Raw genomic sequence first — 57671 nt, 5'->3', positions numbered from 1 at the left:
ACCACGCGCGCCCCCGCAGGCCACCGCGCCCGGCCGCGGTGGCCTCCGGTGGCGGGCCGCGGCGTCCGGCCGAATCCTGGGAGGGAACGACGGCCCGCGCCCGGCGGGAGGTACGACGCGCAATGACCACGGCCACGGACGAGTCCCCCGCGTCGTTCCCCACCGTGCCGACGCTGAGCAGGCGCCACACCAACCTGGTCTTCACCACGATCGTGCTCGGCATGATGCTGGCCGCCCTGGACCAGACGATCGTCTCCACGGCGCTGCCGACGATCGTGGCCGATCTGGGCGGCGGCGGGCACATGGCGTGGGTGGTCACCGCCTATCTGCTGGCCGAGACCGTCTCCACGGTGCTGGTCGGCAAGTTCGGCGACCTCTTCGGCCGGAAAGTGGTCTTCCAGCTGAGCGCGGTGGTCTTCGTCCTCGGCTCGATCATGGCGGGCGCGGCGAACAGCATGCTGCTGCTGATCGTCGCCCGCGCCATCCAGGGCATCGGCGGTGGCGGGCTCATGGTCACCGCCATGGCGCTGATCGCGGACGTCATCCCGCTGCGGGAGCGGGGTCGGTACCAGGGCGCGCTGGGCGCGGTCTTCGGCGTCACGACGGTCGTCGGGCCGACGCTCGGCGGGGTCTTCACCGACCACGCGTCCTGGCGCTGGTGCTTCTACGTCAACATCCCGGTCGCCCTCGCCATGATCGTGATGGCGGCGCGGACGATCCCGGCCGTCCGGGCGGCGGTCCGGCCGGTCATCGACTATCTGGGCATCGTGCTGGTGGCCGCGGGCTCCTCCGCGCTGGTCCTCGGCCTGGAGTGGGGCGGCACCCAGTACGCGTGGGGCTCGGCGGTGATCATCGGGCTGTTCGCGGCGGCGGTGCTGCTGCTCACCGCGTTCGTCCTGGTGGAGCTGCGGGCCAAGGAGCCCATGCTCCCCATGCACCTCTTCCGCACCCCCGTCTTCGCCGTCTGCTCCGCGCTCAGCTTCATCGTCGGCTTCTCGATGCTCGGCGCGCTCACCTATCTGCCGACGTATCTGCAGTTCGTGGACGGATCCTCGGCGACCACCTCGGGCCTGCGGACGCTGCCGATGATCGTCGGCCTGCTGGGGACGTCGATGCTGTCGGGCGTGGTCATCAGCCGCACCGGCCGGTACCGGATGTTCCCGATCGCGGGCACCGCCGTCATGACGCTCGGCCTGTATCTGATGTCCACGATGGGCCCGAGCACCGGCGTCTGGCTGGAGTCGCTGTACATGTTCGTCCTGGGCCTGGGCATCGGCCTGGCCATGCAGGTGCTCACCATCGCCGTGCAGAACACCGTCCCGTACCACGAACTGGGCTCGGCGACCTCGGGGGTGACCTTCTTCCGTACCCTCGGCAGTGCCTTCGGCACCGCCATCTTCGGCACCCTGTACAGCGGCGAACTGGACCCCAACCTGCGCGCCGCGCTCGCCGACTCGCCCGGTGTCCCGCCCGGCGCGGCCGAGAACCCGCAGACGCTCAAGGCGCTGCCGGACGACCTCGCCGCCCCGATCGTGCGCGCCTACGCCGACTCCATCGACTTCGTCTTCCAGTGGGTGGTGCCGGTCGCCGCCGTGGGCTTCCTGATCGCCTGGCTGCTGAAAGAGGTGCCACTGCGCGACAGCGCCCGGGCCGGGGCCGCCGACATGGGCGAGGGCTTCTCCGCCCCGGACTCGGCCGATGCCGAGCGGCAGCTGGAACGCGCGGTAGCGGGCGTGATGCGGCACGCCGAAGGCCCGGTGGGCCGCCGGCTGCTCGCAGACTCGGGCAGCCCACTCAGCCCGGCCGACGCGTGGGCGCTGGGCCAGGTCCACTGGCGGACCCGGCTGCGCGGCGGGGCGCGGTTGAGCGAGATCGCCGCCGCCCACCGGATGCCGCCGGAGGTCCTGGAACCGGCCTTCGCCCAGACCTCGGCGAAGGGCTACACCGTGCGGGACGACGGCCGGCTCTCGCTGACACCGAGCGGACAGGCGGAGATCGACCGGCTCAGCGCCGCCTGGCGGTCGTGGCTGGGCGAACGGCTGGAGGACTGGAGCGCCGCCGACCCCGCCGACCGGGCCCGTCTGGACCGGGCGCTGGACCGGCTCGCCACCCGCTTGCTGGAGGAGGCGGAAGCCCGGCAGGAGCACACCCCCGTCTAGGACCGTCGGCCCCCTGTACGCCGACGGCGGCCTCCCGCGCGCCATGCGCGGGAGGCCGCCGTCATACGTGCCGTGCACCGGCCCCGGAGTCGGACCGGAGCCGCGTGCCGGGATTCGGGATCAGACCCGGGTCAGCTGCGCGTCGGGGTCCTGGTCCCGGGGGCCGGGCCGTCCGCGGTCAGCTGCTTCTGCAGCCCCTCGCCCTCGACGTCCACGTTCGGCAGGGCCTTGTCCAGCCACTTCGGCAGCCACCAGGCGGACTTGCCGAGCAGCGCCAGGACCGCCGGAACGATGGTCATACGGACGATGAAGGCATCGAAGAAGACGGCGATGGCGAGACCAAAGCCGATCATCTTGACCATCTGCTCCGAGGAGCCGATGAAGCCGGAGAAGACGGCGATCATGATGACCGCGGCCGCGGTGACCACCCGCGCCCCGTGCCGGAAGCCGGTGACGATGGCGTCGCCCGGCCGCTCGCCGTGCACGAACGCCTCCCGCATCCGGGTCACGAGGAAGACCTCGTAGTCCATCGCGAGGCCGAACACCACACCGATCATGAAGATCGGCATCATGCTCATGATCGGGCCGGTCTCCTCGACCCCGAACAGGCTGCCCAGCCAGCCCCACTGGAAGACCGCGACCACCGCGCCGAGCGCCGCGACCACCGAGAGCAGGAAGCCCAGGGCCGCCTTCAACGGCACCAGCACCGAGCGGAAGACGATCATCAGGAGCAGGAACGCCAGGCCCACCACGAGCGCGAGGTACGGCAGCAGCGCGTCGTTGAGCTTCTTGGAGATGTCGATGTTCATGGCCGTGACGCCGGTGACCAGGACCTCGCCGCCGGTGTCGGCCTTGATCTTGTCCGCCGCGTCCCGGATGTCCGCGACCAGGTCCTCGGTCTCGGTGCTGCTCGGCTTGTACTTGGAGATCACCGTCAGGGTGGCGGTGTCACCGGCCTTGTTGAACTGCGGCTCGGTGACCGCGGCCGCGCCCTTGATGCCCTGGATCGTCTTACGGGCCTGCTCGGCACCGGCCTTGGCGTTGTCGCTGCCCTTGCCGTCGAAGACGAGCATCAGCGGACCGTTGAAGCCGGGGCCGAAGCCCTCGGTGATCATGTCGTACGCCTGGCGCTTGGTGCTGGACGTCGGCTGGTAGCCGTCGTCGGGCAGGCCGAGCTCCAGCTTGGCCGCCGGGACGGCGGCGGCGCCCAGACCGAGCACACCGATCACCAGCACGAGCACCGGGCGGCGCAGGATGCCGCGCGCCCAGCGGACGCCCATGTTCGGCTTGTCCGACTTGGCGGCCGTGCCGCCCTCCGCCATCCGCTTGCGGGCCTTGCGTCCGAAGACCCGCTTGCCCACGAAGCCCAGCAGCGCCGGGATGAGGCTGATGGCGATGAGGACGGCGATGACCACCGTGCCCGCCGCGGCCATGCCCATCTTGGTCAGCACCGGGATGTTGACCACGGAGAGGCCGACCAGCGCGATGACGACGGTGAGACCGGCGAAGACGACCGCGGAGCCCGCGGTGCCCACGGCGCGTCCGGCCGCTTCCTCCCGCTCGCGGCCCTCGGCCAGTTCGGCGCGGTACCGAGAGACGATGAACAGCGCGTAGTCGATGCCGACCGCGAGGCCGATCATCATCGCGAGCGTCGAGGTGGTGCCCGACAGACCGAGGGTGCTGGCGAGCGCGGTGATCGAGGACAGGCCGATGGCGACGCCGATGATGGCGGTCAGCAGCGGCATACCGGCGGCGAGCAGCGAACCGAAGGTGATGGCGAGGACGATCGCGGAGATGACGATGCCGATGATCTCGGTGGCGCCGGTCTCGGGCATCTCCTCCAGCGCGTCACCGCCGATCTCGACCTTCAGGCCCGAGTGGCGGGCGTCCTTGCCCGCCTCCTTGAGCGCCTCCTTCGACTCCTTCTCCAGCTCCATCGCGTTGACCTTGTAGCTGGTCAGGATGTATGCGGTGGAGCCGTCCTTGCTGACGGCGCCGGACGTGTACGGGTCGCCGACCGAGGCGATGTCGTCCGAGCTCTTCTTGAGCTCCGCGATGACCTTGGCGACCACGGCCTTGTGGTCCGCGTCGGTCATCTTCTCGTTCTGCGGGGCGCGGAAGACGATGCGGGCGGTGGCGCCGTCGGCATTGCTGTCGGGCATCCGCTCGTCCAGCAGGTCGAAGGCCTTCTGGGCCTCGGTACCCGGGACGGAGAACTCATCGTTTCCGGGCGGGGTCGCCGTACTGGCGCCCACCCCGGCTATCGCCAGCAACGCCACCCAGAAGAGGGCGACAAGGCCACGCCTTCTGAAGGCGAAACGGCCGAGTTTATAGAGGAACGTGGCCACGAGGAGAGGTGCTCCCGTCGAATCGGAATGGCAATGCGGAGGACCGGCCCGTGCGACGAGAGCGGCGTACCCGGGTGGCGTCGTTGTGCGTGTTGTTCTATTCGGTTGTCACCTTGTTCTATTCGGTTGTCACCGGGCACCACTTGGGGACGTCGGGCGCCGCGGGGGGTATCAGGCGCCGAGGGCGGGGAGGACCACGGCGTCGATGTAGGTCAGGAGGTAGTCGGGGCTCGGCGGCGCGTCGTCGATCAGCGGCCGGGCTACGAAGGCGCCGCACATCATGTGCGGCACATAGCTCAGGGCGGGGGAGTCCGCGGCGACCTCACCGCGGTCGACGGCGCGCTTGAGCAGCATGTCCAAGGCTGCGATCTCGGGAAGGATCAACAGCTCCCGCAGCGCCTGCTGAAGATCCGGGTTCTCGTGGGCGGCGTGCGCGAGCCCGCGCATCAGGGCCGCCTCCATCTCCGTCCGCTCCGGGCCGCTGGCGAGCACCATCTGGCGCAGGTCGCCGCGGAGGGAGCCGGTGTCGATGTCCTCGAGGCAGACGGGCTGGGTCTTCCGCAGCGCGGTGACCACCAACTGCGGCTTGCTTTTCCACTGTCGATAGAGTGTCGCCTTGCTGGAGTGCGTACGAGCGGCGACGGCGTCCATCGTCAGGCTGTCGTAGCCGACCTCGGTGAGGAGATCGACGACGGCCTCGTACAGCTCGTCTTCCCGTTCGGGGGTGAGTCGGCTGCGGCGCGAGCGGGGCATCGCGGCCGCCGTGTCCGTCGACATCGCACACCTCCTCTTCCGAACGAAACGGTTTCGTACCGTTCAAGCGTACGACATCGCGCCATCGAAACGGCCTCGTTTCGATGGTGTTCTGTGTCACAGAACGAGTTGCCGTGGGCAGCGCGGCCCGAAAGCATGGGCTGTGTGAGCGCTTATCTGCGGTTCCCTCATCTCCATGGCGACCTGCTCTGCTTCGCGGCCGAGGACGATCTGTGGGTGGCGCCGCTCGCCGCCTCCGGGGCGGTCTCGGGACGGGCCTGGCGGCTGACCGTCGACCGCACGCGCGTGGGTCATCCCCGCTTCTCCCCCGACGGCTCGCAGATCGCGTTCACGACATGGCGGAGCCTCGACCCCGAGATCCACCTCGTCCCCGTCGAGGGCGGCCAGGCCCGTCGCCTGACCTACTGGGGCAGCACCGACGCCCGTGTCTGCGGCTGGACTCCGCCGGAGAACGGCGTCTCCCACATCCTCGCGGTCAGCTCGCACGCCCAACCGTTCTCGTACTTCTCCTGGGCCTACAAGGTGGCCACCGACGGCAGCCCCGGCGGGCGGCTCCCCTGGGGCCCGGTCTCCGACATCGCCGTCGCGGACGTCGACGGCGAGCACAAGACCCTGCTGCTGACCGGCAAGCCGCCGCACGAGCCGGCGTCCTGGAAGCGCTACCGGGGCGGCGCGATGGGCCGGATGTGGCTGCACGGCACCCGGCTGCTGCCGGATCTGCACGGGCACCTGGACGCGCCGATGTTCGTCGGCGACCGGATCGCCTTCCTCTCCGACCACGAGGGCGTCGGCAACCTCTACTCCTGCCTGCCGGACGGCTCCGACCTGCGCCGACACAGCGACCACGACGACTTCTACGCCCGCCACGCCGCCGGCGACGGCTCGCGGGTGGTCTACCAGTGCGCCGGGGAGCTGTGGCTGGTCGACGACCTGAGCCCGGACGGCGTCCCGCGCCGCCTGGACATCGCCCTCGGCGGCCCGCGCGCCGGCCGGCGGACCTACCAGGTCCCCGCCGCCGGGAACGTCGACTCGCTGTCGGTGGACGCCACGGGCCGCGCCAGCGCGGTCTGCGTACGCGGCAGCCTCTACTGGCTGACCCACCGCGACGGCCCGGCCAGGGCCCTCGTCGACACCCCGGGCGTACGGATCCGGCTGCCGGAGATGCTGGGCGCGAGCGGCCGCGTCGCCTACGTCACGGACGCGGCGGGCGAGGACGCCATCGAGATCGCGTACCTGCCGCGGGCGAGCGGCCCCCGGGAGCCCCGGCGGCTGGCCGTCGGCCGGCTCGGGCGCGTCCACGAGCTGGTGGCGTCCCCGGACGGGCGGCGGCTGGCGGTCGCGGCCGACGACGGACGGCTGCTGCTGGTCGCGGTCGACGAGGAGGAAGAGCAACCATCCCCCGAGCCCACCCCGGCCCCATCCGGCCCGGCCGCCCCCGAACCGGGAACGCCGGGGCCGGAGGCCCCGGAACCGGGCGCTCCGGAACCAGGCACTCCCGAGGCCGGGGCGCCCGAACCAGCCGCTCCCCAAGCAGCCGCACCCGAACCAGCCACGTCTGAGCCGGCCGCATCCGAGCCGGGGGCGTCCCCGGCAGGGGCGCCCGCCACCGAAGGCGGCAACGGCGGCGACGGCGTCACCGAGTTGATCCGGTCCGCCAACGGCCCCGTCCGCGATCTCGCGTTCTCGCCCGACTCCGGGTGGCTGGCCTGGTCGCACCCCGGTATCGGGCGCTCGCTGCGGCAGATCAAGATCGCGCGGCTCAAGGACCGGACGATCGTGGACGTGACCAACGGGCGGTTCGAGGACGAGCAGCCGGTGTTCACCCGCGACGGCCGCTACCTCGCCTTCCTCTCCTGGCGCGGCTTCGACCCCGTCTACGACGTGCACACCGGCGACCTGTCCTTCCCGCTGGGCTGCCGCCCGTATCTGGTTCCGCTGTCCTCGGCCACCCCCTCGCCGTTCGCGCTCTCCCCCGAGGGCCGCCCGGCGGCGGGCGGCCTCGACCCCGACGACTGGGGCGCCCCGGCGGTGGAGGCCGAGGGGGAGGGCGAAGGGCCCGTGGAGGGGCATGTGACGGTCGAGGTGGAGGGGCTGGAGAGCCGGGTGACGGTGTTCCCGGTCGCCGCCTCCAAGTACTCCGCGCTGCACCCCGTCAGCGGCGGCGGCCTGGTCTGGTTGCGTTGGCCGATCTCCGGCGCGCTCGGCGAGACGTTCGCCAACCCCGCCGAGACCTCGGGGCGTCCCACCCTGGAGCACTTCGACCTGGTCAAGGCCAAGCGCACCGAACTCACCAGCGACATCGACTGGTTCGCGGTCAGCGGCGACGGGACCCGGCTGGTGGCCAACGACGAGGGAGAGCTGCGGGCCGTGCCCGCCACCGAGTCCGGCGACTCCGACTCCACCGTCTACATCGACATGCGGCGCATCCTGCACGAGGTCGACCCGGCCGCGGAGTGGCGGCAGGCGTACGACGAGGCGGGCCGGATCGTGCGCGCGTACTTCTGGGAACCGGGCATGGGCGGCGTCGACTGGGACGGCGTGCTGGACCAGTACCGCCCGCTCGTGGAACGGGTCGCCTCCCCCGACGAGTTCGCCGACCTGCTGCGCGAGGTGCTCGGCGAACTCGGCACCTCGCACGCGTACGTCGGCGTGGCCCGCCGCAACGAGGGCCCCCGCCACTACCAGCGGCCCATGGGCCTGCTCGGCGCCAACTTCGTACGGACCAAGGAGGGCGCCTGGTCCGTGGCCCGGATCCTGCCCGGCGAGTCCTCCGACTCGCGCGCCCGCTCCCCGCTGGCCGGTGCCGGCATCCGGGAGGACGCGATCCTCAGCCACGTCGACGGACGGCCGGTGGACCCGGTGACCGGCCCGTATCCGCTGCTGGCCGCGGCGGGCGGGACGACGGTGGAGCTGACCTTCGAGCAGGCGGGCCATCCGCGCCGCGTCGCCATCGTCCCGCTGATCGACGACCGGCCGCTGCGCTACCAGTACTGGGTGGCCAAGCGGCGCGAGGTCGTCCGGGAGTTGAGCGGCGGCAAGTGCGGCTATCTGCACATCCCCGACATGGGCGGCTCGGGTTGGGCCCAGTTCAACCGTGACCTGCGCCGGGAGATGTCGCTGCCCGCCCTGATCGTGGACGTACGCGGCAACGCGGGCGGCAACATCAGCGAGCTGGTGGTGGAGAAGCTGACCCGGACCGTCATGGGCTGGGACCTCACCCGCAACGCCCAGCCGGTGTCGTACACCAGCAACGCGCCGCGCGGCCCGATCGTCGCCATCGCGGACGAGATGACCTCCTCCGACGGCGACATGATCACCGCCGCGTTCCGGGTGCTGGGCATCGGCCCGGTGGTGGGGCTGCGCACCTGGGGCGGGGTGGTCGGGATGACCGGCCGGCACCGGCTGATCGACGGTACGTCCATCACGGTGCCGATGAACGCGGCGTGGTTCGACGCGTACGGCTGGGGTGTGGAGAACCACGGCGTCGAGCCGGACATCGAGGTCGAGCGCACCCCGCTGGACTGGGCGGAGGGCCGGCACCGGCAGATGGACGACGCGGTACGGGTCGCACTGGACCTGCTGGACCGGCACGGCGCCGCCGAGCCGCCGGACTACTCCGCCGTCCCCGACCGGCGCCGCCCGAAGCTGCCGCCCCGCAACGGAGGATGACCAGCCCCGGAGGATGACCGGCAACGGGGGATGACCGGCGGACGTCGACTTCCGGCACGCGGAAGAACAGGCAGGCAAAAGAGCGACCGGACGGGTGAAAGGGGGCGCACCCTCGCGCTCCGAGGTGCGCCCCCTTTCCACGCGCAAGGGGATGCGCGTCAGGCGGCCGGTGTCACCACGGCCCCTGTGCCGAAAGGCCCGCTCAGATGTCGAGCTCCTCCTGGTGCGGGTCCTGCCCCTGCCGCGACTGCTGGCCGCGCTCCTCCATGTCCTCCCGCACCTGCTGACCCCGCTGGCGCGACTCGTCCTTGGTCTGCTGGGCGCGCCGCTTGGCCTGCTCGCCGGCTTCCTTCGCCTTCTGCCCGGCCTGCTGCGCCTTGTCCTTCATGCCCATCAGGGTCGCTCCTCATCGGGTGATCGGGGTAGGGCCTCCCTTAGCCTGGCACGACCGGACACACTCCGCATTTCGGTCAGCCACTCGGCGTACACGCCTGCTCGTCGCCCGTTCCTGCCTGCTCGTCGGCCGTACGCGCCTGCTCGTCGGCCATGCCGCCCGCGCCGACCAGTCCGGTGGACACCTCGCCCAGCCGCGGTGCGAAGCGCCGCATCTGCCGCCGGCCGCCCAGCGCTATGACCGCCGGCAGGTACCCGCGCACCGACTGCATGCCGCGCAGCCACCACTGCGCGTACACGTGCGGCGAGCGCCGCTCGATGCCCGCGACGAGCCGGTCGACCGCCGGGCCGAGCGGGTAGGTGCGGTTGGTCGGCCAGGGCGCCTGCTGCCGCAGCTCGCGCATCACCTCGTGCTGGTCCGCGCCGCGCACCATGTCGGTGTCGGTCCAGCTCAGATAGCCGACCCCGACGCGTACGCCCGTGTGGCCCACTTCGGCGCGCAGGCAGTGCGCGAACGCCTCCACGCCCGACTTGGAGGCGCAGTACGCGCTCATCATCGGGGCCGGGGTGATCGCGGCGAGGGAGGCGATCTGCAGGAAGTAGCCGCGGGAGGCGACGAGGGCGGGCAGGAAGGCCCGGCCGGTGACCGCGCCGCCGATCAGGTTGACCTCGATCACCCGGCGCCAGGACTGCGGGTCGGAGTCGATGAACGGGCCACCCGTGGCGACCCCGGCGTTGGCGACGACGACGTCCACCTGGCCGAAGTGCGCCTCGACCTCCTTGGCGACGCGGGCCATGGCCGTGTGGTCGGTGACATCGGCGTGCCAGTACGCGGACTCGGTGTGCAGCCGCTGCGAGACCTCCTTGAGCGCCTCGGGCTCCAGGCCGACCAGGGCGATCCTGGCGCCGCGCGCCGAGAGCTTGCGGGCCAGCAGCTCGCCGACACCCCGTGCCGCGCCGGTGACGACGGCCACCTGGCCCTCCAGGCCTCTGCGTGCGCTCATGCAGTCCGCTCCTTCGCGTCGTCGTTCGATGCGTCCGCCGGGGCGTCCGTCGGTCTGTCCGTCGATCCGTCTGTCGGTCCGTCCGTCAGCCCGTCTCCCGGTTCGCCCGCCGGCCCGGCGGGCCGCGCCGTGACATACGCCGTGACGAGCTCCCGGATCCGGTCGGCGACCGCGACCGGGTCTTCCAACGGCGTCATGTGGCCCAGCCCGTGCAGTTCGGTCAGGCCCACGCACTCGGGCAGCCGGGCCGCGATGCGCCGCGCGTGCCCGATGGGCGTGAGCCGGTCGACGGTGCCCTGGAGCACCGCGGTCGGCATCGTCATGTTCGCCACCCCGGCGTCGAGGTCGAGTTCGGCGAGGACCGCGCCCCAGTCGGCGCGCACCCGGCGCGGGCAGGCGTGCACGATCCGCGCGCCCGCCTCGATCATCACCGGCGCCGCGCCGCGGCCCATGGTGGCGTACCGCAGCACGGCCTTGGCGAACGGCGTGACGGGGCCGAGCGGGGCCCGTGAGCCGAGGAGCGTACGGGTCAACAACGTGCGGACCCGACCCGCGGGCAGCGGCAGCACCTCGGCGCGCGCGATCAGCGCGGAGCTGCCGGTGCTGCACAGCAGCGCGGCGGCGGCGTGCGCCCGCACCCTCGGCCGGTCGGCGGCGGCCATCAGGGCCATGCCGCCCATGGAGTGCCCGGCGAGCACGGCCCGCTCCCCGTCGGCGAGGGTCGTCTCCAGGACCGCCACCAGGTCGTCGGCGAGAGCGCCGGTGCCGCATCCGCCGGGGCGGGCGGCCGGGCTGCGGCCGTGCCCGCGCTGGTCGTAGACGATCACCCGGTGGTCCTCCGCCAACCGGTGGACCACCGGCGCCCAGAAGGCGGTGGAGCAGGTCCAGCCGTGCGCGAGGACGACGGCGGGCGCGCCGTCCGGGCCGTGCGCCTGCGCGTACAGCCGGGCGCCGTCGGCGGAGGTGACGGTCAGTTCGCGGACCGGGACCGGGGGCGCGTACGGCCCGGACAGCCGCCGTGCGGGGCGCCCGCTCATGCCGCCACCTCCGACGAACCCTGGGACTGGGCGGGTACGGCGGCGGGACCGGGCGGGGATGACTCCGGCGCCCGCCGGGGGGCCGGGACGCGCAGCACCTCGTACTCGGCCAGGTCCACCCGCCGGGTGATCCTGCGGAACTCGCCGGTGGTGCCGGGCCAGGCGGTGGTGTTGCGGCCGTTTGCGTCCAGGTACCAGCTCGTGCAGCCGGTGTTCCATACGGTGTGCCGCAACCGCTCCTGGAGCCGGTCGTTGTAGGCGCGCACCGCCGAGGGCCGGGCGTCCAGCGCGACCCTGCCCTCCCCGTCGTCCAGCAGGTCGAGCTGCCTGACGTAGTCGGCCAGGTAGTTCAGCTGGGACTCGATCATGAGGATCATCGAGCTGTTCCCCAGTCCGGTGTTGGGCCCGATGATCGTCATGAAGTTGGGGAAGCCCGCCGCGCTGGCGCCGCGCAGCGCGGCCATGCCGTCCCGCCACGCCTCCGCGAGCGTGATCCCGTCCGCCCCGGTGACCCGTTGGGCTATCGGCATGTCGGTGACGTGGAAGCCGGTGCCGAAGATGATCGCGTCGACCTCGGCCCGCGTGCCGTCGGCCGCGACGAGCGTGGAGCCGCGCACCTCGCTCAGCCCGGAGGCGATGACGTCGGTGGTGGGGCGGGCGAGCGCCGGGTAGTAGTCGTTGGACAGCAGGATGCGCTTGCAGCCGATGCGGTAGGAGGGCGTCAGCCTGGCCCGCAGCGCCGGGTCCTTGACGGCCCGTTTCAGATGCCGCAGGGCGAACCTCTCCACCAGGCCGAGCTGGTCCGGCCGCTTGGTGAACGCGCCGACCTGGAGCTCCCGCAGGCCCCACAGCACCCCGCGGCGCAGCGCCCGGGTCGCCGGGACCTTGTCGTGCAGCCACTTCTCCGCACCGCTGATGTCGCGGTCCACGCGGGGCAACACCCACGGCGGGGTCCGCTGGAAGAGGGTGAGCCTGGCCACCTGGGGCTGGATGGCCGGGACGATCTGGATCGCGGAGGCGCCGGTGCCGACCACCGCGACCCGCTTGCCGCGCAGGTCGTAGTCGTGGTCCCAGCGGGCGGAGTGGAAGACCTTGCCGGGGAAGGTGTCCAGGCCCTGGATGTCCGGGACCTTGGGGTCGGACAGCGGACCGGCGGCGGCGACCACCAGGTCGGCGGTGAGCGCCCCCCGGGCGGTGTCGATCTCCCAGCGCAGCGCGCCGGTGTCCCAGCGCAGGGCCCGGACCTCGGAGTCGAAGCGGATGTGCGGGCGGAGTCCGAAGGTGTCGGTGACGTGCTCCAGGTAGGCGCGGATGTGCGGCTGCCCGGAGAAGTTCCGCGGCCACCGGGGGTTGGGCGCGAAGGAGAACGAGTACAGGTGGGAGGGGACGTCGCAGGCGCACCCCGGATAGGTGTTGTCCCGCCAGGTGCCGCCGACGGAGCCGGCCCTCTCCAGCACCACGAAGTCGGTGACGCCCTCGCGGCGGAGCCGTACGGCGGCGCCCAGGCCGCCGAATCCGGAACCGATCACCGCCACCCGTACGTGCTCACGCGTCAGCCCCGCCATGGCTCCGCCTCCCGAGTCGTTGAAGCCGTCAACAGCGTAATCGCGCCAGTAATCACTGGCACAGTTGCAGCGTAGGACAGGGATCTACCGAGCGGTAGGGGCCGTACGGCGGAAGTTGCGCGGAGGCTTTCGCCGCACCGAGGCCGCACCGAGGCGCAGGCTTTCGCCGCGCCGAGGCGCAGGCCGTCGCCGCACGTAGGTAGCGGCTTTTGCCGCGCACAGGACGTCGCCGCGCATAGGCTGGCTGCTGTGGTGAAGAGCGAACAGGGGCGCGAATACCGGATGGCGGAGCTGGCCAAGGAGGCCGGCATCACCGTCCGCACCCTGCGCTTCTACCGGGAACGCAAACTCATCCCGCCCCCGCGCCGCGAGGGCCGGATCGCCTGGTACAACGACCACCATCTGGCCCGGCTGCGCACCATCGCCGGGCTGCTGGAGCGGGGCCACACCCTGGGCGGCATCGCCGACCTGCTCACCGCGTTCGAGAGCGGCCGGGGCGTCGGCGAGGTGCTCGGCCTGGAGAACACCCTCGCCGTCCCGTGGTCCGAGGAGACCCCGGTCCGGCTGGCGCCCGAGGAGCTCGCCGACTACTTCGCGGGCGAGGTCACCCCGGAGAACCTCACCGCCTCCCTCGACCTCGGCTACCTCGCGGTCGACGGCGACGACTTCGTCCATGTCAGCCGCCGCCTGCTGGACGCCTCCAGCACCCTGGTCGACAAGGGCGTCCCGCTGGCGGCCGTACTGGCCGCCGGCCGGGAGCTGCGCGCCCACGTCGACGCGATAGCGGGCTCCTTCACCGAGCTCATCCGCACCCACGTCCTGGCCGACGCCCTGCGGCGCGCGGCCGACGGGAACCCGCCGGACGCGTCGGAGGTGGCCCGCGTCACCGACACCGTCGAGCGGCTGCGGCCGCTGACCAAGAGCGTGGTGGACGCGGAACTGTCCATGGCGATGGACCGCCGCATCCGCGCCGAACTGCGGGCCTGGCTGAGCGACGAGGCCGCCGAGGGCGAGCAGCGCGAGCAGGGCGGCTCCAGCGGACCCGCCGATTGACGACGTACGTGCCGGTCAGTGGTGCTCGTACGTGACGGTCACCGGCGCCCGTATGTGACGGTCAGCGACGCTCGTACGTGACGGTCACCGGCGCGTGGTCCGACCAGCGCTGGTCATGGCCGGCCGCCCGCTCCACGACCGCCTTCACCGCGCGCTCCGCCAGCCCGGCGGTCGCCACGTGGTAGTCGATGCGCCAGCCCGAATCGTTGTCGAACGCCCTGCCCCGGTAGGACCACCAGGAGTACGGCCCCGCGACGCCCGGGTGCAGGGCGCGCACCACGTCCACGTACGCCGCCTCGTCGAAGACGCGCGTCAGCCACTCCCGCTCCTCCGGCAGGAACCCGGCGCTCTTGCGGTTGGCCTTCCAGTTCTTCAGGTCGGCCTCCTGGTGCGCGATGTTCCAGTCGCCGCACACCAGCACCTCGCGCCCGTCCGCCGCCGCGCGCTCACGCAGTTCCTTCAGATAGGGCAGGAACTCGGCCATGAAGCGCAGCTTCTCGTCCTGCCGCTCGGTGCCCACCTCGCCGGACGGGAGATACAGGCTGGCGACCGTGACCCCGGGCAGGTCGGCCTCCGCGTAGCGGCCGCTGCCGTCGAACTCCGCCGACCCGAAGCCGATCCGGACCGCGTCCGGCTCGTGCCGCGTGTACAGGGACACCCCGGCCCGCCCCTTGGCCTGCGCCGGTGCGTGCACCGTGTGCCAGCCCGCGGGCTCACGGACCTCCTCGGGCAGCTGCTGCGGCTCGGCCCGCACCTCCTGGAGGCACACGACGTCGGCCGAGGTCGCCGCCAGCCAGGGCAGGAAGCCCTTCTTGGCGGCGGCGCGGAGCCCGTTCACGTTCACGGAAGTCACGGTGAGCATTCCGGCACGATACCGACATCCGGTCCTGCCTCGCGCCGCCGGGTGGCACGCCCGTACGATTCCGCGGATGGAGATTCGCCCTGTCCCCTACGACCACCCGGACGCCGTCGCGCTCGACGCGGAGGTGCAGCTGGAGTACGACGAGCGGTACGGCGACGGGGGCGATCGGACCCCGATGCACCCCGCGGACTTCGCGCCGCCGAACGGGCTGTACCTGCTGATCTACGACGAGCAGGGCCGCCCGATCGCCTCCGGCGGCTGGCGCTGCCAGGACGAGAACGACGAGGGCAACGAGGACGGGGACGCCGAGCTGAAGCGGATGTACGTGGTGCCGTGGGCACGCGGCCGCGGGCTGGCCCGGCGGATCCTGGCCGAGCTGGAGGAGAGCGCGCGAGCCGCGGGCCGGATCCGGATGGTGCTGGAGACCGGCAGCAAGCAGCCGGAGGCCATCGCGCTGTATGCGTCGAGCGGCTATGTCCCGGTGAAGAAGTTCGGCCTCTACCGCTGCTCGGAGCTCGCCCACTGCATGGGCAAGCCACTGCGACCGGCGGCGGACAGGTCCGCCGGTGGCGCGTTGGAGCCGCCGGTGGCCCGATAGGCGCGTCCGGCAGCCCCTCCGACGGTTGGGGTGCGGGCCGTGTGGGCAGTGAGACGGGCGAAGCATTTGTCATGCCCACGCCTCACCTTCCCCCACAAGGAGGCCGACCATGCCCGTCCGCACGCTCGCACGCGGCTTCGCCCCCGCCCTCACGGCGGCCCTCGCCCTGGTGGCCGCCGGCCAGGCCACCGCCGCCCCCGGCACCGGCACCGACCCGGAGCGCGCCCCCGCGCCCCGGGTGCTGACGTACGACGCCGGCGCGTCCGCGGAGTTCAAGGCCGCGGTGGACCGGGGCGCAGCGATCTGGAACGAGAGCGTCGACAGCGTCGAACTGCGGCCCGCCACGGCCGGGCAGCGCGCCAACATACGGATCATCGCGGACAACGGCTGGCCGCGCGCCGTGCCCACGTCGCTGGGCAACGGCACGGTCTACATCGGGCGGCAGGCCGTGAACCAGGGCTACAACACCATCCGCATCTCGTCGCACGAACTCGGTCACATCCTGGGCCTGCCCGACATCAAGCCCGGCCCCTGCTCCAGCCTGATGTCCGGCTCCACCGCCGGGGTCTCGTGCACGAACCCGTACCCGGACGCGGCGGAGAAGGCCGACGTCGAGTCCAACTTCGGCGGCGCGTTCGCCTGGCCGACCGGCCTGTCGCGCAACACGGTGGTCAGGGACTGACCCGTCAGCGTCCCGGCGGCCGCGGCGGCCGGGACGCTGCGCGATGGGCCGCCAGGTAGCATCGCGCGCAGCGCCGCCGACGCGGACGGCGCTCGGCAACGGGGAGATGCGCCAGGGTGACGGGCGAGGCAACGGACGTGGTGCGGCTGAGAGTTCCGGTCGGCCGCGACGCGGAACGGTGGGCCACACGGGCCGGCTCCCGACACGTACTCCTCGTCGTGCACAACGTCACGTCCGCGACCCGGCTGCTCGACGTCCTTCCCCTCTTCGACGGCGACCTGCGCGTGCAACTGCTCGCGACGTGCACGGGATCCTCCCCCTACCTGGCCGGGGTCCCCGAACTGCTGGCGTCGGCGGGCCTGCCGGTACTCCCCTGGGAGCAGGCGAAGGAGATCCCCGTCGACCTGGCGATATCGGCCAGCTACGGCGGCGAACTGGACTGTATACAGGGGAAGTTGGCCGTCCTGTCGCACGGTATTGGCTACAATAAAAGGCTCGCGACACCGGACACCGGACACCGGACACCGGACACCGGACACCGGACACCGGACACCGGACACCAAGCGGCAAGCGGCAAGCGGCAAGCGGCAAGCGGCAAGCTCCCGTCTTCGGGCTCTCGCCCGAATGGCTTCTGCACGACGGGCGCCCACTCGCCTCCGCCACGGTCCTGTCCCATCCCGAGCAATTGGAGCGGCTGCGCGACGCGTGCCCCGAAGCCGCCCCGACGGCGGTGCTCGCCGGGGACCCCTGCTACGACCGCGTACTCGACGCCCTGCCCCACCGCGAGCGGTTCCGACGGGCGCTCGGCGTCGCGTCCGGCCAGCGGCTGATCGTCGTCAGCTCGACCTGGTCGCCGCGTGCCCTCTTCGGCGACGAAGGCGGGTCGCACGCGGCTGACAGCGGCGGCGGAGAGGATGTCCTGCCCTGGCTGCTGTCGCGGCTCGCGGCCGAGCTGCCCGCCGACGAGTACCGCACGGTGGCCGTCCTGCACCCCAACATCTGGTACGGGCACGGCCCCGGCCAGGTCCGCGCGTGGCTGGACCGGGCCCGCCGCGCCGGGCTCACCCTGATCGATCCGCTCGAAGGCTGGCGGCAGGCCCTGATCGCGGCGGACTGCGTCCTCGGCGATCACGGCAGCGTCACGTTCTACGCCGCGTCCGCGGGCGTCCCGGTCCTGCTCGGCGCGTTCCCGGACGGCGATCTCGACCCCGGGTCGCCCGTCGCCGCGCTCGGCCGGACCGCGCCGAGACTGCGCCCGCACGGCAGCCTGCGGGCGCAACTCGACCACGTCATCGACCGGCACGACCCGCGCCGCTACGCCGAACTGGCCGCGCAGACCACCTCCTCGCCCGGCCGGTCGGCCGCGCTGCTGCGCCGCCTCTTCTACGACCTCGTCGGCATCCCCGAGCCGGAGGGCCATCCGGCGCTGCTCGACCGGCTGCCGCTGCCGCCGTACGAGCCCGCGGAGCGCACCGCGCCGGTGCGCGTGCTGACGCGGCTGCTCGGCGCCGACCCGCCGGAGATCGCCGTCACGCGCTACACCGACGCCGCGCACGAGCCCGAGGACCCCGACGCCGACGGCGCCCACACGGTGGTGCACGAGGACACCCGGGACAGCGGGCGGCTGAGCGTCGCCGACGTGATCGTGCGGTACGCCGCCGAGGACGATCCGCGGGTCGGCCCGCCCGCGGCCTGGGCCGCCGACGTCCTCGCCCGTCACCCGTACTGCGGGCTCGCGGTGTACGTGAGCGGACCGGACCGGTGCACCGCGCGGACCCGCGACGGGGATCTGGTGCGGCTGACCGCCGCCCGGGACGGGGACGGCCGGGCCGACCTGTGCGACCCCGCCGCCTACGCGTCCGCGCTCTTCGCCTGGCTGGGACGGGGCAAGACCCTCGACGAGACGGCTTCCGGGATGGTCGTGGTCACCGGGACGGCACGGCACCGGATCGCCGTCGAACCCCTCACCTCGGCACCGGGTTAGCCCTCCCCGGGCTGCCCAGGCTCCGCCGGCTCCACGAGCTCCGCCAGCCGAGCCCGGACCCGGGCGGCGCCCGCCTCGTCACCGGCCTTCTCGTACAAGGCGGCGGCGGTACGCAGGTCCTCGGCCTCGGCCGCCGGGTCGCCCATCCGCCCGGCACAGCGGGCCCGCATCTCCGCGGCGTCGGCGTGCTGCACCTCGGCGCCCTCGTCCCCCATGGTCGCGATGGCCTTGTCGAGGCAGACGCGCGCGAGCTCGACGTCACCGTCTCCCCCGGCGTCCAGATGCGTCTCGCCCAGACTCATATAGACGCGGCCCTCGTTGTACAGGTCCGGCTCGTCAAGGGCGCGGAACGCGCTGAGCGCGCCGTTCAGTTGCCGTACCGCCTCGGCGTAGCGCCTCCGGCCGCGCAGGGCACGGCCGATGTGGTGCTCGAGGATCGCCAGGGCGCGCGGGACGTCCCGCTCCCCGTCGTCTCCGGGACCGATGCGCCGCAGGATCTCCTGGGCCTCCCGGAAGCACCGCTCCGCCTCGGGGTAGCGCCACTGCCTCAGGCGCAGCAGCCCCATCGCCTCGACCGCCGTCGCCTGGCCGCGGTGGTGCCGTGCTGCCTCGTCCTCGTGCGCGGCGCCGACCAGGGCGTCCTCGGCATCCTCCGAGCGGCCGAGCCCCATGTAGGCGAAGGCGAGCTGGACCAGCATCCGGGCCACGGCGCGCCGGTCGCCGAACCCGTCCGCCACGCGGCTGCGCGCGGCCCGGACCCCCGCCTCATGCGTCTCGACCCACTGATGGTGGAAGCCGAGCCGCAGATGCAGGCCCCACATGGCCTCGCACAACTGCCAGACCAGATCGTCGAAGCCGTATTCCTCGGCCGCCCGCACGGCCGCGGCGAGGTTCTCGCGCTCGCGCCGCAGCTCCGCCAGGGCGGCCCGGCCGTCGTCCCGGGCCCGGCCCTCCGGCAGGACCAGCCCGCGGTAGGCGGGCCCGAGCCGCCAACGCGAGGGAATGACGCGGAAATCGGCGGCCGCCGCGAAGCGCAGGTACCCGGTGGCCATGCGGCCGACGGCGCGCGCGATGTTCGCGGGCCGCTCCTCCGCCAGGGCGCGTTGCCGGGCGTGGCCGCGCACCAGGTCATGGAACCGGTAGCGCTCGGCGGCGACTTCTTCGAGCAGGTGCACGCCGGCGAGCTCTTCGAGGAGCGCACGTGCCTCGTCCTCGTCGACGTCGACGGCGCGCGCCGCCATCCCGACGGTGATCTCCGGCCACGCCCGCACACCCAGCATCCGGTAGAGCCGGGCCGCTGGGAGGGTCAACTCCCCGTACGTGGCGTCGGTCGCGAGCTGCACCGCGCCCCCGGGCGACCGTTCGTCCACAGCCTCAGCCTCCTGATCCCGGCGGCGCGCCCGCTCGGCGAGCCGCCGGTCGACCGCCTCCCACATGAGGTGTCTCCGTACCGCGACCTGGGAGCCCACCGCGCAGAGCGCGAGGGGGTATCCGTCGCACCGCTCGGCGACCGCCCGAACCTCCGACTCGCTTCCGGCCACGCGGTCGGCGCCCGCGATGCGGGTCAGCAGGCGCACGGAGTCCGCGGTGCTGAGCGGACCGACCTTGATGATCCGCGCCCCCGGATCGGCCGCGAGCCGGTCGAGCCGGTGCCGGCTGGTGACGATGACCAACGATCCGGACGCCGCCGGCAGCAGCGGTCCGACCTGGGCCGCGGAGTGGGCGTTGTCGAGCAGCACGAGCATGCGCCGCTCGGCCACGCAGGCGCGGAACAGGGCCTCCTGCCGCTGCTGGTCCGCCGGGATCCTGTCGGCCGGTACGCCGAGCTGGTCGAGAAACCCGACGAGCGCGTCGGACGGCGACAGCGCCTCCGCCGGCGTATCGCCCTTAAGATCCACGAAGAGCTGGCCATGCGGGAACCGCTCCTTGAGCAGATGCCCGCACTGCACGGCGGCGGCGGTCTTGCCGATGCCGCCGGGCCCCACGAGGACGACGACCAGCGGTACGCCGACGGGCCTGTCCCCGGCCTCCAGCAGTTCGGCGATCTGCGCCATCAGGTGCTCGCGATCGGTGAACGTGGCACTGGCCGGCGTCAGCGCCTGCGGGCAGGACGCGCCGAGCGCGACGGCGGCAGGGACCCGCGGCTCCAGCCACGCGACCTCGCGCAGCCACGCCGCCAACTCCCCGGCGAATCCGGGCGAGTTACGGGCACGATCCAGGAGCCACCGGGTCAGCTCCCGCTGCTCCTCTTCGGCGATGGGCAGCACGGCCTGCTGGTCCTCGTCGGCCCCGGAAGACGCCCCTTGGTCCTCGTCGGCGCCGGAAGACGCCCCGTCGTCCGGGGCGGTGGGACCGCGCCGTACCCGCCGCACCATCCCGGCCAGCGCCTCCGAACCACGCCGCCCCATCTCCCCGCCGGCCCCCGACAGGGCACCGGAGGTCACGGTGCCGATCGCCGAGAGCACCGCCGACGTCGTGAACGGCTCCACCACAGCCCACCCCCAACTTTGTGTTCCGGCAACGGTATCGGGGAGACCGCTCGACGCCCGACAGACTCGACGACCGACAGACTGGACGACAGCCAGGCTCGACGACCGACGGTCCGTGAGATCACTCGGCCCTCGCGCCCCCGGCACCCCGCTCGGGCGGGACCGTCCCCGAGCCGTGGAACGTGATCCCGGAGAACGAGTGCCCCTGGAAGACCGGCCCGTGCTGCACGCCCCCGCTGATGCTGTTGTGGACCGACGCCGTCGACTGCCGTTCCGGCTCCGGGTCCAGCTCCGCCAGCAGGCTCCGCAACTCCGCCGCGGCTTCGGGGTCCGCGCGCAGCACTCGGCGCAGCCGCTGCCGCCACCCGGCCTCGATATCGGCGGCGGCCTCCTCGTCGCCCGCCTCACACGCCGCCACCAGCTCTTCCCGGGACGCCCGGAGCTCTTCCTCGGCGGAGTCCTCTCCGTCACCGCGGCCGAAGAAACGCACCAGCCGCTCCCGCCCCTGCGCCCACGCGTCCGACACCATCAGCCCGACCAGCGTCGTCGCCCCCGACGCCGCCAGCGCCGCCACCTCGGCTTCCATAAAGCCCCCTCCCGAGCCTGAAAAACAAGAAATCCCGTCCAGTTCAATGAACTGGACGGGATTTCGTCAACCGTTGACGACCTGAATCGCCAAACGGCCCTTGTTGTGGACCTGAGGGGATTTGAACCCCTGACCCCCTCGATGCGAACGAGGTGCGCTACCAGTCTGCGCCACAGGCCCTTGCAACGAGTGAAACTCTAGCATCCCCATCCGGGTGCTTGGAAATCCGTTCCCCGGTACCCGCCGCGGTCCGCTCCTCGCCGTCGCCGCGGTCGCCCGCCGCGGCGGCTCACTCGTTCGCGGCGCGGGGGCGGCCGTCGTCGGCGTACTGGTCGAAGAGGGGCGTACGGCCGCGGTCGCGGGTGCGGCGGGGCGGGGTGGGCGGGGCGAGGGTGGGGTCCTGGGGCGCTTCCGGGTCCGCTGTGGGGCCCGCCGCGGAGGAGCGGGCGGAGCTCCAGGCGTCCGGGGCGTCCAGGTCCACGCTGCCCGAGGCGCGCGGGGCGACCGGGGCGGTGACGTACGTGGGCAGCGGGACCGGTACCGGTTCCCAGCTCTCGCCGGCCGCCGGGCCGCGCTCGCGTTCCCGCTGCTGGTCCACCCACTCCGCGTGGTCGGTCTGCTCGACCAGCGCCCGGCGGTCCGCGGTGTGCGCGGAGACGGCCTGCTCCGGCCCCGGGCCCGCGGCCGCGGCCGGGTCCCGGTCCGGCGCGTGGCGCTCGGCGCGGGGCGCCCGGTCGGGGCGGATGCCGGAGCGGTCGGGCCGGACGCCGGAGCCGCCGCGGTCGGACCCGACGCCCGTGCCCGCACGGTCGGAGCGGAGGGCCGCGCCGGCGCGGTCGGGATGGGCGCCCGCGCCGCCATGATCGCGGTGGACGCCCGCGACGCCGTAGTCGCGGTGCCCGCCCGCGCCGCCGTGGTCGCGGTGGGCACTCGCGCCGCCGTGGTCGCGGTGGGCACCCGCGCCGCCGACCGGGCGGGAGCCACCGGCACCTCTTTCGGTGCCTGCCGCGCCGCCCGCCGTGTGGTCGGGGCGCGCGCCGCCGCCCGTCACGGGGTCGCGGTGCTCGAGGCCGCCCTGGGTGGGGTAGTCGGGCAGCTCGCCTCCGGCCGCCCCCAAGCCGCGGCCGGAGGGGTCCGTGTCACCGGAACCGGCGGACGCCCGGGGCCGCGTGCGGCGTTCACGCAGGCGCTGCGCGGCCAGCTCGGCGCGCCGCTGGTCCATCGTGAACGTGAAGCGGCGGCGCTCCTGCGCGCGTAGATGAACGATGTACGCGCTCAGCAGGACGGCGGGGATGCCCGGCGCCCACAGGAAGGCCAGGCCGCCGACGGCCGCGACCACCGCGCCCACGGTGAACGCCAGGAAGAGCACGACCGTGGTCCGCCGACGGCGTGCGAGGACCTTCGCGCGCCGGGTGCGCTCCAGCATCGAGGGTCCGGGGGGGCGGGAAGCCGCACGGGTGGGCGCCAGGTCGGACGCCGGGTCCGGCTCCTGGTCCCGGTCCGCCTCGCCCGCCGGTTCCAGGCCGGCCGCGGGGTCGACGAAGGCCCGGACGTCGACCAGATCGGTCTCGGCGTCCGGGTCGGCCACGCCCGCCACGTCGGCGGCGTGCGCCCCGGTCTGCGGCACCTCCGCGTCGCGCGCCTCCAGGTCCTTGGCGTAACGGCGCTCCATCGCCGCGCGGCCGGACAGGAGCCGGATGGCGGTACTGAAGCGTTCCGTCGGACGAGCCTCGTTGAGCTCGTCCTGCCTACGGAGCCACATGGGCACCAGGTAGGCGGCCCAGGCCCCGACGATGACTGCGTAGATGAGGCCACTGCTGCTCACGCTCACACGGTAGAGGGGTTCGCGTGAGGCAATCGGCCAATTGGCGCGGTGTGTCGCACGATCTGGCTGATATCCCGAACATTTTTTGTGATTGTTGAGATGAGCAGACAGTAATTGTGCGGAATCGATGGCCTTATTCGAACAGGCATCTTATTTCTGCGGGGTGCCGGGTCTCGTGCGATGCCACCGGGCCAGCAGCCCCTCCGGCACCTCCTCCGCCGTCAGCGCGAAGACCAGGTGGTCGCGCCAGGCACCGTCGATGTGGAGATAACGGGGCCGCATGCCCTCCTCCCGGAATCCGAGTTTCTCCACCACCCGGCGACTCGGCGTGTTCTCCGGGCGGATGCACACCTCGATCCGGTGCAGCCCGACCATGTGGAAGCAGTGATCGACCGCGAGCGCCACGGCGGTCGGCATCACACCACGGCCCGCGACGGCCTCGTCCACCCAGTAGCCGACATGGCCCGAGCACATCGATCCCCAGGTGATCCCGGCGACCGTCAGCTGTCCGGCCAGCCGCCCCTGGTACTCGATGACGAACGGCAGCATGCGCCCGGCGTGCGCCTCGGAGCGCAGATGGCGGACCATCTGCCGGTAGGTGGGTCGGCGGGTGACCGGGCCGCCCGGCGGAGCGGGCGGGATGGTCGCCTCCCAAGGGCGCAGCCACTCCCGGTTGCGCTGGTTGACCTCGCGCCATTCCCGCTGGTCGCGCAGCCTTATGGGGCGGAGGGCCGTCTCACCGTCCACCAGTCGCACCGGCCAAGGGGCGTTCAGCTGGGGCTCCCGGACGGGCCGTCGGGTCTGGGGTGGTCGCCGCCGCGGACCTGCTCGACGGCGTGGACGAGCAGCCGCCCCAGAACGGCGAGCCCGTCGCGGACCCCGCCCGTGGAGCCGGGCAGGTTCACGATCAAGGTGGTGCCGGCGACACCGGCCAGGCCGCGGGAGAGCGCCGCGGTGGGGACCTTGGCGAGCCCCTCGGCGCGGATCGCCTCGGCGATGCCGGGGATCTCCCGGTCCAGGACGCGGCGGGTCGCCTCGGGGGTGCGGTCGGTGGGCGAGATCCCGGTGCCGCCGGTGGTGACCACCACGTCGTACGCGGCGGCCACCGCCTCCCGCAGGGCCGCCTCCACCGGGTCGCCGTCCGGCACGACGCGCGGACCGTCGACCGCGAAGCCGAGTCCGGCGAGCCCGTCGGCGATCAGCGGGCCGCCCTTGTCGGCGTACACCCCGGCGGACGCCCGGTTGGAGGCGGTGACCACCAGGGCGCGGTACCCGGTCGGGCCCGGCGCGGTCACGCCCGACTCCAGTCGCCGGACTTGCCGCCGGTCTTCTCCTCGACCCGTACGTCCGTGATCACCGCGGCCTTGTCGACGGCCTTGACCATGTCCACCACGGTGAGCGCGGCGACGCTGACCGCGGTCAGCGCCTCCATCTCCACCCCCGTGCGGTCGGTCGTCTTCACGGTGGCCGTGATCTCCACCGCGTCGTCGGCGACGGCCAGGTCGACCTTCACGCCCGAGACCGCCAGCGGGTGGCACAGCGGTACGAGGTCGGGGGTGCGCTTGGCGCCCATGATGCCCGCGATCCGGGCCGTGGCGAGGGCGTCGCCCTTGGGCAGGCCCTCGCCCCGCAGCAGCTCCACGACGCGCGGTGAGACGAGCACGCGGCCGCTGGCGCGGGCGGTGCGCGCGGTGACGTCCTTGGCCGAGACGTCGACCATACGGGCCGCGCCTTCCGCGTCGAGGTGGGTGAGGTGGTCCTGGGCGCTGCTCATCGTTCTCCCGCTCCGGGCCGGGTGGCGCGCGGGGCGGAGCGTGCCCGCGCCAGACGACTCCTGTGGGACGACACCGTACCCGCCGACGCGGCGGTCTACGTGAGCAGGAGCACGTCCACCTCGCCGCCGGGAGCCACCTCGGTGGCGTCCTCGGGGACCACAATCAGCGCGTTGGCGTGCGCGAGCGCCTTGACCAGATGCGATCCGGCGCCGCCCACAGGGGTGACGGTGCCCGGCTCCCCGGCCACCACGGAGGCCTCGAACCGGCCGCGCAGGAACTGCCGCCTGCCCGCCGGGGAGGAGGCGACGCCCTCGGGGCACACCGCCCGGCAGGTGGCGCGGTACACCGACGGCAGTCCCATGAGCGTGCGGATGACGGGCCGCACGAACAGCTCGAAGGAGACGTAGGCGCTGACCGGGTTGCCGGGGAGGGCGAGCAGCGGGACGCCGTCGGGCCCGATCCGGCCGAAGCCCTGGGGCTTGCCGGGCTGCATGGCGACCTTGCGGAACTCCACCTCCTCCCCCAGCGCCTCCTTGACCACGTCGTACGCGCCGACGCTGACGCCGCCGCTGGTGACGATGGCGTCGGCGCGGATCAGCTGGTCCTCGACGGTGGCGCGCAGCGTGGCCGCGTCGTCGGCGACCGCGCCGACCCGGTAGGCGATGGCGCCGGCGTCCCGGGCCGCCGCGGTGAGCTGGAAGCTGTTGGAGTCGTGGATCCGGCCGGGGCCCAGCGGCTCCCCGGGCGGGACCAGCTCGCTGCCGGTGGACAGCACGACGACGCGCGGCCGCGGCCGGACCGTGACGGTGGCCCGCCCGATGGCGGCCAGCAGCGCGATCTGCTGCGGGCCGAGCACGGTGCCCGCGGGCAGCGCCAGCTCCCCGGCCCGGACGTCGCTGCCGCGCGCGCGGACGTGCGCCCGCGGCTCGGCCGGGCGGTAGACCAGGACCTGGCCGCCGGCGCCCTCGGGGGCCGCGCTGTGCGCGCGCATGGCCGCCGCGGGGCCCGCTCCGGTGCCGCCGTCGGTCCACTCCACGGGCACCACGGCCTCGGCGCCCGGAGGCAGCGGGGCGCCGGTCATGATCCGGGCGGCCTCGCCCGGCCCGACGGCGGGCAGCTCGCCGCTGCCCGCCGCCACGTCGCCGATGACGGTCAGGGCCGCGGGTGACTCCGGCGTCGCGGCCGCCACGTCGGCCGTACGCACCGCATAACCGTCCATGGAGCTGTTGTCGAAGGGCGGGAGGGCCACGGACACCGTGACGTCCTCCACCAGCACGCAGCCCTGGGCCTCCAGCAACCGCAGCTCGATCGGCTCCAGCGGGCGGATCTTCCCGATGATGTCGCCGAGGTGCTCGGCCACCGACCACAGGCGGTCGGAGTCGGGAGCGCGCTCCGGGTCCGGGGCGCCGCTCACGGCCTCCGGGCCGTCCGGGCACTGGTCGGCGGCGGCCTGTGCTGCGGTGCTGCTCAAAGTGCTACATCTCCTCGGTGACGTAACTGCGGAGCCAGGCCCGGAAGTCCGGGCCCAGGTCTTCACGTTCGCACGCGAGTCTGACAATGGCACGCAGATAGTCGCCGCGGTCGCCGGTGTCGTAGCGGCGGCCCTTGAAGACGACACCGTGCACGGGGCCGCCGAGGGTCGTGTCGGTGGCCAGCGCCTGGAGGGCGTCGGTGAGCTGGATCTCGCCGCCCCGGCCGGGCTTGGTCTCGCGCAGCACGCCGAAGACGGCCGGGTCCAGGACGTAGCGGCCGATCACGGCGTAGTTGCTGGGCGCGTCGGCCGGCTCGGGCTTCTCCACCAGCCCGGTCACCTGGACGACGTCCTCTTCGGCGGTGGTCTTCACCGCGGCGCAGCCGTAGAGGTGGATCTGGGCGGGGTCGACCTCCATGAGGGCGATCACGCTGCCGCCCTGCTGCTCCTGCACCTCCACCATGCGGCTGAGCAGCTGGTCGCGGGCGTCGATGAGGTCGTCGCCGAGCAGGACGGCGAAGGGCTGGTCGCCGACGTGCGGCTCGGCGCACAGTACGGCGTGGCCGAGGCCGCGCGGGTCACCCTGCCGGACGTAGTGCATCGTCGCGAGGTCGCTGGACTCCTGCACGCGGGCGAGACGGGTCTCGTCTCCCTTGCGGGTCAGGAGCTCCTCGAGCTCGTAGTTGCGGTCGAAGTGGTCCTCCAGGGGCCGCTTGTTGCGGCCCGTGATCATCAGGACGTCCGACAGTCCGGCGGTGACGGCCTCTTCCACGACGTACTGGATCGCCGGCTTGTCGACGACTGGCAGCATCTCCTTGGGAGTGGCCTTCGTCGCCGGGAGGAACCGGGTGCCGAGTCCTGCGGCAGGGATGACAGCCTTGCTGATCCGAGTACGCGATTGAGTCATGTCACGAACCTTATCGGGTGCCTTTGGGCGAATGATGAGGATTCGGTGAATATGACCTGAGAAAAGAGGTTTGAACGCGCGTTGATCACATCGGACGGTAGTAAGGCCGCGTTGCGGCGACGTCTCCTGGACGTGAGATCCCGGTTTACGGCGGATGACATCGCGGCGGCCGGGGCGGCGCTGGCACGGCACGCGCTGGAGCTGCCGGAGCTGGCCGCGGCGGGGACGGTGGCGGCGTACGTGTCCGTGGGCCGGGAACCGGGCACCCGCGCGCTGCTGGACGCGCTGCGCGCGCGGGGCGTCCGGGTACTGCTGCCGGTGCTGCTCCCCGACAACGATCTGGACTGGAGCGCGTACGAGGGCGCGGGCCATCTGGTCCGCGCGGGGCGGGGGCTGCTGGAGCCGGACGGCGAGCGGCTGGGCCCCGAGGCGGTGCTGGCCGCACGGACCGTGCTGCTGCCGGGCCTCGCGGTCGACCGGCACGGGGTGCGGCTGGGCCGCGGTGGCGGCAGTTACGACCGGGTGCTGGCCCGGCTCGACGCGGCGGGCGCCGCCCCGGCGCTGGTGGTGCTGCTGTACGACGGCGAGGTGCTGGACGAGGTGCCGGGCGAGGCGCACGACCGCCCGGTGCAGGCCGCGGTGACGCCGTCGGGCGTGCACCGCTTCGGCCGCACGGGCTGAGGACGCGTACGGACTGGAGCCGGGGCGCCTCGGAGTCGCGCGCCGCGCGCAGGTCCACGTACGGCCCCGGAAACGGCGTGAGCCCCGCCGGACCGCGCGGCGAGGCGCGGTCCGGCGGGGCTCGGCCACAGGCATCAGGCCGCGGTCAGCTCACGGCGTGAGGGCCAGTTCGTCGTCGGTCGACTCCTCCACGGCCTTCTCGCTGAACACCCAGTCCAGCATCTCGCCCTTGGCCCACTTGTCCGTCTGGTCGGTGTAGTGCTCGTGGTAGGCGTGCCCGGAGGCCCCGGTGAGGTTGATCCAGCGCGACTTGTCCAGGTCCTGGAGGTTGACCACCATCCGCATCGAGGGGACCCAGGAGACACCGTAGCCGCCGGCCGCGTTCCAGCCCGTGGCGTTGACCGCGGCCTCGCCGCCGCCGAGGTTCCAGGGGCCGCGGTTGAGCAGGAACTGCACATAGCCGGGGCCCTCCTTGCCGAGGGTCTGGTTCTTCAGCGTCAGCCGGTGCAGACGTCCCCAGCTCCAGCCGTCGATGTCCTTGCCGAGCTTGGCGGTGAGCTCGTACCGGGCGTCCTTCATGGCCTTGGCGAGCAGCTCGTCCCGGTTGGTGGCGCCGGGCTCGGCCTTCGTCCCCGAGGTCTTCCACCACTCGTTCTTGGGGTCCTTGAGGAGCTTGCGAACCACCTCGAACCAGCGGTCGCCGCCGTCGGGCTGGGCGGTGGAGGAGTCGCGCTCGCCGCACTCGCGCACCAGCCGGGTGTTGCCGTCGAGGTCCTCGACCGGCCCGGAGTCGTCGGCGGGCCGCACCCGCAGGCACTGCCCCTCCATCCGCAGCTCCTTGGGCAGCTTGTTGCCGAAGGCCAGCATCAGGGTGTTGCGCCAGACGGCGTTGAAGTACGCGGCCGCGGCCGAGTCGGAGTCCTGGGTGTAGTCCCAGCCCTCCAGCAGCTCCTGCGCCTCGCGGACGTAGCCGTCCTTGATGTCGATCTTGCGCAGGTAGGGCGTCAGCAGCTTGGCGATCTCGCTGCTGTTGTCCATCTGCAGGGACTGCATGTCGTCCATCGAGATCTTGCCGCCGTCCTTGATCTTCGACTCGATCAGGTCGGTGATCCGCTGGCTGCGCGCGCCGTATCCCCAGTCGCCGGTGAGGAGGTAGGGGTACTTCTTCTGGTTCACCACGGCCTGGTTGGCGGTGACGATGTAGCCGCGCTTGGGGTTGTACTCCCAGGGCAGGGCGGACTGCTTGATGAAGCCCTTCCACTGGTAGTCCTTGTCCCAGCCGGGGGCCGGGTAGCGGCCGTCGACGCCCTTGCCCCGGATCGGGATCTGGCCGGGCGCCTGGTAGCCGATGTTGTCGTCCTTGTCGGCGTAGATCAGGTTCTGCGACGGCACCGCGAAGTCGCGCGCGGCCTTGCGGAAGTCCTGGAAGTTCTTGGCCGCGTTGAGCCCGAAGACCGCGTCCATGGTGTTGGAGGGGCCAGCGCGGTCCAGCGCAGGGACACCGCGTAGCCGGCGCCGCGGTCGGGTGCGACGTTGCCGACCGGCGCGTTCTCGCCGACCTCGTCGAACTCGCCGTCCAGCGCGTCGTCGCGGTCGGAGACCAGCGGCCCGTTGCGGGTGCTGCGGACCGTGATGGTGCGGCTCTTGCCGCCCGCGACCTTGATGGTCTCCTTGCGGGCCTGGAACGCCTCCTGCTTGCCGTCGAAGAGGTACGTGCCGTCGGTGACCTTCTCCAGGTACAGGTCCGAGACGTCGGCGCCGAGGTTGGTCATGCCCCAGGCGATGTCCTTGTTGTGGCCGATGACGACACCGGGCATGCCGGAGAAGGTGAACCCCGCCACGTCGTACGGGCAGCGCTCGTCGACCCGGTTGCAGTGCAGGCCCATCTGGTACCAGACGGAGGGCAGCTGCGGGGCGAGGTGCGGGTCGTTGGCGAGCAGCGGCTTACGGGTGGTCGTGTGCTTGCCGGAGACGACCCACGAGTTGGAGCCGATGCCGCTTCCGTTCGGCCCGAGCAGCGCCGGGATGTCCTCCAGGGTCTTGGACAGCGAGGTGAGCTGGCTGCGCAGACCCTGGCCGCCGGACCCCTGGGCGCCCTGCCCGGTGGTGCCCTGCGCGCCCTGACCGGTGGCTCCCTGGGTGCTTCCCTGGCCCGCGGGCGGCGTGGTCGCGCCCTGGCCTCCGGGGTTCTGCGTCCCCTGGCCGGTGGCCGGGGTGGCCGTGCCCTTGGGGTCGAAGGCGTCGGTGACCGCGTTCACCGCGCCGCCGTCGACGATCGGCTTGTTGCGCTCGTACGGATAGGGCGGGTACAGGTCCTCGATCTGCTCGGGAGACAGGCGGCTGGCGGCCAGCGCGCGGTCGATCTCCTCCTGCACGTTGCCGCGCAGGTCCCAGGCCATGGCCTTGAGCCAGGCCACCGAGTCGACCGGGGTCCATTCCTGCGGCCGGTAGTCGTTGACGAAGTCCAGGGCCGCGTACTCCACCGACAGCTCCTTGCCGTGGTGGTCCTTGAGGTAGGCGTTGACCCCGTCGGAGTACGCCTCGAGGTACTTCTTCGTCTGCGGCGACAGCTTGGTGTCGTACTCCTGCTGCGCCACCCGCCGCCAGCCCAGTGTGCGCAGGAAGGCGTCGGTCTCCACCTGGTCCTCGCCGAACATCTCCGACAGGCGCCCCGCCGTCATGTGGCGGCGCACGTCCATCTCCCAGAAGCGGTCCTGCGCCTGGACGTAGCCCTGGGCGCGGAAGAGGTCTTCCGGGGTGTCGGCGTAGATCTGCGGGATGCCGCTGCCGTCCCGCTTGACCTGGACCGGCCCTGACAGCCCCTTGAGCTGGATGGATCCGGTGGTCTCGGGGAACGAGGCGCGTACCGTGCTGATGCTCCAGTACGTGCCGTATCCGACGCCCGCGACGAGCAGCAGCACGACTGCGATCACGATCAGGCGGGCACGTCGGCCCTTCTTTTTACGAGAAGGGCCGTTTTCGTTGGCGGGCATCGCTGTCCTTCGAGGGGCAGGGTGGTCCTGGAGTGCTGGAGCAACCATAGGCGCAGCGCCCAGGTCGCCCTTACGCGGTGTCGTTACCGGCGGCACTTGACGCCGCCCGGGGAGGCCGGCGTCAAGAACCCGTAAAATGTTAGGCAAGGCAATGAAATTCCGGTCGGCCGGAGGGAGCATTCCGGCCGAAATCGCGTGAAAGGGTCGGCCCCTGACTGTCCACCACCTCAATGAACTCCTGCTGATCTCCTCGCTGGTCCTCCTCGTCGCCGTGGTGGCGGTGCGGGTCTCCACGCGCAGCGGGCTCCCAACGCTGCTCATCTACCTCGGCATCGGCGTCGCGATAGGCCAGGACGGCATCGGCGTCACGTTCGACGACGCCCGGCTGACCCAGGTCCTCGGCTACGCCGCGCTCGTGGTGATCCTCGCGGAAGGCGGCCTCGGCACCAAATGGCGGGAGATCAAACCGGCCTTGCCGATGGCCGCCATGCTCGCCACCGTGGGCGTCGCGGTGAGCGTGGGGGTCACCGCGGCCGCGGCGCACTTCCTCGTCGGGCTGGAGTGGCGGCAGGCGCTGATCATCGGGGCGGTGGTGTCCTCGACGGACGCGGCGGCGGTCTTCTCGGTGCTGCGCAGGGTTCCGCTGCCGTCGCGGCTGACCGGCGCCCTGGAGGCGGAGTCGGGGTTCAACGACGCCCCCGTGGTGATCCTGGTGGTGGCCTTCTCCGCACACGGGCCCATCGACCACTGGTACGTGCTGCTCGGCGAGATCGCCCTGGAGCTGGCGATCGGCGCCGCGGTCGGACTCGCCGTCGGCCTGCTCGGGGCGTACGGCCTGCGGCATGTGGCGCTGCCCGCCTCCGGCCTGTACCCGATCGCGGTCATGGCCATCGCCGTCGCGGCCTACGCGGGCGGCGCGCTGGCGCACGGCTCCGGCTTCCTCGCCGTCTACCTCGCCTCGCTGGTCCTGGGCAACGCGCGGCTGCCGCACTGGCCGGCCACCCGCGGGTTCGCCGAGGGGCTGGGCTGGATCGCCCAGATCGGGATGTTCGTGCTGCTCGGCCTGCTGGTGACCCCGCACGAGCTGGCGGACGACATATGGCCCGCGCTCATCGTCGGGCTGGCGCTGACCGTGGCGGCCCGGCCGGTGTCGGTGCTGCTGAGCCTGGCCCCGTTCCGTATTTCGTGGCGGGAGCAGGCGCTGCTGTCCTGGGCCGGGCTGCGCGGCGCGGTGCCGATCGTGCTCGCCACCATCCCGGTGGTGGGGTCGGTGCCCGACAGCCGCCGGGTCTTCAACATCGTCTTCCTGCTGGTGATCGTGTACACGCTGGTTCAGGGGCCGACGCTGCCGTGGCTGGCCAGGCGGCTGCGGCTCGGCACCGAGGACGCGGCGGCCGACCTCGGCATCGAGTCGGCCCCCCTGGAGCGGCTGCGCGGGCACCTGCTGTCGGTGACGATCCCGCCGGAGTCGAAGATGCACGGCGTCGAGGTGAGCGAGCTGCGGCTGCCTCCGGGGGCGGCGGTCACGCTGGTGGTCCGGGACGGCACGAGCTTCGTACCGCTGCCGTCGACGGTGCTGCGGCGCGGCGACGAGCTGCTGGTGGTGGCGACCGATCCGGTGCGGGACGCGGCGGAGCGGCGGCTCCGCGCGGTCGGCAAGGGCGGCAAGCTGGCGGGCTGGCTGGGAACGGACGGCGCGCAGTCGTAGCCGTACGCGGTGAGCCAGGGAGCTGACGGGCGGGGCCGCCGGTCATATCAGGTAGCATATTCGGGCAATAACCAACCCAACTCTGTCTGACGCAGAGCTGGCGCGACCGCACGGCGGCCGCGGTCCCCGATCTGAGGGCGACCGTCCCGGCATCTACCACGGTCCCGCGCGAGAGGACGGCTCTCGGCGCGCTCCGCGGCAATCCCGGTTCGAGTGCGCTACCAGACGGCAGAAAGGCCCGGCCGTGGCATCCACGGTCACCAAGCGAGACGGCACCACCCAGTCCCCTCAGTCCTCCGGGAAGCGTCCCGGATACGGACAGCTGCTGCGTACCCGCGGCGCGTGGACGTTCCTGGTCCCCGGCTTCCTGGCCCGCCAGCCCTTCGCGATGCTCACCATCGGCATCGTGCTGCTGGTGGAGCACACCACCGGTTCGTTCGGCACCGCCGGCGCGGTCTCCGCGACCGCCGGTGTCTCCATGGCCCTGTGCGCGCCGCAGAGCGGCAAGCTGGCCGACCGCTTCGGGCAGGCCGCCGTGCTGCTGCCGGGCGTGCTGATCCACGCGTCGGCGATCTCGCTGCTGACGGCGCTGGCCCTGCTGGACGCCCCGCTGTGGGCGCTGTTCGCCGCGGCCGTGCCGGCCGGTGCGTCCGTGCCGCAGATCGGCCCCATGGTGCGCGCCCGGTGGGCGGCGAAGCTCGGGGGCTCCTCGCCGGACGGGCGGGACGCCTCGCCGCTGATGACGACGGCGGCGGCCTTCGAATCGGTCACCGACGAGTTCACCTTCGTGATCGGGCCGGTGCTGGCAACGGCGCTGTGCGCCGGGATCCATCCCGCGGCCGGGCTGATCACCGAGGCGGCGCTGACGGTCGTCGGCGGACTGCTGTTCGCCGCGCAGCGCGCCACGCAGCCCCAGCCGCACCGGGGCGGGGCCGCCCGTGCGGGGTCCGGGGCGGACGCCGTCGCGGCGGCGGAGTCCGGCCGCTCGGCGCTGTCGGTTCCCGGCGTACGGGTCCTGGCGGCGGTGTTCCTGGGCATCGGCGCGGTCTTCGGCGGCATGCAGGTCTCGCTCACGGCCTTCACCGAGGACCTGGGCCAGCCCGGCCTCAACGGCGTGCTGTACGGGATCTTCGCGGCGGGCAACATGCTGGCCGGTGTCGCCTGCGGCGCCATCCAGTGGCGGCGCAGCCCGCAGTGGCGGCTGCTGACCGCCTACCCGCTGCTGACGCTGGCCACCGCCCCGCTGTGGGCCGCGCACGCGGTGCCGCTGCTGGGCGCGCTCGGCCTGCTGGTCGGCCTGTGCATCGCCCCGGCGCTGATCACCGGCTACACGCTGGTGGAGTCGCTGGTCCCGGCGCACGCCCGTACGGAGGCGTTCACCTGGCTGACCGGTGCGGTGGCGCTGGGCCAGGCGGCCGCGGCGACCGCGGCCGGTCAGCTGGCGGACGGGTTCGGTCCGAGTGCCGGATTCCTGATTCCGCTGGCCGGAACCGGCCTCGCATTGGTGACCCTGGTTGCCCTGCGCGGGCGGCTGGTCCCGGCGTCGTCGGGGCGGGTGGCCGCACGTGGGGTCGGTCACCGTGTGACCGTCTCGGTGGACTGACAGGCCGGAATACTGCACTATGGAGCGTCGTTAGCACTCATCGAGTGAGAGTGCCAGGAGGAGCAAGTGCCGACCTACCAGTACCAGTGCACCGAGTGCGGTGAGGGCCTCGAGGCCGTGCAGAAGTTCACCGACGATGCGCTCACCGAGTGCCCGAGCTGCAAGGGACGCCTGAAGAAGGTGTTCTCCGCGGTCGGCATCGTGTTCAAGGGATCCGGGTTCTACCGGAACGACAGCCGTGGCGCGTCGTCCAGCAGTACCCCGGCCAAGCCCGCGGCGAGCTCGTCGAAGAGCGACAGCGGCTCGTCGTCCTCGGCCTCCTCCTCGAACGGTTCGTCGTCGTCCGCTCCGTCGACCTCGTCCTCGTCGGCGGGCAGCGCCTCCTCGGCGGCCTGACCTCCCTGTCCACCTCTCGGCCCCCGCCTGTCGCGTCGCGCGACGGGCGGGGGCCGAAGTGCGTGCGGGCGCGTCCGAAGGACGTACGGACACGGCCAAAGGGCCTACGGGCACGGCCGCTAGGGTGACGGGCATGGTCGAGACGAGCAGCACGCAGGCGGACATAGGCGTCATCGGTGGATCGGGGTTCTACTCGTTCCTCGACGACGTGACGGAGATCACGGTCGAGACCCCGTACGGGCCGCCCAGCGACTCCCTGTTCCTCGGCGAGATCGCCGGGCGCCGGGTCGCCTTCCTGCCCCGGCACGGGCGCAAGCACCACCTCCCGCCGCACCGGATCAACTACCGCGCCAACATGTGGGCTCTGCGGTCGCTGGGTGTGCGGCAGGTGCTCGGGCCGTGCGCGGTCGGCGGCCTGCGGGCCGAGTACGGACCGGGCACGCTCCTCGTACCCGACCAGATCGTGGACCGTACGAAGTCGCGTACGCAGACCTTCTTCGACGGGGAGGCGCTGCCCGACGGCAAGGTCCCGAACGTGGTGCACGTGGCCTTCGCCGATCCGTACTGCCCGGCCGGGCGGCAGGCGGCAGTGGCGGCGGCACACGGCCGCGCCTGGGAGCCGGTGGACGGCGGCACGATGGTCGTGATCGAGGGACCGCGCTTCTCCTCCCGCGCGGAGTCGAAGTGGCACGCGGCGCAGGGCTGGTCGGTGGTCGGCATGACGGGCCACCCCGAGGCGGTGCTCGCCCGCGAACTCGAGCTCTGCTACACGTCGCTGGCCCTGGTCACGGACCTGGACGCGGGCACGGAAGCGGGTGAGGGCGTGTCCCACTCGGAGGTCATGCGGGTGTTCTCGCAGAACGTGGGACGGCTGCGCGAGGTGCTGTTCGACACCGTCCGCGCACTCCCGGAGACGGGCGGGCGGAACTGCCTGTGCACGACGGCGCACGACGGCTGGGACCTGGGGATCGACCTGCCGTAGTCGGCGGGGCGGCGTGGCCCGTGGGCGGCGGCGTGACCCGCGGGCGCCGGTCCGCGGTCCACGGGCGGCGGTCCGCTCCGGCGCGACGCCTCGGGTGGCGGTCAATCTGGCCGGACAACCCGCGCGGTCAGCTCTCCGGCGCGGCGCCCGCGCGGGTGGCGGAGTTGTCCACAACCGGCGGGTAGTGCACAGGCCCCAGCGGGATCGTGCGGGGGCGGGCACCGTGGAGGGACCGACAACGGCTTCGGCCCCTCCCGACAGGCGGTGATCGCCATGCCTCCGACCTCCTCCCGGCCTCCTCTCGCCGCTCCCTCTCCTCACGTCACTCCGCCCGCTTCTCACACGCCTGTGCCCCCGCCCGCCCGCTCCGCTCCCCCGGTCCGCGACATTCCGGGGTTCGGGCCGGTACGGGTGCCTGCTCAGGGGCGGCATCGGCACCGGCTGCGACGGGCGGTGCGGGGACGGCGCGCGCCGGTGGCCGCCGCCGTCCTGGCAGTGGCCGCCGCCGCGCTGGCGGTCGCGGCCCCGCGGGGCGACGGAGCCGCACGGGACGGTGCCGAACGCGTCACAGCCTCCGGGGCGGCACCGGGCCGCCAGGTCGCGGTGGGCGACCCGTCCGGGCCGCGCCGACCGCGCCCCGAGCGACGGCCGGGCGACGTGGTCGCGGCGCCGGTCCGGATCGCGGACGCGGCGGCGGCACGGCTGCTGCGTCCCGGGGACCGGGTGGACGTGCTGGCGGCGGCGGGCTCGAAGGCGACCGTGATCGCGCGGGGCGCCCGGGTCGCGAAGGTGCCCGGAAGTCCGCGGAGCGCGGCGGGCGAGGTGACCCTGGACGACGAGGCGACGGGCGGCAGCGACGGCGCTCTGGTCGTGCTGACGGTGCCGCGGACGACCGCGACGGCGCTGGCCGGCGCTTCGGTCACCTCCCGGCTGGCGGTGACGTTGTGGTGAGTCGGATCGTTGTGGTGAGTCGGATCATCGAATCGTCACTTCGCGTTCCCTTGGAGTGGCTGCACCGCCGCCGAGCGCCGCTCTACCCTGCCTTACGCTCCGGAACGAGTTGTTCCGATCGGGGCGTGGAGAGAAAGAGGCAGCGGGTTGGCCGGCGAGAAGAAGAACGTCCTGGAAGGCTTCAAGACCTTCCTGATGCGCGGCAACGTGATCGATCTGGCCGTCGCGGTCGTGATCGGTGCCGCGTTCACCTCTGTGGTGAACAGCCTGGTGAAGGGCGTGATCAATCCTGTCATCGGCGCCTTCGGCACCAAGGACCTGGAGAGGTACCGCTCCTGCATCAAGGGCACCTGCAAGACCAACGCGGCCGGGGACGTCATCAGCGGCGTCCCGATCCTGTGGGGCACGGTGCTCAGCGCGGTGCTCACCTTCCTGATCACCGCGGCCGTCGTGTACTTCCTGATGGTGCTGCCGATGTCGCGCTACCTGGCGCGCAAGGCCGCCAAGGAGGAGAAGGCGGAGGAGGCACACGCCGAGGCGGAGGCCGAGGAGATCGCGCTGCTCCGGGAGATCCGCGACGCACTGATCGCACAGCGCGGCACGGGCCCCGGACCTTCCGGCCCTGGTTCCGACTCCGGCTCTACAGGTGGTGGGGCGGCTTCTCGTCCAGGAAGCGACTGAGGTCGGCGGCGCCATCGGCGCCGCCGGGGGCCCGCTCTCCCCATCCCTGGTCCGTATCATCCGAGGACTGTTGCGCGAGAGGATCATCGAAGATCAGCGCGGCGGCCGGATCGCGCGGTCCAGAGGCGGGGGCGGTACTCATACCCCCAGGGTACGACCGCTCCGGCTCAGCGCAGCGCCTCGTGCCACCACAGGTCCCGGCCCGGCCGCCACGCCACCGGGCGGGCGGCCCGGTGCACGACGAGGACGTTCCGTACGCCGGGGCAACCGGCCAGGGCGCGGTCCATGACCGGCTTCATCGGCCGCAACTCACCGGCCACGTGGTCGGCGTCCGCGGTGATCACCACGGCGGCATCCAACGCGCCCAGCCGCTCACGCAGTTCGTGTGCCTGGAGCCCGACCGGCAGGCTGGAGCGCACGGCGTCCATCTGGCCGCAGGCGAGGGTGGCGATGATGGACTCGGGGACGAGTGGCAGATGCACCGCCACCCGGTCCCCGGCCCGCACCCCGAGCCGGGTCAGAGCAGCCGCCGCCCGAGCCGCCTGGTCCAACAGCTCGTCGTGCGTCAGCTCCTCGGTGCAGTCCGGCTCGCTGATCCAGCGGAGTGCGACCCGCGCGGCCTGCCGGGCGGCGGCGGCGAGTGTCTGCGCCCCTTCCGTCCGAGCGGGAGGGGCCACGGTCAACGTCCGGCGGACGGGGTCAGTCTGCATGCCGCAGAGCCTGGTCCACGGCGATCAACGTCCGCTCAACGTCGGATATACGTCGCGCCGAACAGCCGGATACCCGATCATTTTCACCAGAGCTGGCATATCTCTCGATTCCATACCGTGACGGCAGCCCGGCCCACGCCGTCGGCCGCCCGAACGGCAGGCACACAGGGACGTAGGCCGATGAGTGACGATCAGCCCCTCGGCGCCGGGCATGCCCGGCCCGCCCCGCCGCTGCGCCAGATGACGGCACGGGACCGGGAGGAGCGCCATCGGGCGGCCACCCCGCTGGAGCTCTTCTTCGATCTGTGCTTCGTCGTCGCCGTCGCCCAGGCGGGGGCCCAGCTGGTGCACTCGGTGGCCGAGGCGCACACGGGCAGCGGGATCGCGGGCTATGCCATGGTCTTCTTCGCCGTGTGGTGGGCCTGGATGAACTTCTCGTGGTTCGCCTCGGCCTACGACACCGACGACGTGCCCTACCGGGTCGTCACGCTGATCCAGATCGCGGGGGTGCTGATCCTCGCGGCCGGGGTCGAGCGGGCCTTCGAGGACCATGACTTCGCGGTGGTGTGGTTCGGCTATCTGGTGATGCGGCTGGCCATGGTCACCCACTGGCTGCGGGCCGCGTCAGGCAGCACCGGCGACGAGCGCCGCACGGCCGTCCGGTACGCGCTGGGGGTGGCGGTCTGCCAGGTCGGCTGGCTCGGGCTGCTGGTGCTGCCGGAGGGCGGCAGGCCGTGGGCGTTCCTGGTCATGGCGCTGGCCGAGTTGGCCGTTCCCCCGTTGGCCGAGCGGTCCTACCGGACGGCGTGGCACCGGCATCACATCGCGGAGCGGTACGGGCTGTTCACCATCATCGTCCTGGGCGAGACCGTCGCGGCCGCGACGGTAGCGGTGCAGTCGGCGGTGGAGGACTCGGAGGAGCTGAGCGACCTGCTGCCGATCGCCGGCGGCGGACTGCTGATCGTGTTCGCGGCCTGGTGGATCTACTTCGCGGTGCCGATCCACGAACACCTGGCGTCCAACAGGCAGGCGTTCGCGTGGGGTTACGGCCACTATCTCGTCTTCGGCTCCGCCGCGGCGATCGGCGCGGGGATCGAGGTCGCCGTGGAGCAGTCGGTCGGCAAGGCGCACATCTCGACGGCCGCCGCGTCCGCCGCCGTCACGGTGCCCAGCGCGCTCTTCCTGTTCACCGTGTGGCTGCTGCACGCCCGCCACTTCAAACGGGGGGCCGGCCAGCTGACACTGCCGGTCGCGTCCACAGCCGTACTGGCCTGCACCTGGGCGGGGGACGCGGCGGTACCGGCCGCCGGGCTGGTGTGCGCGGCCACCGTCGCCGTCGGTGTCACCATCACCGCCCGGCAGCAGCGGGCCCATGCCTGACAGCGCGCGGCCCGGCGGGCGGCCGGAGAGACCGCCCGATACGCCGCCGGAACCACCACCCGGCACACAGCCGGAACCACCACCCGGTGCGCAGCCTGAACCACCGCCCGGTGCACCGTCAGGGCCCCGCCCCGGGGCCCGGGACGCGCTGACCGACGTCCCGGGGCTGCGCGTCGGGCACGTGCAGCGCGTCGGCGGCGGCTGGCTGACCGGCACCACGGTGGTGCTGGCGCCGCACGGCGGCGTGATCGCCGCGGTCGACGTGCGGGGCGGCGCGCCCGGCACCCGCGAGACCGACGCCCTGGATCCCCGGAACCTGGTGCCGCGCATCGACGCCGTCGTCCTGACCGGCGGCAGCTCGTTCGGGCTGGACGCGGCGTCCGGAGTGGCCGGCTGGCTGGAGGACCAGGGGCGCGGCTTCCGGGTCGGCCCGCACCCGGCGCAGGTCGTCCCGGTGGTCCCCACCGCCGTCCTGTTCGACCTGGGCCGAGGCGGTGACTGGCGGGCCCGGCCGGACGCCGCCCTGGGCCGGGCCGCCGCCCAGGCCGCCGCCGATACGGAGCCGGGCGCGCCGGTCGCGCGCGGCGGAGTCGGGGCGGGCACGGGCGCGGTGGCGGGCGGCCTCAAGGGCGGAGTCGGGTCGGCGAGCGTGGTGCTGCCGTCCGGCACCACGGTGGCGGCACTGGTCGCGGTGAACGCGGCGGGATCGGTGCTGGACCCGCTGACGGGCACGCTGTACGGCCAGGCGTACGCGTGGGGCTGGGGCCCGGGGTACGGGGGCGGGGCGGGGGGAGGGGAGGGGGCGGGGGGAGGGGGCTCCCCTATCGCCCGGACGCCGCCGCGCACGCCGAGGCGCTGCGCCGCCTGGAGGAGGCACGGGCCGAGTCGCTGCGCCGCCTGGCCGCCACCGCGACTCCGTCGTACAACAGCACCCTGGCAGTGGTCGCCACCGACGCCGCGCTCACCCGCGCCCAGGCGCAGAAGCTCGCGGGCACGGCGCACGACGGTCTCGCGCGCGCCGTTCGGCCGGTGCACCTGCTGTCGGACGGGGACATCGTGTTCGCCCTGTCGACGACCACCCGTCCGCTGCTGCCGGAGGGCGCGGGGAACACGGGCGCGCCGGAGTTCGAGGTGCACCGGATCGCGGCGGCCCTGGACGAGGTGCTGGCGGCGGGCCCGGACGTCCTCACCCGCGCCGTGGTGGACGCGGTGCTGGCCGCCGGGGGCGTGGACGGGCCCGGCGGGGTCTTCCCGTCGTACCGCGACCTGTATCCCGGCTGTCCGGTCCCGCCCGGACGCGGTCACCGTCCAACGTGAAACTGGACGTCGCCCAACGGGACGCCTCACGCCGCCACGTGACGCCCCACGCCCCTTCAACGCGACGTCCGAATGCCGCCGGATTCCCCACCCGCGCCGCTCCAAGATCGAGTCATGTCCCCGGTCTTCGCAATCGAGAGGCGAACGAACATGGCAGCACTGGACGGCAAGGCGGCGCTGGTCACCGGCGGCAGCCGCGGTATCGGCGCGGCGGTGGCCCTGCGCCTCGCCCAGGACGGCGCCGACGTCGCGCTGACGTATCACAGCGATGCCGACGCGGCGGCGAAAGTCGTCGACGGCATCAAGGCCCTGGGCCGCCGCGCGTGGTCCGTACGTGCGGACAGCTCCGACCCGGAGGCGGTGCGGGCCGCCGTGGCCGGTGCCGCGGCGGAGTTCGGACGGCTGGACATCCTGGTCAACAACGCGGGCACCGGAGTGATGGGCCCGGTCGGCGATCTGTCGCTGGAGGATGTCGACCGCGTCCTGGCGGTCAATGTCCGCGCCCCGTTCCTGGCGGCCCAGGCCGCGGCCGGGCTGCTGCCCGAGGGCGGCCGCGTCATCGGCATCGGCAGTTGCATGGCCGAGCGCGTCACGTTCCCCGGCGGCTCCCTGTATGCGATGAGCAAGAGCGCGCTGACCGGCCTGACCAAGGCGCTCGCCCGCGAGCTCGGCCCGCGCGGCATCAACGTCAACCTGGTCCACCCCGGGCCGATCGACACCGACATGAACCCGGCCGACGGCGAGAGCGCCGCCATGCAGAGCGGCCTCACCGCGCTCGGCCGCTACGGACAGCCGTGGGAGGTCGCGGCGACCGTCGCACACCTGGCGGGCGACGGCGGCCGGTACATCACCGGGGCCTCCATAGCGGTCGACGGCGGCTTCGCGGCCTGAGCGGCGACAGCGGCAGAGGTAACAGCAGGAGAGGGAGAGGTAGGTGGCAGTGTGGGAGCCCCGGCGCTGGGGGGGAGTTGCGCCGGGGCTCGTCTTTGGGTGACGGAGCGGCCTCCGTCAGGCGGCGGCGTCGAAGCCGGTGTCGCGCGCCATCTTCTTCAGCTCCAGCAGTGCGTGCTTCTCGATCTGCCGGATCCGCTCGCGGGTCAGGCCGTGCTCCTTGCCGACCTCGGTCAGAGTCCGCTCGCGCCCGTCGCTGATCCCGTAACGGGCCTTGATGATCGACGCGGTGCGGTCGTCAAGCCGTCCGATGAGGTTCTCCAGCCCCTCGCTGCGCAGCAGCGTCAGCACGGACTGCTCGGGCGAGACCGCCGAGGTGTCCTCCAGCAGGTCGCCGAACTGGGTCTCGCCCTCGTCGTCCACCGACATGTTGAGGCTGACCGGGTCCCGTGCCCAGTCGAGCACGTCGGAGACGCGCTCCGTGCTGCTCCCCAGCTCAGCGGCGATCTCCGCGTGCTCGGGCTCGCGTCCGTGCTCGCGGTTGAACTCGCGCTGCACCCGGCGGATCCTGCCGAGCTCCTCCACCAGGTGGACGGGAAGCCGGATGGTGCGGGACTGGTCGGCGATCGAGCGGGTGATGGCCTGACGGATCCACCACGTGGCGTACGTGGAGAACTTGAAACCCTTGGCGTAGTCGAACTTCTCGACCGCGCGGACCAGACCGGCGTTGCCCTCCTGGATCAGGTCGAGCAGCGGAAGCCCGCTGCGCGGGTAGCGGCGTGCGACCGCCACCACCAGACGCAGGTTGGAACGGATGAAGATGTCCTTCGCGCGGGCGCCTTCGGCGGCTATCGCCTCCAGCTCCTCGCGGCTCGCGCCTGCAGCAGCGTCGGAGTCGCTGATCTCGCCGTCCAGGATCTGCTGGGCGTAGACCCCGGACTCGATGACCTGGGACAGCTCGACCTCCCGCGCCGCGTCCAGAAGCGGGGTGCGGGCTATCTCGTCGAGATACATACCGACCAGGTCGCGATCGGCGATCTCCCCGCTCGCGGCGCGAACACTGCTGCCCCCGTCAGCACCGCTGGTGCTGGCCTGACGACGGGCGACGGCACGGGTTGCCATGCGTGGTGCTCCCTTGCGGTGAGTCGGTCGCTGGACAGTGGACGGAACGCCTTACGGGTGCCCCGTTCGATGGAAACAACGACTGGAATCCGGACAGAATTCCCTCGCCACCCACCTGTTTTCGTGATCATGCAGTACCCTGCCCCGCCGCACCCGGGGCGCGCAGCGGTGCGGGTCCTGGACGTGCAGGTCAGACCCGGTGGGGAAGGCGCCGTCCGTGGCCGCTCTCCCACCGGTGAAGACGGCTCGCGCCCGCTCCTGGTTGCCTGGGGCGCCGATGTCGGCCGGGCCGCGCAGAGGCGCCCGGCCGCCCCAGAGGCTCGGCTGATCGAGTTGCCGTCGCGGGCGGACGGGTGTGACCTGTTGGTCAGGGCACCCGGCCTGTCGGCCAGGGCACCCGGAGGAAGGAGCCTGCCATGAACGCGCACGCCGCCGCTCCGTCTCACCGCTTCCGCTTCCATCTCCCGACCGCGGGCGCGCTTCCGGCCACCTTCGGGATGGCCTTCGGCGCCTGGATCGGCTGGCTGGAGCACAAGCACGGCACGTCCATGGGATGGGCGGAGGTGCACGGCCTGCTGGCAGCCGCCGTGATGGCCGGGCTCTGCCAGCTTGTCGGCGCACTCCAGCGGAGTCCCAAGGCCATCACGGAGCTCAAGGCCGTGGCGTACGGGTCCGTGTTCGGCGCGGCGGTGGGCTACGGATACGGCTCCATGGGAGCGACGACCCTGGCGGCCTCGCTGAAGGGGCTCATCTTCGGCACGATCATGGGCGGGATCGCCTTCTACCTCTTCCACACGCATGAGCCGTCCCGCAGGACGGACGCTGTCGCCTCCGCGTCGATCCCCCCGATCGTGCTGATGGGGACCCCGGTCGGCCCGGCGCAACCCGCGGCCAAAGGCGCCCTGGAACCCTCGAAATCCGCCCCTCCGGATTCGTCGTCCCGCGCCCTGCCGGAATCTCCGGAGCAGCCGGGCGGCACGCGGCCGTAATCCCGCGCACCTTCCGGTGCCGCGACCGCGGTCCTAGGCCGCAGGGCCCGCCAGGTTCGGCCCCCGGCCCGTTCTCCCGGCCGGGGGCCACGCCTAGCGTCGGCCCATGACCCCACCGCAGCAGCAAGGACAGGAACAGCGGCAGGAACAGGAACAGGGACAAGTACGGGGACGGGACCGAGAGCGCACCGCGACCGGTGCGCTGGACGAGGCACTGGAAAGACTGCACTCCCGGGGCCCGGAACGGCTGGGGCGGCTCACCAACCACGCCCCGATGGCCGTCGAGGCGCTGACGGCGCACGGCCACAGCGAGCGCGTGCACCGCTGGCTGGATCTGTACGCCCGCAAGCTGGAGGACTTCCCCGCCGCCACGGGCGTCCCCGTCACCAACGCCACCTGGCGCTCCGCGCTGGGCGATCCGCGCCGCGCAGGGGACTGGATCGGCTACTTCACGCGCACCATCGCCGAGCGTCCCTGGCGGGATGTGCTCATCGAGTGGTGGCCGCGGCTGCTGCCGGGGATCGCGGGCGGTTCCACGCACCCGGTGATCCGGGTCGGTCACGCCGTACGGACCTTGCTGCGATACGGCGAGACCGCCCCGCGCCGTACCGAGCTGGCCCACGGCCTCGGCTACTGGGCGGCCCGGCACCACCCGCTGCCCGGGGCCGCCGCCCCGGCGGGATCGGCGGCCCCGGGGACGGCGCTGTGGTCCGTACCGGCCGTGCCCGTCCAGGAAGGCGGGCTGCCCGACCGGTTGGCGCAGTTGGAGGCGCTGCCCGCGTGGACCGCCGCCACCGCCGCGCTGCGGCCGCCGACCGGGCCCGAGGACGCGCGTGAGGGGCTGGCCGCGCTGGTGGCGGCGGCCACGCACCGCTACGCGGCCCAGGCCGAGGCGGAACCGATCATGCTCGTGCATGCCGTGACGGCTCCGAACGCCGTTCTGCGCACGCTCCCCGCGCTGCCGCGCGCGCTGTGGGTGCCGAGCCTGGGTGCGGCGTGGGCGGCGAGCGCGGCGGTGACGGCGGCGTACGCTCCCGGACCGCCGGGCGAGAGGGACGAGGAGTACGCGGCGTACGCTCCCGGGCCGCCGAACAGGGCGGACGGGGAGTACGGGGAGTACGCGGACGGGGAGTTCGGGGAGCACGAGGGGGGCGGTCTGGCCGAGGCATTCGCGCGGGCGGTCGAGCACGGCGACGAGCACGCGATCAAGCTGGCGGACAGCGCGCTCGATGTCGCCCGCGCGACCGGCTCCCCGGCGGCGTCGGCGGCGTCGGCGGCCGTGACGCGCGCCTGCGCGTTGATCACTCCCCTGCGCTGACGGCCTCTCCTCCGCCCGGTCCGTCCGGGCCTCAGGCCCTCAGGCCCTCAGCCGAACTGGACCGACCGCTTCGCCAGCCCCATCCAGTAGCCGTCGATCACCGACCGCTGGCTGCCGAGGTCGTTCTCGGCGGCGCCGAGCGTGACGAACAGCGGCGCGAAGTGCTCGGTGCGCGGGTGGGCGAGCCGTCCGGCCGGGGCGGCCTGCGTGAAGTCGAGCAGGGCGTCGACGTCGCCGCCGTCCAGCGCCCGCCGCCCCCAGTCGTCGAACTCGGCCGACCAGCTCGGCACCCCGCCTCCGGACTGCCGGAGGGCGGCCAGGTTGTGGGTGAAGAAGCCGCTGCCCACGATGAGCACGCCCTCGTCCCTGAGCGGTGCGAGCTTGCGACCGATGGCCATCAGGCGCTGGGGGTCGAGCGTGGGCATGGACACCTGGAGTACGGGGATATCGGCGGCCGGGAACATCTCGACGAGCGGTACGTACGCGCCGTGATCGAGGCCGCGGTCCGGGATGTCCTGCACCGGCGTGCCCGCCGCGCGGAGGGACTTGGTCACCCGCTCGGCGAGTTCGGGGGCGCCGGGCGCGGCGTACCGCACCTGGTAGTAGTGCTCGGGGAAGCCCCAGAAGTCGTGGACGAGTGGCACGGTGCGGGTGGCGCCGATGGCCAGCGGCGCCTCCTCCCAGTGCGCGGAGATCATCAGGATGGCCGTGGGCCGGGGCAGAGCGGCCGACCAGGCGGAGAGCTGGCCCGGCCAGACGGGGTCGTCGGCGAGCGGCGGGGCGCCGTGGCTGAGGTAGAGCGCGGGCATACGGCCTGACGTCGGAGCGGGGGCGGTGGAGGAGGACATGGAGCGGCTCTCCGATCAGTTACTTGAACTCTCAAGCTCACCGAGGCCCACCATATCGACCAATTGTTTAATCTTCAAGAAGCCGTCCGTACACTGGCACTGTGGAAGCCAAGAAGACCGACCCCGCAGATCAGCCCCGCTGGCTCAGCGATGAGGAGCAGCGCACCTGGCGGGCCTATCTGCACGCCACCACACTGCTCGAGGACCATCTCGACCGTCAGCTGCAGCGGGACGCGGGCATGCCGCACATCTATTACGCGCTGCTGATCCAGCTCTCGGAGGCGCCGCGTCGGCGACTGCGGATGACCGTCCTCGCCCAGCAGACGAAGATCACCCGCTCCCGGCTGTCGCATGCCATCGCCCGGCTGGAGAGAAACGGCTGGGTGCGCCGGGAGGACTGCGCGTCCGACAGACGCGGTCAGAACGCGGTGCTCACGGACGAGGGGTACGAGGTGCTGCGGCAGACCGCGCCCGGGCATGTCGCCGCGGTGCGCTCGGCGATATTCGACCGGCTGACCCCGGAGCAGGTCGCCCGACTCGGCGAGATCTGCGCCATCGTGGCCGAGGGGCTGCAACCGGAGGGCGCGGATCTGCCCTGGCTGCGCTGACCGTCCGGCCGGCCCGTCCGACCGGCCCGCTCGGCACCTCCACCGCACACGGACGACGAACGGGACGGCCCCGGCTCCGCGCATCGCGGGGCCGGGGCCGTCCCGTCGCTCTCCCTCCGGAGTGCCGGAGGCCGGTCAGTGCGCCATCACCGGGATCGGCGCGTCCTGCCCCTCACCGTCACCGGAGCCGGCGACGGTCTGACCGAGGTCCGGCCGCCCGGCGTTGATGAAGACCACCACGACCGCCGCGGCGAACAGCAGGATGCCGACCGCCCACCAGATGGCGACCGAGAAGCCGTGCACCATCGCCTGGGCCTGCATCAGCTCGGCCGCCTTGGCGCCGTCCGCGGGCGACTTGCCGAACGCGGCCTCGACGGCGCCCTTGTGCGAGCTGGCGTACGCGGTGGTGGCGCTGGTCGCGATGGTGCTGAGCAGCGCGGTGCCGATGGCGCCGCCCACCTGCTGCGAGGTGTTGACCATGGCCGAGGCGACGCCCGCGTCCTGCGGCTGCACCCCGTGTGTGGCCAGGCTCATGGCCGGCATGAACGCCGTACCCATACCGAGGCCCATGATCAGGAACGCCGGGAGGATCAGCGCGGGGTAGGAGGTGTCGAGGTCGATCTGGGTCAGCATCAGCATGCCGACGGCGGCGGCCAGGAAGCCCGGCGCCATCAGCAGTCGCGGCGCGACCCGGGTCATCAGCCGGGTACCGATCTGGGTCGAGCCGATGATCATGCCCACGATCATCGGGAGGAAGGCCAGACCGGTCTTGACCGGGCTGTAGCCCCGAAGGTTCTGCAGGTAGAAGGTCAGGAACAGGAACAGGCCGAACATGCCGATGATCGCCAGACCCAGCGACGCGTAGGCGCCGCCGCGGTTCCGCTCGGTGACCACGCGCAGCGGCAGCAGCGGGGCCTTGACCGTGGACTCGACGAACACGAAGGCGATCAGCAGCAGACCGGAGGCGACGAACATGCCGATGGTGAGGCCGTCGGACCAGCCCTCCTCGGCCGCGCGGGTGAAGCCGTACACCAGGGCGACCAGGCCGGTGGTGGCCAGGATGACGCCGGGGATGTCGAGCTTGGCGGGGTTACGGCTCTCCGAGGGCTCGCGAATGACGAGGATGGCGCCGGCAGCCGCGATGACCGCGAACGGGATGTTGACGAAGAAGGTCCAGCGCCAGTTCATGTACTGGGTGAGGACACCGCCGAGGATGAGGCCCACGGCGCCGCCACCACCGGCGATGGCACCGAAGATGCCGAACGCCTTGGCGCGCTCCTTGGTGTCGGTGAACATCACCGCGAGCAGCGAGAGCGCGGCCGGGGCGAGCATCGCGCCGAACACGCCCTGGAGGGCGCGGGAGCCGAAGAGCATAGCGGGGTTCACCGCGGCGCCACCGAGCGCGGAGGCGGCGGCGAAGCCGGCCAGACCGACGATGAAGGTCTGCTTGCGGCCCCACAGGTCGGCGAGCCGGCCGCCGAAGAGCAGCAGGCCACCAAAGGCGAGCGCGTAAGCGGTGATGACCCACTGCTTGCTGGCCTCGGATATGTCGAGGGCGTCCTGGGCGTGGGGCAACGCGATGTTCACGATCGTCGCGTCGAGCACGACCATGAGCTGGGCCAGGGCGATGAATATCAGCGCTTTCCAGCGCCGCGGGTCGAGTTGGGGAGCCGTTTCAGGCATGGGTGGGCCTACCTAGCGGTGCGGAGAGTGAAAACGGGACGGTAAGTCTGGAACGCGAGGGCGGGCGGGCTACGGGACGGATCGCCCGGATCCGGTCATGACTGCTGGCGTCGCAGGTCCTCCAAGGTCGCGGCGGAGCCGGAGAGTTCGGAGCGCGCCGGCGTCATCAGGCCGTCCAGGAACAGCTGGAGATGCCGGTGCACGAATCGGTCGAAGTTCATACAGCCGCCCCCAGGCTCCTCCCCCGGACTTCGTCCGGGAGGTGCCCCCAGGCGGGACCCCCAACCCGGCAGCGGTCTGGTGAGCTGGGTCAGGGCGACCATCAGGTCACCGACGTCGATGTCGGTGCGCAGCTGGCCGGTGTCGCGCGCGCTCCGCATGAGCGCCTCGATGGCGGCCTCGAGCCGCCCCTTGGCGGCTACATGGTCGGGGTGCTCTCTGTCGATCCCGTCGGAGAGGAGCGGGCACAGGGCTCCGATGCGCTCGTCCGCCGCCGCGTGCACGAAACGCCGCAGCGCCTGGAAGGCATCGCTCTCCTCAGCTCGGGCCGCCTCGGCCTGGTCCGCGATGCGGCCCATGACCGAGAGGGTGACATGGTGGATCAACTCGCGACGGTCCGCGAAGTGCCGATAGATCGTGGCATTCCCGACGCCCGCTCGTCGAGCGATTTCATCGAGGGGGACCTCCGCCCCGTACTCGACGAGCACCTCGCGGGCGGCCGCGATGATCCGCTCCCGGTTGCGCAGCGCGTCCGCGCGCAGCCGGGGCTGCGCGGCCTTGGCACCCGCCTTGGCGGTCGCGGCGGCGGCCGTCTTGGCGGCGACCCGGGCGGCGTTCCTGTCGGCGGCGGCCTTGGCAGCCTTGCCGGTTCCCGCTGCCTCGGCGGCGCTTCCGGCAACACCCTGTGCGGCGTTCCCGGTGGTGCTGGCGGCCACGAGCGGCACTCCTTCCCCCACGTTCGTATGCGGATGCCCGGATGCTTCGGGCATCCGGCCGTCACGCATATCTCGTCTGTCTTGTCGCGGTGTCCGGCTTCCGGGGAGCGATTCCCCGTTTCGCCGAACACTTGTCTAAACGGGGAGACCATCCCCGGATATTTCACGGCGGCCGTGTGACGTGCATCACGATCGCGTGGCGCGGGGTTTCACACCTTCCCGGCCGGGACGTCCCCCGCATGGGCCGGGATCGCCACCCGTTCGGCCGCGCCGCACGGGCACCGCCTCCCCGCCGCCCGCACCGTGGTCGGCAATGAGGAACCAACGCCCACGAGGCCCGCGAATACGCCGCCGGCGAATACGTCGGCCCCGGAACCCCCGGGGCCGGATATCCGCCCGCCGCACCGCGCTCGCCGCCACCGCCACCCTCGTCCTGGCCGTCTGCGCGCCTGCGGCTTCCAACGGCGCACGGGCCGGACCGCCGGCCGCCCGCGCCCCCGCCCTGCCGGGGTCCGCCACCCCCGACGACGGCCTGTCGTGCACACTCGCCCCCGGACCGGACACCCGGATGTCGGAGGGCATGCCCACCGCGCCGGGCTACAGCCGCAGCACCGGCACCGTCCACGCCCTCACCCTCATGATCGACTTCCCCGACACGCCGGGTGAGGGGACGGCGCGGCAGCGCTTCGCGGAGTTCTTCCCGCGGACCGCGCAGTGGTTCGCCCGCGGTTCCTACGGCCGGCTGGACTACCGGCCGGCGGCACCGGTCGACCGCTGGCTACGGATGCCGCACACCTTCCGCTCATACGGCATCGAGCGCGGCAGCACCTTCGAGCCCGGCTACCGCAAGCTGCTCCGCGACATCGCGCGGGCCGCCGACCCGCTGGTCGACTTCCGCCGCTACGACCTGGTCAACGTGCTGATCACGCCCAATGCCGGACCGCCCGCCGCGCACACGGTCCTGTCGGTGACCTTCGCCGGGAACCGGGAGGCGCCCCGCGCCGACGGCGTCCCACTCGCCAACGTCTCCTTCATCTACAGCCGCCAGGACGACGGCACCGGCTCCTTCGCCGCCAACGGCTACCGCGTCCTGCCGCACGAGAACGGCCACACCTTCGGCCTCCCCGACCTCTATACGGCGCAGGGCGCGGACCACGCCGGTCACTGGGACGTGATGAGCGAGGACTGGGGCGCGGGCAACGACGTGTTCGCCTGGCACAAGTGGAAGCTCGGCTGGCTGACCGAGGATCAGGTGGAGTGCGCCGCCCGGCCGGGTGACTCGACCTACGCCATCAGCCCGCTCGGGCGCCCCGGCGGCGGCACCAAGCTGGTCTTCGTCCCCGCATCGGACTCCGCGGGCTACGCGATCGAGGTCCGTACGAACGAGGGGAACGACGAGGGCGTCTGCCGGCCGGGCGTCCTGATCTCCCGGCTGGACACCCGGGCCGACTCGGGCGAGGGCCCGATCACCGTCATGGACGCCACGCCGGACAGCGGCGGCTGCACCCGGCAGCCGAACGTGCACCCGGAGCTGAGCGACGCCGCGTACCGCTCAGGTGGGCACCTGGACGACCGCGAACACGGGCTCCGGATCACCGTGACGGGACAGGACGCGGGCGGCGGCTACCGGGTGAAGGTCACGCGCTCCGCATGACACACGCCGCCGGTGCCCGCATGACGCGCGCCGCCGATGCCCGCATGACACGCGCCGCCGGTGTCCGCATGACACACGCTGTCGGTATCCGTCTGACACACGCCGCCGGTGAGGGTTCCGCTCACACCTCGGCCCAATGACGGCGGCCGAGGCTGATCAGGCGCAGCTGCCGCCGGGCGACCCGCGCGATCCGCCGCTCGGCCTCCGCCTCGCCCCCGCCTCCAGGAACGCCGTCGCCGTCATCACCATGTGGTCGACGTACAGCTCCGCGAGCATCTGGACGTCCTCGGCGCTCCAGCCCTCGGCGACCAGCGGGCCGGCGAACACCTCCGCGACCTCGTCGGCGAACCTGCCGAGCTGCGCCGCGATGGCCTCCCGCACCGGGCGTACGCCGCCGTGCCGTTCGCGGGCGATGAAACGGACGTGGGCGGAGTGGTGGCGTACGTGCTCGGCGACGACCGCCACCGTGGCGTCGATCCGCTCGTCGTCCCCGTTCTGCTCGGCGAGTATGGCGCGCACCATGCCGTGCAGGCTGCCGAGTGCCTCCTCCACCAGCGCGACGCCGAGGTCGGCCATGTCCCGGAAGTGCCGGTAGAAGGCGGCCGGGGCGACGCCCACGACGCGGGTCACCTCGCGCAGCCCCAGGCTGCTCAGGCTCTGGTCCTCCAGGAGTCGCAGGGCTGCATCGAGGAGTGCCTGCCGGGTCTTCTGTTTCTGGGCCTGCCGGACCCCGAGCGTGTGACTCATGTCATTCAGTAAACAACCGTTCTCTCACTTTGGCCAGCGTAGGATGGAGATGTCAGTGAACAGTTGTCATCCCAACTGTTCACTCAACCGAAACACGCAGGCCATCCGCATCCGAGAAAGGCCGCACATGATCTTCCTCGTCGCAGCTCTCCTCCTGATGGGAATCCTCCTGGGCGCGGCGGCACACACCCCGCTCCCGGTGTTCCTCGCGGCCTCGGCCGTCATCGGCACCTGGCTGCTCGTCTTCTTCCTCCGCGAACGGCTCGCACAGAACGCGCGGACCGCACCGAACGCGCAGACCGCCACGCAGACCGCGCAGAAAAGGAGCTGACCGATGAGCACCACGAGTCCGGCCGCCTGGCGCCGCACCGACGCCGACGGCATGGCCGTCGCCTCGTTCGTCATGGGCCTGATCGGCCTTCTGCTGTTCAACCTGGTCTTCGGGCCGTGCGCGATCATCCTCGGCGGCCTCGCGCTGGCCCGCGGCACCGGGCGCCGCGGCCGGGCCCTGCTCGGCATCACGCTGGGCGCGGCCGACCTCCTCGTACTCGCCGCCCTGGTGACGGCCGATCAGTCGGTCATCTGGCAGTTCGGGGGCTGATTCCCGGCGGGTCGCGCAGCGGAGTCGCGCAGCGGAGTCACGGCGGGAGGGGCCCCCGCCACTGGACAACCAAGTTGGTTAGGCTAACCTAACCTCGAACTTGGTCCAGCGGCCGTCCCCGCGTCCGCATCGAACGAAAGACTCCCGCCATGCGCCCCTCCAGAGCCCTCTCCCTCTCCCGCCGCGGCCTGCTCGCCGCGGGCGGCGCCGTCGGCCTCGGCGCCCTGGTCACCGCCTGCGGCGACGACAAGGGCTCGAAGTCCGGCGGCGGTTCGGACAGCGGCAAGGGCGGCGCCTGGTCCTTCACCGACGACCGCAAGAAGACGGTGCGCCTGGACGGCACCCCGCAGCGGATCGTCGCCTACACCCCCGTGGCCGCCGCCCTGCACGACTTCGGCATCGACGACCAGATCGTCGGCGTCTTCGGCCCGACCAAGCTCCCGAACGGCAAGCCGGACCCGATGGCCGGCGACGTGGACGTCAACCGGGTGAAGATCCTGGGCAACGAGTACGACAAGTTCAGCATCGAGGAGTACGTCGGCCTCGAACCCCAGCTGCTCATCAGCAACATGTACGACCCGGGCGCCCTGTTCTACGTCCCCGAGGCCAGCAAGAAGAAGATCTTCAGCCTGGCCGACACCCTCGCCATCAGCACCGCCCGGGTCTCGATGCTGGAGCCCATCAAGCGCTACGCCGAACTGGCCGAGTCCCTCGGCGCCGACCTCAAGGCCAAGAAGGTCACCGACGCCAAGGCCCGCTTCGAGAAGGCCGCCGAGACGCTGCGCAAGACCGCCAAGTCCAGCCGGATCAGGGTCATGGCGTGCTCCGCCAACCCCGACCTGTTCTACGTCTCCAACCCCAAGGTCAATGCCGACCTCATCTACTTCCGCGAGCTCGGCGTGGACTTCGTGGTCCCCGAAAAGCTGGACGAGAACGGCTACTTCCAGTCCCTGAGCTGGGAGAACGCTGACCAGTACGACGCCGACCTGCTCCTCCTCGACAACCGCACCGGGACGCTGCAGCCCAAGGACCTCGCCTCCAAGCCCACGTGGAAGCAGCTGCCCGCCGTCAAGGCCGGACAGATCGCCTCGTGGAGCAGCGAGCCGCGCTTCAGCTACGCCGGTGCCGCCCCGCTCATCGAGTCCCTGACCAAGGCCATCCAGGACGCCAAGAAGGTCCGCTGACCGGCCGGGCCGGCGGACACTTCCCCGTCCGCCGGCCCGGACCACCCGGTTCCCGCGGGCCCCGGGCCCTCACCCCCGGCACGTGAAAGGAAGAGGCCTCTCTCATGACCACAGCAGAAGCCACCACCGAAGCCGCCACCGAAGCGGCAGCAGCCGCCGAAGCCGCAGAGGGCACCGAAGCCGCGGAGGCCGCCGAAGCAGCCCCGGCGCTTCCCTTCCGCTTCTTCGACGTCCACGTCGTACGGACGCGGCTCCTGGGCCGCTCCATGGTCCGGATCACGTTCGGTGGCCCGGAGCTGGCCGAGTTCGTCTCCGGCGGCCGCGACCAGCGGTTCAAACTCTTCCTTCCGCACCCCCACCAGGACGTGCCGCTGGTCCCCACGGAGGCCGGTGAGAACTGGTTCGCGGAGTACCGGGCTATGGACCCCGACGAGCGCGGCATCATGCGCTCGTACACCGTGCGCGCGCAGCGCCGCGACCCGGACGAGGTCGACGTCGACTTCGCGCTGCACGGCGCGGGTCCGGCGGCGGCCGAGGCCGGCGGACCGGCCTCCCGCTGGGCCGCCCGGGCCGAACCCGGCGACCGCGCCATCCTGCTCGGCCCGGTCGTCGCCGACAACGGCGGCGTGGACTTCCGCCCGCCGGCCGACACCGACTGGGTGCTGATCACCGGAGACGAGACCGCGCTGCCCGCCGTCGCGGGGATCCTCGAAGCGCTGCCGGAGGGCACCCCCGCGCGCGCGTGGATCGAGGTCCCGCACGCCGAGGACATCCAGCAGCTGCCCACCCCGGCCACCGCCGAGATCACCTGGCTGGTACGCGACCGGGCGACCGGCCGGCGCGACGGCCTGGTCCTGGACGCGGTCCGCGGCACGGACCTGCCCGAGGGGACGCCGTACGCGTGGATCGCCGGCGAGTCCGGCACCGTACGGGCGCTGCGCCGCCACCTCACCGGCGACCGCGGCTTCGACCGCACGCGCGTGATGTTCACGGGCTACTGGCGCCGGGGCGCCACCGAGGAGCAACTCGTCGAGGAGGCCGTGTCGGGCACCGCGCCCGCGGACGACTGACCTCCGACGGACGACTGACCCCATACCGACGGACGACCGACCCCGTACCGACGGACCTGAACGGCTGACCCCGTACCGACGGACAACTGACCTCGGACCGACAGACGACTGACCCCGTACCGACGGACGGCCGGCTCCCCGAACCACCAGCCCCCCACCTCTTCCTCCCCACAGGCACCCCTGGCCTCCCGGCGCTGCCGTGCCCACGCCCCCCACCACGGCACCGCCATGCCTTTTCCAGGGCCCCCGCCTCACTCACCCCACACCAGGGCGCCGCCACGCCCGCGCCCGGGCATCCCCATGCCCGAAATCAGAAAGGACCGACCGTGAGTCTCCTCGCGCAGACCGCTGAGGACGCCTCGACAGGCCCCGTACCCAGCGCGACGGACAGCAGGTCACACCTGTTCAACGACCGTACGGCGGAGCGCTACCGGCGCGTCCTGGCCGACGGTGCCGCGCTGGTCGCCGACACCGTCGCCGGCACCGGCCGCCCGTTCACCGGCGTCACCCCCGCCGAGCTGACCCCCCGCGTCGCCGGCATCGACCTCGACCAGCCGCTGGGCAGCGCGGCCGCCGCCCTGGACGAGCTGGAGGACGTCTATCTCCGGGACGCCGTCTACTTCCACCACCCGCGCTACCTGGCCCACCTCAACTGCCCCGTGGTGATCCCCGCGCTGCTCGGCGAGGCGGTCCTGTCCGCCGTCAACTCCTCCCTCGACACCTGGGACCAGAGCGCGGGCGGCACCCTCATCGAGCGGCGGCTGATCGACTGGACCGCCGACCGCATCGGGCTCGGCCCGGCCGCGGACGGCGTCTTCACCAGCGGCGGAACCCAGTCCAACTTCCAGGCCCTGCTGCTCGCCCGCGAGGAGGCGTGCGCCCGCGCGGTGGACCGCGCCCGTACGGCGGATGACGCCTCCGAGCCCCCCGCCCGGCACGAGATCCTTCCGCGACTGCGCGTCCTCGCCTCCGAGGCGAGCCACTTCAGCGTGCGGAAGTCCGCGAAACAGCTGGGGCTCGGCCCGGACGCCGTCATCGCCGTGGAGACCGACCGCGAACGGCGGATGCGGCCCGCCGCGCTCGCCCGCGAGCTGGACCGGTGCCGCCGCGACGGACTGATCGTGATGGCCGTCGTCGCCACCGCGGGCACCACCGACTTCGGTTCCATCGACCCGCTGCCGCGCATCGCCGACCTGTGCGCGTGGGCCGAGACCTGGTTCCACGTCGACGCCGCGTACGGCTGCGGGCTGCTCGCCTCCCGTACCCGGCGCCATCTGCTCGACGGCATCGAGCGCGCCGACTCGGTGACGGTCGACTACCACAAGTCCTTCTTCCAGCCGGTCAGTTCGAGCGCCGTTCTGGTCCGGGACGCGGCCACGCTGCGCCACGTCACGTACCACGCCGACTACCTCAACCCGGCGCGGATGGTCGAGCAGCGCATCCCCAACCAGGTCGACAAGTCCCTCCAGACCACCCGCCGCTTCGACGCGCTCAAGCTCTGGATGACGCTGCGCGTCATGGGCGCGGACGCGATCGGCGACCTCTTCGACGAGGTGGTCGACCGGGCGGCCGGCGGCTGGGAGCTGCTGGACCAGGACCCGCGCTTCGAGGTCGTGGTCAAGCCCCAGCTGAGCACGCTCGTCTTCCGCTACCTGCCCCCGAGCGGCCCGGCCCGTGCGCTGGCCGACCAGGCGAACCTGTACGCCCGCGAGGCCCTGGCGGCCTCCGGCGCCGCGGTCGTCGCGGGCACCAAGGTCGACGGGGCCCACTACCTGAAATTCACCCTGCTGAACCCGGAGACCTCGCTGGACGACATCGCGCACGTCCTCGATCTGCTCGCCGAACACGCGGGCCGCTACCTCAACGAGAACGCCGCCCAGCACACCCGCCGGCGCCCCGCCGAGCACACCGGCCGCTATCTCAACGAGAACACCGCCGAGCACACCGGCCGCTACGAGGACGAGCACTCCGGCCGCCACCTGGAGCAGGAACCGGCCGAGCGCGCCGCCGAGCACGCCTCCCCCGAGCCCGCCCGCCGCGCCGGCTGACGAACCACCCCGACGGAGAACCGCACGTGACCACGCCCACCACCCATGACTTCATCGCGATCGGGCTCGGCCCCTTCAACCTGGGCCTCGCCTGCCTGACCGAGCCGATCGACGAACTCGACGGGCTCTTCCTGGAGCGCAAGCCCAGCTTCGACTGGCACCCGGACATGCTGCTGAGCAGCAGCCACCTCCAGACGCCGTTCATGGCCGACCTGGTCACGTTGGCCGACCCCACCTCCCCGTACTCCTTCCTCAACTACCTGAAGGAGAACGGGCGGCTGTACCCCTTCTACATCCGCGAGATCTTCTATCCGCTGCGTACGGAGTACAACGACTACTGCCGCTGGGCCGCCTCCCGGCTGCGCAATGTCCGCTTCGGCCACGAGGTCACCGAGGTGACCTACGACGAGGCCGCCGGCCTCTACCTCGTCCACGGCGTCCAGGCGGCGACCGGCGAACGGCACGTCCACCGCGCCCGGCGCCTGGTCCTGGGCACCGGCACGCCCCCGTACATACCCGAGGCGTGCGACGGCCTCGGCGGGGACCTGTTCCACAACTCCCGGTATCTCGGGGAGAAGGCCGCGCTCCAGGCCAAGGACAGCATCACGATCGTCGGCAGCGGCCAGAGCGCCGCCGAGATCTACTACGACCTGCTCCAGGACATCGACGCGCACGGCTACCGCCTGAACTGGGTCACGCGCTCCCCGCGCTTCTTCCCGCTCGAATACACCAAGCTGACGCTGGAGATGACGTCGCCGGAGTACGTGGACTACTTCCACGCCCTGCCGGAAGCGACCCGCTACCGCCTGGAGTCCGAGCAGAAGGGCCTGTTCAAGGGCATCAACGCGGATCTGATCAACAGCATCTTCGACCTTCTTTATGAGAAGAGCGTGCATGGGCCGGTGCCGACCCGGCTGATGACGAACACCGAGCTGGCGAGCGCCGCGTACGACGCGGAGAGCGGCACGTACACCCTGAGCCTGCGCCAGCACGAGCAGGAGCGCGACTTCTCCCTCGCCACGCAGGGCCTGGTGCTCGCGACCGGCTACCGCTACCGGGTACCGGCGTTCCTGGAGCCGGTCCGCGACCGGCTGCGCTGGGACAGCCGCGGCCGCTTCGACGTGGCCCGCAACTACAGCATCGACACCACCGGCCGCGGGTCTTCCTGCAGAACGGCGCGGCGCACGCGCACAGCGTCACCTCGCCCGACCTGGGCATGGGCCCGTACCGCAACGTGTGCATCATCCGGGAGCTGCTGGGCCGGGAGCACTATCCGGTGGAGAAGTCCATCGCGTTCCAGGAGTTCGCCGCGCCGGAGGGCATCACGGCATGAGCGAGACTCCCTCCACCCGGATCTTCACCCGCACGGACGCAAGGCTGGGCGAGTTCG

The 57671-nt window shown here is 72.5% G+C and carries 46 protein-coding genes, 1 tRNA gene and 4 pseudogenes (1 of these 51 cut by a window edge); 27 read left to right on the top strand and 24 right to left on the bottom strand.

Translation table 11 applies throughout. From position 1 onward, the window contains the following. Positions 1-122 precede the first annotated feature (122 nt). A complete protein-coding gene (locus Q3Y56_RS22025) occupies positions 123-2159 on the top strand; it encodes an MFS transporter (protein ID WP_304463574.1) in 2037 nt (678 codons plus the stop codon). A gap of 131 nt (positions 2160-2290) precedes the next feature. On the opposite strand, the gene Q3Y56_RS22020 is transcribed toward Q3Y56_RS22025, so the two are convergent. After that, a complete protein-coding gene (locus Q3Y56_RS22020) occupies positions 2291-4507 on the bottom strand; it encodes an MMPL family transporter (protein ID WP_304463573.1) in 2217 nt (738 codons plus the stop codon). Positions 4508-4678: 171 nt separating this feature from the next. Continuing rightward, positions 4679-5284 carry a TetR/AcrR family transcriptional regulator gene (locus Q3Y56_RS22015; protein ID WP_304463572.1) on the bottom strand — a complete coding sequence of 202 codons (606 nt, stop codon included), beginning with the start codon at positions 5282-5284 and terminating at the stop codon, positions 4679-4681. A 141-nt stretch (positions 5285-5425) separates the two neighbouring features. Between Q3Y56_RS22015 and Q3Y56_RS22010 the strand changes: the two genes are divergently transcribed. Beyond that, positions 5426-8950, top strand: coding sequence for a S41 family peptidase (locus Q3Y56_RS22010; protein ID WP_304463571.1), 3525 nt, complete (start codon positions 5426-5428; stop codon positions 8948-8950). 202 nt (positions 8951-9152) lie between these two features. Here Q3Y56_RS22010 and Q3Y56_RS22005 read toward each other — a convergent pair whose 3' ends face one another. The 4 genes from Q3Y56_RS22005 to Q3Y56_RS21990 all read right to left on the bottom strand — a co-directional run bounded on the left by Q3Y56_RS22005 (position 9153) and on the right by Q3Y56_RS21990 (position 12949). Beyond that, positions 9153-9344, bottom strand: coding sequence for a hypothetical protein (locus Q3Y56_RS22005; RefSeq protein WP_304463570.1), 192 nt, complete (start codon positions 9342-9344; stop codon positions 9153-9155). A gap of 76 nt (positions 9345-9420) precedes the next feature. Next, on the bottom strand, positions 9421-10347 hold the full coding sequence (locus tag Q3Y56_RS22000) for an SDR family oxidoreductase (protein ID WP_304463569.1): 927 nt from the start codon (positions 10345-10347) through the stop codon (positions 9421-9423). Continuing rightward, positions 10344-11384 (bottom strand): alpha/beta fold hydrolase, encoded by a 1041-nt coding sequence (locus Q3Y56_RS21995; protein ID WP_304463568.1) that lies wholly within the window; start codon positions 11382-11384, stop codon positions 10344-10346. The genes Q3Y56_RS22000 and Q3Y56_RS21995 overlap by 4 nt, the downstream gene beginning before the upstream one ends. Next, a complete protein-coding gene (locus tag Q3Y56_RS21990) occupies positions 11381-12949 on the bottom strand; it encodes an NAD(P)/FAD-dependent oxidoreductase (RefSeq protein ID WP_304463567.1) in 1569 nt (522 codons plus the stop codon). The genes Q3Y56_RS21995 and Q3Y56_RS21990 overlap by 4 nt, the downstream gene beginning before the upstream one ends. A 282-nt stretch (positions 12950-13231) precedes the next feature. Between Q3Y56_RS21990 and Q3Y56_RS21985 the strand changes: the two genes are divergently transcribed. Next, positions 13232-14002, top strand: a complete 771-nt coding sequence (locus tag Q3Y56_RS21985; protein ID WP_304465728.1) for a MerR family transcriptional regulator — start codon at positions 13232-13234, stop codon at positions 14000-14002. A 61-nt stretch (positions 14003-14063) separates the two neighbouring features. On the opposite strand, the gene Q3Y56_RS21980 is transcribed toward Q3Y56_RS21985, so the two are convergent. Then, positions 14064-14864 carry an exodeoxyribonuclease III gene (locus Q3Y56_RS21980; RefSeq protein ID WP_304463566.1) on the bottom strand — a complete coding sequence of 267 codons (801 nt, stop codon included), beginning with the start codon at positions 14862-14864 and terminating at the stop codon, positions 14064-14066. 67 nt (positions 14865-14931) lie between these two features. On the opposite strand from Q3Y56_RS21980, the gene Q3Y56_RS21975 reads away from it, so the two are divergent. The 3 genes from Q3Y56_RS21975 to Q3Y56_RS21965 all read left to right on the top strand — a co-directional run bounded on the left by Q3Y56_RS21975 (position 14932) and on the right by Q3Y56_RS21965 (position 18128). Beyond that, positions 14932-15462, top strand: a complete 531-nt coding sequence (locus Q3Y56_RS21975) for a GNAT family N-acetyltransferase (protein WP_304463565.1) — start codon at positions 14932-14934, stop codon at positions 15460-15462. Positions 15463-15571: 109 nt separating this feature from the next. Further along, entirely contained in the window at positions 15572-16144 is a 573-nt protein-coding gene (locus Q3Y56_RS21970; RefSeq protein ID WP_304463564.1) for a snapalysin family zinc-dependent metalloprotease, read from the top strand. Positions 16145-16829: 685 nt separating this feature from the next. Continuing rightward, entirely contained in the window at positions 16830-18128 is a 1299-nt protein-coding gene (locus tag Q3Y56_RS21965) for a hypothetical protein (protein ID WP_304463563.1), read from the top strand. Here Q3Y56_RS21965 and Q3Y56_RS21960 read toward each other — a convergent pair. The 9 genes from Q3Y56_RS21960 to galU form a co-directional block, all read right to left on the bottom strand. Further along, entirely contained in the window at positions 18125-20617 is a 2493-nt protein-coding gene (locus Q3Y56_RS21960) for an NB-ARC domain-containing protein (protein ID WP_304463562.1), read from the bottom strand. The genes Q3Y56_RS21965 and Q3Y56_RS21960 overlap by 4 nt on opposite strands. A 121-nt stretch (positions 20618-20738) precedes the next feature. Further along, positions 20739-21203: a hypothetical protein gene (locus Q3Y56_RS21955; protein ID WP_304463561.1), complete on the bottom strand. Its 465-nt coding sequence runs from the start codon at positions 21201-21203 to the stop codon at positions 20739-20741. Between the two features lie 106 nt (positions 21204-21309). Beyond that, positions 21310-21383: transfer RNA gene (locus tag Q3Y56_RS21950), tRNA-Ala, on the bottom strand. A 109-nt stretch (positions 21384-21492) separates the two neighbouring features. Then, positions 21493-23028: a hypothetical protein gene (locus tag Q3Y56_RS21945; protein WP_304463560.1), complete on the bottom strand. Its 1536-nt coding sequence runs from the start codon at positions 23026-23028 to the stop codon at positions 21493-21495. Positions 23029-23178: 150 nt separating this feature from the next. Further along, the gene (locus Q3Y56_RS21940) at positions 23179-23802 is read right to left on the bottom strand and encodes a GNAT family N-acetyltransferase (RefSeq protein ID WP_304465727.1); all 624 of its coding nucleotides are present in this window, start codon (positions 23800-23802) and stop codon (positions 23179-23181) included. Next, positions 23799-24323 carry a molybdenum cofactor biosynthesis protein B gene (locus tag Q3Y56_RS21935; protein WP_304463559.1) on the bottom strand — a complete coding sequence of 175 codons (525 nt, stop codon included), beginning with the start codon at positions 24321-24323 and terminating at the stop codon, positions 23799-23801. The genes Q3Y56_RS21940 and Q3Y56_RS21935 overlap by 4 nt, the downstream gene beginning before the upstream one ends. Then, a complete protein-coding gene (gene moaC / locus Q3Y56_RS21930; protein ID WP_304463558.1) occupies positions 24320-24802 on the bottom strand; it encodes a cyclic pyranopterin monophosphate synthase MoaC in 483 nt (160 codons plus the stop codon). Before moaC ends, Q3Y56_RS21935 begins: the two co-directional genes overlap by 4 nt. A 95-nt stretch (positions 24803-24897) precedes the next feature. Then, the gene (glp, locus tag Q3Y56_RS21925; RefSeq protein WP_304465726.1) at positions 24898-26217 is read right to left on the bottom strand and encodes a gephyrin-like molybdotransferase Glp; all 1320 of its coding nucleotides are present in this window, start codon (positions 26215-26217) and stop codon (positions 24898-24900) included. Between the two features lie 61 nt (positions 26218-26278). Continuing rightward, a complete protein-coding gene (gene galU / locus Q3Y56_RS21920; protein WP_304463557.1) occupies positions 26279-27181 on the bottom strand; it encodes a UTP--glucose-1-phosphate uridylyltransferase GalU in 903 nt (300 codons plus the stop codon). 132 nt (positions 27182-27313) lie between these two features. Here galU and Q3Y56_RS21915 point away from each other — a divergent pair, with 132 nt between their 5' ends. Then, positions 27314-27862 carry a 5-formyltetrahydrofolate cyclo-ligase gene (locus Q3Y56_RS21915; protein WP_369696776.1) on the top strand — a complete coding sequence of 183 codons (549 nt, stop codon included), beginning with the start codon at positions 27314-27316 and terminating at the stop codon, positions 27860-27862. Positions 27863-28012: 150 nt separating this feature from the next. On the opposite strand, the pseudogene Q3Y56_RS21910 reads toward Q3Y56_RS21915, so the two are convergent. Continuing rightward, positions 28013-30855: pseudogene (locus Q3Y56_RS21910) on the bottom strand (penicillin acylase family protein). Between the two features lie 211 nt (positions 30856-31066). Here Q3Y56_RS21910 and Q3Y56_RS21905 point away from each other — a divergent pair. The 6 genes from Q3Y56_RS21905 to mscL all read left to right on the top strand — a co-directional run bounded on the left by Q3Y56_RS21905 (position 31067) and on the right by mscL (position 37176). Continuing rightward, positions 31067-32563 (top strand): potassium/proton antiporter, encoded by a 1497-nt coding sequence (locus Q3Y56_RS21905; protein WP_304465724.1) that lies wholly within the window; start codon positions 31067-31069, stop codon positions 32561-32563. 244 nt (positions 32564-32807) lie between these two features. Beyond that, positions 32808-34166 (top strand): MFS transporter, encoded by a 1359-nt coding sequence (locus tag Q3Y56_RS21900; RefSeq protein WP_304463556.1) that lies wholly within the window; start codon positions 32808-32810, stop codon positions 34164-34166. A gap of 66 nt (positions 34167-34232) precedes the next feature. Next, on the top strand, positions 34233-34562 hold the full coding sequence (locus tag Q3Y56_RS21895) for an FmdB family zinc ribbon protein (protein ID WP_304463555.1): 330 nt from the start codon (positions 34233-34235) through the stop codon (positions 34560-34562). A 133-nt stretch (positions 34563-34695) separates the two neighbouring features. Continuing rightward, a complete protein-coding gene (locus Q3Y56_RS21890) occupies positions 34696-35544 on the top strand; it encodes an S-methyl-5'-thioadenosine phosphorylase (RefSeq protein WP_304463554.1) in 849 nt (282 codons plus the stop codon). 474 nt (positions 35545-36018) lie between these two features. Then, positions 36019-36495: a hypothetical protein gene (locus Q3Y56_RS21885; protein WP_369696775.1), complete on the top strand. Its 477-nt coding sequence runs from the start codon at positions 36019-36021 to the stop codon at positions 36493-36495. Positions 36496-36642: 147 nt separating this feature from the next. Continuing rightward, a complete protein-coding gene (gene mscL / locus Q3Y56_RS21880; protein ID WP_304463552.1) occupies positions 36643-37176 on the top strand; it encodes a large conductance mechanosensitive channel protein MscL in 534 nt (177 codons plus the stop codon). Here mscL and Q3Y56_RS21875 read toward each other — a convergent pair. Continuing rightward, positions 37136-37318, bottom strand: a complete 183-nt coding sequence (locus tag Q3Y56_RS21875) for a hypothetical protein (protein ID WP_304463551.1) — start codon at positions 37316-37318, stop codon at positions 37136-37138. The two genes, mscL and Q3Y56_RS21875, sit on opposite strands and share 41 nt — an antisense overlap. A 25-nt stretch (positions 37319-37343) precedes the next feature. Then, a complete protein-coding gene (locus Q3Y56_RS21870) occupies positions 37344-37886 on the bottom strand; it encodes an AMP-binding protein (RefSeq protein WP_304463550.1) in 543 nt (180 codons plus the stop codon). Positions 37887-38066: 180 nt separating this feature from the next. Between Q3Y56_RS21870 and Q3Y56_RS21865 the strand changes: the two genes are divergently transcribed. The 3 genes and pseudogenes from Q3Y56_RS21865 to Q3Y56_RS21855 all read left to right on the top strand — a co-directional run bounded on the left by Q3Y56_RS21865 (position 38067) and on the right by Q3Y56_RS21855 (position 41474). Beyond that, the gene (locus Q3Y56_RS21865; protein WP_304463549.1) at positions 38067-39266 is read left to right on the top strand and encodes a low temperature requirement protein A; all 1200 of its coding nucleotides are present in this window, start codon (positions 38067-38069) and stop codon (positions 39264-39266) included. A gap of 166 nt (positions 39267-39432) precedes the next feature. Continuing rightward, a pseudogene (locus Q3Y56_RS21860) lies at positions 39433-40583 on the top strand (P1 family peptidase). 150 nt (positions 40584-40733) lie between these two features. Then, a complete protein-coding gene (locus tag Q3Y56_RS21855) occupies positions 40734-41474 on the top strand; it encodes an SDR family NAD(P)-dependent oxidoreductase (RefSeq protein WP_304463548.1) in 741 nt (246 codons plus the stop codon). Positions 41475-41591: 117 nt separating this feature from the next. Here the strand turns inward: Q3Y56_RS21855 and Q3Y56_RS21850 are convergent, their stop codons facing one another. Beyond that, positions 41592-42596, bottom strand: a complete 1005-nt coding sequence (locus tag Q3Y56_RS21850) for an RNA polymerase sigma factor RpoD/SigA (protein ID WP_304463547.1) — start codon at positions 42594-42596, stop codon at positions 41592-41594. Positions 42597-43012: 416 nt separating this feature from the next. Between Q3Y56_RS21850 and Q3Y56_RS21845 the strand changes: the two genes are divergently transcribed. Next, a complete protein-coding gene (locus Q3Y56_RS21845; RefSeq protein ID WP_304463546.1) occupies positions 43013-43585 on the top strand; it encodes a hypothetical protein in 573 nt (190 codons plus the stop codon). Positions 43586-43691: 106 nt separating this feature from the next. Next, on the top strand, positions 43692-44903 hold the full coding sequence (locus Q3Y56_RS21840; protein ID WP_304463545.1) for a questin oxidase family protein: 1212 nt from the start codon (positions 43692-43694) through the stop codon (positions 44901-44903). A gap of 47 nt (positions 44904-44950) precedes the next feature. Here Q3Y56_RS21840 and Q3Y56_RS21835 read toward each other — a convergent pair whose 3' ends face one another. After that, positions 44951-45751: a dioxygenase gene (locus Q3Y56_RS21835; protein WP_304463544.1), complete on the bottom strand. Its 801-nt coding sequence runs from the start codon at positions 45749-45751 to the stop codon at positions 44951-44953. A gap of 101 nt (positions 45752-45852) precedes the next feature. Here Q3Y56_RS21835 and Q3Y56_RS21830 point away from each other — a divergent pair, with 101 nt between their 5' ends. Next, positions 45853-46359, top strand: coding sequence for a MarR family winged helix-turn-helix transcriptional regulator (locus Q3Y56_RS21830; protein ID WP_304463543.1), 507 nt, complete (start codon positions 45853-45855; stop codon positions 46357-46359). A 135-nt stretch (positions 46360-46494) separates the two neighbouring features. On the opposite strand, the gene Q3Y56_RS21825 is transcribed toward Q3Y56_RS21830, so the two are convergent. Beyond that, positions 46495-48042 carry a DHA2 family efflux MFS transporter permease subunit gene (locus Q3Y56_RS21825; protein ID WP_304463542.1) on the bottom strand — a complete coding sequence of 516 codons (1548 nt, stop codon included), beginning with the start codon at positions 48040-48042 and terminating at the stop codon, positions 46495-46497. A gap of 95 nt (positions 48043-48137) precedes the next feature. Beyond that, positions 48138-48803 carry a TetR/AcrR family transcriptional regulator gene (locus Q3Y56_RS21820; protein WP_304465723.1) on the bottom strand — a complete coding sequence of 222 codons (666 nt, stop codon included), beginning with the start codon at positions 48801-48803 and terminating at the stop codon, positions 48138-48140. A 532-nt stretch (positions 48804-49335) separates the two neighbouring features. Here Q3Y56_RS21820 and Q3Y56_RS21815 point away from each other — a divergent pair. Continuing rightward, on the top strand, positions 49336-50631 hold the full coding sequence (locus Q3Y56_RS21815) for a M6 family metalloprotease domain-containing protein (protein ID WP_304465722.1): 1296 nt from the start codon (positions 49336-49338) through the stop codon (positions 50629-50631). A 121-nt stretch (positions 50632-50752) separates the two neighbouring features. Here Q3Y56_RS21815 and Q3Y56_RS21810 read toward each other — a convergent pair. Further along, positions 50753-51378: pseudogene (locus Q3Y56_RS21810) on the bottom strand (TetR family transcriptional regulator). A gap of 127 nt (positions 51379-51505) precedes the next feature. On the opposite strand from Q3Y56_RS21810, the gene Q3Y56_RS21805 reads away from it, so the two are divergent. From Q3Y56_RS21805 to Q3Y56_RS21775, 7 genes and pseudogenes are all read left to right on the top strand, one after another. Then, on the top strand, positions 51506-51709 hold the full coding sequence (locus tag Q3Y56_RS21805) for a hypothetical protein (protein WP_304463541.1): 204 nt from the start codon (positions 51506-51508) through the stop codon (positions 51707-51709). A 3-nt stretch (positions 51710-51712) separates the two neighbouring features. Next, on the top strand, positions 51713-51979 hold the full coding sequence (locus Q3Y56_RS21800; RefSeq protein ID WP_304463540.1) for a DUF4190 domain-containing protein: 267 nt from the start codon (positions 51713-51715) through the stop codon (positions 51977-51979). Positions 51980-52128: 149 nt separating this feature from the next. Beyond that, positions 52129-53163, top strand: coding sequence for an ABC transporter substrate-binding protein (locus tag Q3Y56_RS21795; RefSeq protein ID WP_304463539.1), 1035 nt, complete (start codon positions 52129-52131; stop codon positions 53161-53163). Between the two features lie 104 nt (positions 53164-53267). Beyond that, positions 53268-54233 carry a siderophore-interacting protein gene (locus tag Q3Y56_RS21790; RefSeq protein ID WP_304463538.1) on the top strand — a complete coding sequence of 322 codons (966 nt, stop codon included), beginning with the start codon at positions 53268-53270 and terminating at the stop codon, positions 54231-54233. A gap of 326 nt (positions 54234-54559) precedes the next feature. Further along, positions 54560-56281 (top strand): aspartate aminotransferase family protein, encoded by a 1722-nt coding sequence (locus tag Q3Y56_RS21785; RefSeq protein WP_304463537.1) that lies wholly within the window; start codon positions 54560-54562, stop codon positions 56279-56281. A gap of 26 nt (positions 56282-56307) precedes the next feature. Further along, a pseudogene (locus Q3Y56_RS21780) lies at positions 56308-57614 on the top strand (lysine N(6)-hydroxylase/L-ornithine N(5)-oxygenase family protein). Then, a protein-coding gene (locus tag Q3Y56_RS21775) for a GNAT family N-acetyltransferase (RefSeq protein WP_304463536.1) crosses the window boundary here: on the top strand, positions 57611-57671 show its 5' end (the start). Its footprint extends 521 nt past the window's final position; the window shows 61 of its 582 coding nt (coding positions 1-61); the start codon lies at positions 57611-57613; its stop codon lies off the right edge, out of view. Before Q3Y56_RS21780 ends, Q3Y56_RS21775 begins: the two are co-directional and overlap by 4 nt.

It is taken from the genome of Streptomyces sp. XD-27 (assembly GCF_030553055.1).
Taxonomy (GTDB): domain Bacteria; phylum Actinomycetota; class Actinomycetes; order Streptomycetales; family Streptomycetaceae; genus Streptomyces.
Note: the sequence above shows the minus strand (reverse complement) of the source record. Positions and strands in the feature narration are given on the sequence as shown.

Coding starts and splice junctions, on each gene's coding strand:
- Q3Y56_RS21875 (WP_304463551.1), bottom strand. CDS start 37,318: ATGAGTACCGCCCCCGCCTCTGGACCGCGCGATCCGGCCGCCGCGCTG.
- Q3Y56_RS21850 (WP_304463547.1), bottom strand. CDS start 42,596: ATGGCAACCCGTGCCGTCGCCCGTCGTCAGGCCAGCACCAGCGGTGCT.
- Q3Y56_RS21890 (WP_304463554.1), top strand. CDS start 34,696: ATGGTCGAGACGAGCAGCACGCAGGCGGACATAGGCGTCATCGGTGGA.
- moaC (WP_304463558.1), bottom strand. CDS start 24,802: ATGAGCAGCGCCCAGGACCACCTCACCCACCTCGACGCGGAAGGCGCG.
- galU (WP_304463557.1), bottom strand. CDS start 27,181: ATGACTCAATCGCGTACTCGGATCAGCAAGGCTGTCATCCCTGCCGCA.
- Q3Y56_RS21835 (WP_304463544.1), bottom strand. CDS start 45,751: ATGTCCTCCTCCACCGCCCCCGCTCCGACGTCAGGCCGTATGCCCGCG.
- Q3Y56_RS21985 (WP_304465728.1), top strand. CDS start 13,232: ATGGCGGAGCTGGCCAAGGAGGCCGGCATCACCGTCCGCACCCTGCGC.
- Q3Y56_RS22000 (WP_304463569.1), bottom strand. CDS start 10,347: ATGAGCGCACGCAGAGGCCTGGAGGGCCAGGTGGCCGTCGTCACCGGC.
- Q3Y56_RS22025 (WP_304463574.1), top strand. CDS start 123: ATGACCACGGCCACGGACGAGTCCCCCGCGTCGTTCCCCACCGTGCCG.
- Q3Y56_RS21800 (WP_304463540.1), top strand. CDS start 51,713: ATGAGCACCACGAGTCCGGCCGCCTGGCGCCGCACCGACGCCGACGGC.
- Q3Y56_RS22005 (WP_304463570.1), bottom strand. CDS start 9,344: ATGGGCATGAAGGACAAGGCGCAGCAGGCCGGGCAGAAGGCGAAGGAA.
- Q3Y56_RS21805 (WP_304463541.1), top strand. CDS start 51,506: ATGATCTTCCTCGTCGCAGCTCTCCTCCTGATGGGAATCCTCCTGGGC.
- Q3Y56_RS21845 (WP_304463546.1), top strand. CDS start 43,013: ATGAACGCGCACGCCGCCGCTCCGTCTCACCGCTTCCGCTTCCATCTC.
- Q3Y56_RS21790 (WP_304463538.1), top strand. CDS start 53,268: ATGACCACAGCAGAAGCCACCACCGAAGCCGCCACCGAAGCGGCAGCA.
- Q3Y56_RS21990 (WP_304463567.1), bottom strand. CDS start 12,949: ATGGCGGGGCTGACGCGTGAGCACGTACGGGTGGCGGTGATCGGTTCC.
- Q3Y56_RS21840 (WP_304463545.1), top strand. CDS start 43,692: ATGACCCCACCGCAGCAGCAAGGACAGGAACAGCGGCAGGAACAGGAA.
- Q3Y56_RS21795 (WP_304463539.1), top strand. CDS start 52,129: ATGCGCCCCTCCAGAGCCCTCTCCCTCTCCCGCCGCGGCCTGCTCGCC.
- Q3Y56_RS21825 (WP_304463542.1), bottom strand. CDS start 48,042: ATGCCTGAAACGGCTCCCCAACTCGACCCGCGGCGCTGGAAAGCGCTG.
- Q3Y56_RS21970 (WP_304463564.1), top strand. CDS start 15,572: ATGCCCGTCCGCACGCTCGCACGCGGCTTCGCCCCCGCCCTCACGGCG.
- Q3Y56_RS21980 (WP_304463566.1), bottom strand. CDS start 14,864: ATGCTCACCGTGACTTCCGTGAACGTGAACGGGCTCCGCGCCGCCGCC.
- Q3Y56_RS21870 (WP_304463550.1), bottom strand. CDS start 37,886: ATGCAGACTGACCCCGTCCGCCGGACGTTGACCGTGGCCCCTCCCGCT.
- Q3Y56_RS21995 (WP_304463568.1), bottom strand. CDS start 11,384: ATGAGCGGGCGCCCCGCACGGCGGCTGTCCGGGCCGTACGCGCCCCCG.
- Q3Y56_RS22015 (WP_304463572.1), bottom strand. CDS start 5,284: ATGTCGACGGACACGGCGGCCGCGATGCCCCGCTCGCGCCGCAGCCGA.
- Q3Y56_RS21955 (WP_304463561.1), bottom strand. CDS start 21,203: ATGGAAGCCGAGGTGGCGGCGCTGGCGGCGTCGGGGGCGACGACGCTG.
- Q3Y56_RS21975 (WP_304463565.1), top strand. CDS start 14,932: ATGGAGATTCGCCCTGTCCCCTACGACCACCCGGACGCCGTCGCGCTC.
- Q3Y56_RS21865 (WP_304463549.1), top strand. CDS start 38,067: ATGAGTGACGATCAGCCCCTCGGCGCCGGGCATGCCCGGCCCGCCCCG.
- Q3Y56_RS21855 (WP_304463548.1), top strand. CDS start 40,734: ATGGCAGCACTGGACGGCAAGGCGGCGCTGGTCACCGGCGGCAGCCGC.